We start from the raw sequence: 56,191 nt of genomic DNA, 5'->3' as shown, positions 1-56,191 counted from the left end.
TACGGCACGCTCAAGCGCCTGCCGATCGCGCTCGAGGACAATGCCCGCGCGCAAAGCGTGGCGACGCTGAACCAGGTCCTCGCGGACACGATGACGCTGCGCGACATGTACAAGAAGCATCACTGGCAGATGTCGGGTGCGACCTTCTACCAGCTCCATTTGCTGCTCGACAAGCATTACGAGGAGCAGGCCGCCCTCGTGGATCTTGTCGCAGAACGCATCATGGCCCTAGGCGGCATCTCGATCGCGATGTCGCACGACGTTGCCGAAATGACGACGATCCCGCGTCCGCCCAAGGGCCGCGAGGACGTACCGACGCAGCTCGCTCGGCTGCTCGAAGCGCATGAGATCATCCTGCGCCAGGCTCATGAAGGTGCCGAAGCCGCCGACGAGTCGGGCGATGACGGCACGAATGACCTGCTGGTGAGCAATATCATCCGCACGCACGAGCCGCAGGTCTGGTTCCTGGCCGAGCACCTCGCCGCCACCGAACTGGTCCGCGACGACAAGTAAGGCCGCCCCCCTCCCCCCGCATTCCCTCGATTGAGGGGATGCGGGGAATACCGCACTCGGCTCACGCACCGCGACGCGTTCCGCCCTCCCCACGTCATCCTGACGAAAGTCAGGACCCAGAGTACCAGGCGCAGCGCTCTGCGGCTCTGGATCCTGACTTTCGTCAGGATGACGGAAGCCGTTATTCGACGGTAACGCTCTTCGCCAGATTACGCGGCTGATCCACGTCCGTGCCCTTGAGCACCGCGACATGATACGCCAGCAACTGCACCGGCACCGCATAGACCAGAGGCGCGATCAGCGGATGCACCTTGGGCATCGTGATCGTCGCCATGCAGCCCTCGCCCGCCGCCTGGATCCCGTCATAGTCCGAGATCAGCACGACCTTGCCGCCGCGCGCCATCACTTCCTGCATGTTGCTGACCGTCTTGTCGAACAGCGGCCCCGACGGCGCGATGACGATGACCGGCACATGCTCGTCGATCAGTGCGATCGGCCCGTGCTTCATCTCGCCCGCGGCATAGCCCTCGGCGTGGATGTAGCTGATTTCCTTCAGCTTCAGCGCGCCCTCGAGCGCGAGCGGGTAATCCGTCCCACGCCCCAGATACAGCACGTCGCGCGCGCCGGCGATGTTGTGCGCCATCGCCTCGATCGCCTCGTCATACGCCAGCGCACCGTTCAGCGCGGCGGGCGCCTCGGCGAGATGCCGGACGATCTCGCGCTCCTGATCCTTCGACAACAGACCCTTCGCGCGCGCCAGATTGGCGGCGAGGGCGGCCAGCACCGCGAGCTGGCAGGTGAACGCCTTGGTCGACGCCACGCCGATTTCGGGGCCGGCATGCGTCGGCAACAGCAGGTCCGCCTCGCGCGCCATCGAGCTGGTCGGCACGTTGACGACGACCGCGATCTTCTGCCCCTCGGCCTTGGCATGGCGCAGCGCCGCGAGCGTGTCCGCGGTCTCGCCCGATTGCGAGATGAACAGCGCGAGACCGCCCTCCTCCATCACCGGCGCGCGGTAGCGGAACTCGGACGCGACATCGAGGTCGACGGGCACGCGCGCGAACTGCTCGAACCAGTATTTGGCGACCATGCCGGCGTAGAAGCTCGTCCCGCACGCGACGATCGTGACGCGCTTGATCGTCGACAGGTCGAACTCCGGGATCGGGAGCGAAACCTCGCCCTCCATCCGCTTCAGGTACGAGCGCAGCGTCTGCGCGACGACGATCGGCTGCTCGTAGATCTCCTTCAGCATGTAATGCTTGTGGTTGCCCTTCGAGATCACCTCGCCGGTGATCCCCGACAGCGTGATCGCGCGCTCGACGGGCGTGTTGTCGCGGTCATAGACCTGCGCCCCGTCACGCGTCAGCACGACCCAGTCGCCCTCGTCGAGATAGGCGATACGCTGCGTCAGCGGCGCGAGCGCGAGCGCGTCCGAGCCGAGATACATCTCGCCCTCGCCGTGTCCGACGACCAAGGGCGAGCCGAGCCGCGCGCCGATCAACAGGTCGGGATGCTGGCGGAACAGGATCGCGAGCGCGAACGCACCGTGCAGCCGCGGCAGGATCTCGCGGACGGCGGACACCGGGTCCATTCCCGCCTCGACCTTCTCGCTGACGAGATGCGCGACGACCTCGGTGTCGGTCTCGCTGGTGAAGGTCCGGCCGCGCGCGATCAGTTCGTCGCGCAGCGGCTTGAAGTTCTCGATGATGCCGTTGTGGACGACCGCGACTTCGCCGGTCGCATGCGGGTGCGCGTTGTTGGTGGTCGGCCCGCCATGCGTCGCCCAGCGCGTGTGCGCGATGCCGGTCTTGCCCGGCAGCGGGTGCGCGGCGAGTTCGTTCGCCAGGTTGACGAGCTTGCCCGATGCGCGACGACGCTCGATCGCGCCGTCGAAATCGGTGGCGATTCCCGCCGAATCATAGCCGCGATATTCGAGCCGCTTCAGCCCGTCGAGCAACCGCTCGGCGACGTCGGTCGTGCTGAGAATGCCTACGATACCACACATAACTTCTGTCCGTTCGTTCAGTCGACCGAGCGGAGCTGCTCGCCCCGCTCGATGACGACATGGGTCTGGTAATAATATTTGCCGGTCGGGCGACCGCCGACGGTGAAATCGATCCGTACGCGGCGCGCCTCGCCGTCCACCTGGATCGTGCGTCCCAGCAACACGGTTTCCGCAGGCGCGCCCAACCGGCTTTCGAGCTGCGCCTGCGCGACCGGTCGCACCTCGAGCGAAAGGTTGCGCGGGTCGCGGTAATCGCTTTCCGAATTGAGATACAGGCTGGAACCCTGCCGGCCCGACGCGCGCACCGTCATGACGAACGTGCCGGGATAGCCGCCGGGGGCGAGCCCTGCGGCCCGCTCGATCGCCAGCATCGGCGGGATCGCATCGCCCTGCGATCGCGCCGTGGCGCATCCCGCCAGCGCCAGCACGGCGAATAGCGCGGCGGGCTTCATCCGCGTTTCTTCGCCAGCATCAGATCGCGAAAGCTCTTCGCCCAGCCCGGCTTGGCGACCTGCGGCGGGCGGACGAGCGCGAGTGCGTCGGCCTCGACGTCGCGAGTCACCACCGATCCCGCCGCGACGATCGCGCCCGCGCCGATCGTCACCGGCGCGACGAGTGCGGAGTTCGATCCGATGAACGCGCCCGCGCCCACGACCGTCCGGTATTTGAAATAGCCGTCGTAGTTGCAGGTGATCGTCCCCGCGCCGATGTTCGCGCCGGCACCGATGTCGGCATCGCCGATATAGGTGAGGTGGCTGACCTTCGCGCCGTCGCCGATAATCGCCTTCTTCACCTCGACGAAGTTGCCGACCTTGGTGTCCGCGCCCAGCTCTGCGCCGGGGCGCAGCCGTGCGAACGGGCCCACGCTCGCCCCCTTGCCGACGGTCGCGCCCTCGACATGGCTGAACGCGTGGATCGTCGCGCCGTCATCGACGCGCGCGCCTGGGCCGAAAACGACGTTGGGCTCGATCACGACGTCGCGGCCGATCACCGTGTCATGCGCGAACCAGACGGTATCGGGCGCGATCAGAGTCGCGCCGTCGGCCATCGCCTGCGCGCGCCGTATCGCCTGCCACGCGCCCTCGACCCCGGCGAGTTCGCCGCGACTGTTGACGCCGGCCACCTCGTCCGCGCCGGTTTCGATGACCGCGGACGCGCGGCCATCCGCGCCTGCCAGCCCGACGATATCGGTCAGGTAATATTCGCCCGCCGCATTGTCGTTGCCGAGCCGGTCGAGCAACGCGAACAGGTCGGTCGATCGCACCGCCATCAGCCCGGAATTGCACAGCGTCACCGCCCGTTCCGCCGCCGACGCGTCCTTATACTCGACGATCCGGTCCATCCGGCCGGCAGCATCGGCGATGACGCGACCATAAGCGCCGGGATCGGCGGGGCGGAAGCCGAGCACGACGACGGCCGGCGTGTCGTCGCCGTGCAGCCGGTCGATCATCCGCTGCATCGTCGCGGCGGTGACCAGCGGCACGTCGCCGTAGAGGATCAGCACGTCGCCTTCGAACCCAGCCAGCGCCGCGCGCGCCTGCGCGACCGCATGGCCGGTGCCGAGCTGCTCGGCCTGGAGCGCGGTGACGATGCCGAGCGGCGCGACCGCAGCCTCGACCTGCTCGCGCCCCGCACCCGTCACGACGACCGTCCTGGCCGGCTGCAACGCGCCTGCGCTCGCGACCAGATGCAGCAGCATCGGCCGCCCCGCGATCGGGTGAAGCACCTTGTGCAGGTCCGACTTCATCCGCGTCCCCTTGCCCGCGGCAAGGATGACGACAGCGACGGAGGCCGCATTGGGGTGGATCGGAATCGGCTGGTCGTTGGAATGCGTCGTCATGGAAGGATCGCTGCCACGAAAGCCTTGCCAATTCCATAGTGTCGCTGGCAGGTCCGCGCGCAATGACGCAATTTTTATTTAAGATCGTAGGCTTCGACCTCGACGGCACCTTGCTGGACACCAGCGGCGACCTTGCGGCGGCGGTCAACCACGCGCTGACATCGGTCGATCGTCCTGCGCTCAGCGTCGAACAGGTCAAGCCGATGATCGGCGGTGGCGCCCGCCACATGCTCAAGCAGGGCCTGACCGCGACCGGCGGCTATGACGAGGCGATGCTCGATACGCTCCACGCCAGGCTGCTCGCGTATTACGAAGCCAATATCTGCGTGCTGACCCGGCCCTATCCCGGCGTGGTCGACGCGCTCGATGCGCTGGCGGCAAAGGGTGTCACGCTCGGCATCGTCACCAACAAGATCGAACGGTTCGCGCGGACGGTGCTCGGCGAGCTTGGCCTGATCGATCGGTTCGCCTGCATCCTCGGCGGCGACACGATGTCCGAATCCAAGCCCTCGCCGATGCCGATCCACGAAATGGTCCGGCAATGCGGCGGCGGCCGCGCCGCGTTCGTCGGCGATTCGATCTTCGACATCCAGGCGGGGCAAGCCGCGGGACTGCCGACGGTCGCCTGCAGCTACGGCTTCCTCATGCAGCCGGTCGAAGACCTCGGCGCGGACGCGGTGATCGACGGGTTCGACGCGCTGATCCCGACGCTCGAAAGGCTCGGCGCATGAACCGCACGCTGCTCCTGCGCCTTGTACTGGTTGCCGCGGTCGTGTTCGCGGTCACGATGGCATTGCTGCCAAAGCCGCCGCATGTGCCGATCGATCAGTTCGGCGACAAGTTCGAGCATATGCTCGCCTTCGCGACGATCGCGCTGCTCGCGGCCTTCTCCTATCCGACCGCGCGGCTGTTCCGGATCGGCGAGCGGCTGTCGTTCCTCGGCGCGCTGATCGAGGTGCTGCAATCGATCCCGTCGCTGCACCGCGACTGCGACATCCACGACTGGATCGCCGACACGCTGGCGATCACCGTGGTGCTGCTGATCGTCTGGGCGGTCCGACGCCAGCGTGGTGCGCGACTGCCGTAGGCCACGTATTTTAGGCCTTGCGGAACTTGGTCCAGAGATGCCGCGCGAGCATCGCCGGCGGCATCCGCAGCCAGTGCGAGCGGATATAGAAGGCCAGACGGGTAACCGGTCGCGTCGGCCTGCCCCAGCCATCGCGCGCAGTGACGCGGCGAACGTAGAGCCGGTCGATACCCGTCGCCTCGCCAGCACCGAACAGCGCATCGACGATCCGCAGCGACCGCGCCACCTGCGCGGACAGCCCGTGCCGCCCCGCATCCGCGGCAAGCCCATCGGTGCCGAACTCCTCAACCAGACAGCGTATGTCCCAGAGGTTGCGCAAGCCGCCCGCCAGATCGCCATCCGCGAAAAGATGCGCCGCAGCATGGATCAGCATCCCGTTCGGCGACAGCGTCCGCAGCGCGTTCTCCAGCGTAACGCTATCGTCGATCAGCGCCACCGGATCGGGTGTGATCCGCGCGGTCAGCGGCAGGATCGTGTGATGGACGTCGATCATCCGGTCGCGCTCGCGGTGGATCAGCGGCGGCAGTTCGTGCATCCAGCGTCGATAATAGGCGTCGTCATACGGGTCGGGCTTCACCCATTCCCACCCCGCCGCCAGCAACGCCGCCTCGACCGTGTCGATCGACTCGCGCGGCACCAGGATATCGAGATCGCCGATCGAGCGCCCCTGCCCCGCCGACAGCCCCGCCGCGACGAACGCGGTGCCCTTCAGCAGGACGACGGGGCAGTCGACCGCGGCCAGTGCGCGCCGCGCCATCTCAGCCTCCCACAGCGCCGCGCGGCGCCCATGCTCGGCGGCCTCGCGGGCGTCGTCGAGAATGGCCTTCACCGCCGCCGGCATCGCCAAGCCGTCGACCCGCATCGCCAGCGTGCCGATCAGCTGCTCCGCGCGCGCCATCGCCAGCAACGCGGTCCAGCCATCCGCATCAAGCCCGGCGATGCTCGCAGGATCGGCGAGCGCGCGCGCCAGTACCCGCGCGTCCTTCACAACGCGGACCATAAGGCTTCGACCTGCGCGATCGCGCTCGCCCCATCGGGATAATCGATCGCGACCGACGGAACCTGCGCGATCAGCCCGGTCAGCCCACGAAACCCCGCTTCGCCGAGCGCGACGTAATTGGTCGAGGCCTGCGTCATCCGGACGAACGCCTCGGCCGGCGGCACCGGTCGGGTCTCGGCGGCAAAACCATAGCGCGGAAACACCAGCAATGCGGGCGTGGCGGGCGTGTCCATCGTCGCGATCGCCCGCGCGTCGGGCACCATGTGGCGGATATCGCCCTTTGGCGTCGCGCGTAGCAGCGGCCCCATCCGCGCCGCGGGCCACGCCGCCTCGGCCGCCGCGATCCCCTCGTTCTTCAGGCTGATCAGCCGGGGAAACGCGTGAACCAACCCGGTCGCCGGATCGAGCAGCGCGAACTCGTCCCCCATGAACCGCCAGCCCCTGGCGGCGAGCAGCGTCGCCAGCGTCGACTTCCCCGCTCCCGAAATCCCCGTCATCAGCACCGCATGGCCATCGCGCTCGACCGCCGACGCATGCAGCAGCAGATAGCGCCGCACGCCCAGCGCCATCTGCAGGTTCATCGCCATTTCGGCGGCCAGCAGCCCCTGGCGCAACGGCAGCGGCGCGGCTTCAGGCAGCATGTAGTCGCCACCGATCTCGACCGAGGGCCGAACGAACCGCCGCCACGGCCGCCGCGCGAACAGCCGGACGGTGAAGTCGGCGACGCCGTCGCGCGGGCCGGGATAGTTGCGGTACAGCGTCTCGAGCGTGGCGATCGGCGCGCGCCAGTCCGAGCCGATGCGAAAGCCGATCGGGCCGATGCGGACGGAGAAGGCGTGCCTCATAGGCGCGCGACGAGCCCGGCCTCGACCAGCTCGTCGAGCCGCGCCGCCAGCGCCTCGCGCGTGCCATCGGCCAAGTCATAGTCCCGCTCGAGCCGGTCGAGCAGCGAGTCGAGCGACAGCGCCCTCTCCTGCAGGATCGCCAGGATCTGCGGCGCGGGCTCGGTCAACAGATGCGTAATGCCCGATGCCCGGTGGTAGACTGCGGTGAACGCGTCGAGCGGCGCGATCAGCAGCCCGTCCTCGGGCGGACCGCGGTAGAGCGCATCGGGCACGGCGTCAGCCGCGCGGCATCTGCAACGATGCGAAACAGGTGAAGCCGCCCTGACCGCGCTGCAACCGGCGGATATAATTGACGTACGCCCGGCTGCGCTGCGAATCGGTGCCCGGCAACGTGCTGCCATTGGCCATCGCCCGCTTCACCTCCTCGCCCTTGAACGCGCGGGGCGATGGCGGGAAGGCGCCCTTCGTCCTTGCGGGCACGGTCTTGCCGTCCGGATCGATATAGCTGCCCGCGCGGCTCGGATCGGGGACCGGGATCTCGCAGTTCAGCACCGACCCGACGGTCTGCGCGAGCGCAGGGCGGATCGACACGACCGCCCCCGCCGTCACCGCGCCAAGCGCCAGCACCCGGCGCCGCGTCGGCGTGCCAGCCGAGTCACCCGTGGCTGGGCCAGCAGCCGAGCCAGTATCTGGGCCAGCTTCGGGAATCGGGTCCTGATCGGATCGCGTATCGTCGCTCATGCTACCCCTGCTAGACCACAGCCCTTTCACAATCCTGAAGCGCTGACAATATAGCCCCGCCGATCGTGCCGAAGCAGGACGGTCGTGGCGAGCAGTGGCGGTGCGCAGCGACACGACGGGGAATACCGGATTGCATCCGATCGCTGTAAGGCGGCCGGGTGGACGCCATTTCCGTCCCAGGAGACCGAGATGCTTTCCGGATTTGGCCTGCGCACCTTCTGGGCGATCGTCGTCGTCATCGTCGCCGCGATCGCGGTGTTCGCGATCACGCACGACATCCAGGGCGCGATCGTCGCGGTCGTCGGCGGGATCGCCGCAGCGCTGGTCGCGGCCGGCACCGGCGACGAGACGGCGGCGCCCGACGAATCCACCGCGATGACTCCGTCGGTGCTCGACGATGTGCTCGATGCGATCGTCGCGCCGGTGATGCTGGTGCAGGACGGCCGCGTGGTGCTCGCCAACCGCGCCGCCCGGACGTTGCTCGGCACGCACATCCTGGGCGAGGACGCGCGCGTGGCGATCCGCCACCCCGCCGCCGCCGAGCGGCTGGGGACGCCGGGACCGATCGACGGCGAGCGACCGATCGAACTCGTCGGCCTGGGCACGCGCGACCAGCGCTGGGAGATGCTGCTCAGCGAGACGTCGGAGGGGCAGCGCATCGTCTATCTCGTCGACCAGACCGGCAACTATGCCGCCGAGCGGATGCGGATCGATTTCGTCGCCAATGCCAGCCATGAGCTGCGCACGCCGCTCGCGTCGATCCTCGGCTTCATCGAAACGCTGCGCGACGAGGCGGGCGAGGATGCCGAGGTCCGCGCGCGGTTCCTGAAAGTCATGGACGACGAGGCGCGGCGGATGCAGCGGCTTGTCGAGGACCTGATCTCGCTGAGCCGGATCGAGGCGGAGAAATTCCGCCTGCCCGACCAGGCGGTCGATCTTGCGCAGCTCGTCGAGGACACGCGCGAGGAGCTCGCCGATGCGGCGGGCGATCGAGGCCAGGATCTGGTCGCGACGATCGCCCCGAACCTGGCAACGGTGTCGGGCGACCGCGTCCAGCTGTCGCAGATGCTCCACAACCTCATCGGCAACGCGATGAAATATGGCCGTGCGGGCACGCCGGTGACGATCGCGTTGAAGCGCGACGATGCGGGCATGATCCGCCTGTCGATTCGCGACGAGGGCGACGGGATCGCCGCGGTGCACATTCCGCGGCTGACCGAACGCTTCTACCGCGCCGATGCCGGGCGCAGCCGGTCGCTGGGCGGCACCGGGTTGGGGCTCGCGATCGTCAAGCATATCGTCGAGCGCCATCGCGGACGGCTCGATATCGTCAGCCAGGTCGGCGTCGGCACCACCGTTTCGGTCATCCTGCCGCCCAGCAGCGCGACGCCCAAGGGCGGTGTCATAAAAGGGTAACCCAACTGTCACACAGGAGCGTCTTTAGTACCGCTAAGGCCGGTGCATGACGGGGATTCTGGTGCAGCGGTTTGTTCTTCTCGGCCTGATGGGGGCCCTTGCCGCGTGCGTCGATCAGGCGAATGGCGGCGGTGCGGGCTCGCGCGACCAGATCACCGCGGTCGGATCGTCGACCGTCTATCCGTTCACGACGATGATCGCCGAACAGCTCGTCGCCAACGATCCCGACGCCAAGGCGCCGGTGATCGAATCGACCGGCACCGGCGCTGGGATGAAGCTGTTCTGCGCCGGGATCGGCGCCGCGCATCCCGATATCGAGGACGCCTCGCGCCGGATGAAGGCGAGCGAGTATAAGAGCTGCGCCGCCAACGGCGTGCACGACGTCATGGAAATCCAGGTCGGGATCGACGGCATCGCGTTCGCGGAGGCGAAGAACGGCCCCAAGATGCAGCTGACGCCAACCGATCTCTACAAGGCGCTCGCCGCCAGTCCCGGCGGCAAGACCAATACCGCGCGCGTCTGGCGCGACGTCAATCCGGCGCTGCCCGCGGTGCCGATCCAGGTCTACGGGCCACCCGCTACGAGCGGCACGCGCGACGCGCTCGCCGAGCTGATCCTGACCAAGGGCTGCGAGGCGAGCGATCCGACCGCCAAGCCGCTCGCGACGTCCGATCCCGACGCGCACAAGGCGCTGTGCACGCGCGTCCGCGAGGACGGGGTGTATGTCGATGCGGGCGAGAACGACAATCTGATCGTCCAGAAACTCCAGTCCAATCCCAATGCGATCGGTGTGTTCGGCTACAGCTATCTCGAAGAGAATAAGGACGACGTGAACGGCGTGTCGATCTCGGGTGTCGCCCCGACCTATGCGACGATCGCGGACAATGCGTATCCCGGGTCCCGGCCGCTGTATATCTACGTGAAGAAGGCGCACCTGACCGCGATCCCAGGCCTGCGCAACCTGCTGAAGCTTTACGCGGCAAACTGGGGCATGACCGGACCGCTGGTAAAGCGCGGCCTGATCGCCGCCCCCACCGCCATCCAGGCGCGCTCGGCCGCGATCATCGCGAACGAGACGGTGCTCGATCCGGCGGTGCTGAAGTGATGCGTTCCCCCGCCCCTCTCGTCTTTCTAGTTCCCCCGCGAAAGCGGGGGCCCAGGAGCCACGCAAGCAACCCGGCCTTAGCTGGGCCCCCGCGTCCGCGGGGGAACGGAAGCTGGATGGCGATCTCATATCTCAAAGCCACCACCCCGGCGAAGGCCGGGGTCCAGTTGGGCACCGTTACCTTGGCTAAGGCTGCGCACCGTTACCCCGACCTTCCCACCTGGGCCCCGGCCTCCGCCGGGGTGGCGGCTGGCCGCGTGGCGGGCGGCGGAGTGGCGGCTGGCGGGGTAGCAGCGGTCGCGGCAGACGCGGTCACGCATATCCAGATCAAGCATCAGAGCGGGCGGGACCTGTAATGTCAGCCATCGCCCTCCTCTTTCTCGTCCTCGGTCTCGGCCTGATCGGCTGGCTCACCGCGCGCGTCCGCGCCACGCGCTTCCGCGCCGGCAGCACCGCGCGGTTCAGTTCGCTGCCCTCGCACCACGGCTGGTACGTCGCGCTGTGGACGGTGATCCCGCCGCTCGTCTTCCTCGTGATCTGGTCGATGACCGCGCCCGCGCTCGTCACGGACGCCGTGCTCGCCACGCCCGCCGCGATGCAGCTCCCCGCGCCGGGCTTCGATCGCGCGTCGATCCTGTCGGAGGCGCGCAGTCTCGCCGAAGGCCGCAGCTTCGGCGCGTTCCACGGGCTCGCGCAGACGCTGGCCCCCGCTTACGCCGCCGCGCAGTCGCGCTACGACTGGATTGCGAGCGCGCTCGCGTTGCTGCTCGCGTTCGCCGGCGGCGCGTTCGCGTTCACCCGCGTCAGACCCGGCTTCGGCGCCCGCACGCAGATCGAGCGCGTCGTCATGCTGCTGCTGCTTGGCGCCTCGCTGATCGCGATCCTGACCACGGTCGGCATCGTCGCCTCGCTGCTGTACGAATCGGCGCGGTTCTTCTCGGTCGTGCCGATCGCCGATTTCCTGTTCGGCACGCACTGGAGCCCGCAGGTGATTGATGCGCGCGATCCCGGCGCGTCGCTCGGCGCGGTGCCGCTGTTCTGGGGAACGTTCTTCATCGGCGCGGTGATCGCCATGATCGTCGCGATCCCGTTCGGCCTGATGAGCGCGATCTACCTCACCCAATATGCCGCCCCGACGACGCGCAAATGGATGAAGCCGATCCTCGAGATGCTCGCGGGTGTGCCGACCGTCGTCTACGGCTATTTCGCCGCGCTCACCGTCGCCCCCGCGGTGCGCGACGTCGCGGTGTCGATCGGGATCAGCTGGGCCTCGTCCGAGAGCGCGCTGGCCGCCGGGCTCGTAATGGGGATCATGATCATCCCGTTCGTTTCGTCGATGGCGGACGATTCGATCGCCGCGGTCCCCTCGTCGATGCGCGATGGCAGCCTGGCGATGGGCGCGACTCAATCCGAGACGATCCGCCGCGTGCTGCTGCCCGCCGCGCTGCCCGGCGTCGTCGGCGGCGTGCTGCTCGCCGTATCGCGCGCGATCGGCGAGACGATGATCGTCGTCATGGCCGCGAGCGGAGTCGCCACGCTCACGCTCAACCCGTTCGCCAGCACCACCACCGTCACCAAGCAGATCGTCGACCTGCTGACCGGCGAGGCCGAGTTCGACAGCCCCAAGACGCTCGCCGCGTTCGCGCTGGGCCTGACATTGTTCGTGGTCACGCTCCTTCTCAACATCGTCGCGCTGCGCGTCGTCAAACGGTACCGCGAAGCCTATGAGTGACACGCTCGTGCCCCAGATCCCCGTGTCCAATGCGGAACCCGTGCGCCGCGTGCCGACCGACTGGACGACGCAGGCGATGCAGTCGCGGATCCGCCGCCGCTATGCGTCGGAGCGCCGCTTCCGCTTCGCCGGGCTCGCCGCCGTATGGCTGTCCGCGGCGTTCCTCGCCTATCTGCTGTTCTCGATGGTGAGCCAAGGCGCGAGCGGCTTCGTCGAGACGCGCGTGTCGCTGCCCGTCGATCTCGCCGCCGCCAAGCTGCCGGTCGAGCCCGCCCGCCTCGCCGGCCGCGGTGCCGATCTCGCGCTCGCGGGCGCAGGTCTCGAAGGCACCGTCGACCTCGCCGCCACCAAGGCGTTCGGCAAGGACGGCAACGAACTTCTCTCCGACGGCGCCTGGGCGGTGGTCCGCGACGCGATCAAGGCCGATCCGTCGCTGCTCCAGCGCAAGACGGTGTTCGACGTCCCCGTCTCCAGCCCGATCGACGTCGCCGCCAAGGGCAACGGCACGCGCGATGCAGAGGCCGTCGTCGCGCGGTTGAAGGCGAAGGGCGTTCTGACGCGCGGCTTCAACGCCGGCTTCCTGACCGCGGCGGACTCGACCGACGCCACGCGCGTGGGGATCTGGGGCGCGTTCAAGGGATCGCTGCTGACGATGGTCGTCACGCTGCTGCTCGCCTTCCCGATCGGCGTGCTGTCCGCGCTGTATCTTGAGGAATATGCGCCCAAGAACCGCTGGACCGACCTGATCGAGGTGTCGATCAACAACCTCGCCGCGGTCCCCTCGATCATCTTCGGGCTGCTGGGCCTCGCGGTATTCCTGGGCACGTTCGGCATGCCGCGCTCGGCGCCGATCGTCGGCGGCCTGACGCTGGCGCTGATGACGATGCCGGTGATCGTCATCGCCGGCCGCAACGCGATCAAAAGCGTGCCGCCGTCGATCCGCGACGCCGCGCTCGGCATCGGCGCGTCGCCCGTCCAGGTCGTGTTCCACCACGTCCTGCCGCTCGCCTTGCCCGGTATCCTCACGGGGACGATCATCGGCATGGCGCGCGCGCTGGGCGAGACCGCGCCGTTGCTGATGATCGGCATGCGCGCGTTCATCGCGGCGCCCCCATCGGGCCTGAACGATCCGGCGACCGTGCTGCCCGTCCAGATCTTCCTGTGGTCCGATCAGGTCAGCCGCGGCTTCGTCGAAAAGACATCCGCCGCGATCATCGTCCTGCTCGTCTTCCTGCTCGCGATGAACGGCGTCGCGATCTACCTCCGCAACCGATTCGAGACCCGCTGGTGATGCCAAAACCCATGAAAGCCCCCGTCCTGAAGATGACGGCGCGCAACGTCTCCGTCGCCTATGGCAGCAAGATCGCGATCAACGACGTGTCGATCGACGTCGACCAGGACGAGGTCGTCGCGTTCATCGGCCCCTCGGGCTGCGGCAAGTCGACCTTCCTGCGCACGCTCAACCGCATGAACGACACCGTCGCCAGCGCGCGCGTGACCGGCGAGATCAAGCTCGACGGCCAGGACATCTATTCGCCCGACATGGATGTGGTGCAGCTGCGCGCCCGCGTCGGCATGGTGTTCCAGAAGCCGAACCCCTTCCCCAAATCGATCTACGAGAACGTCGCTTACGGCCCGCGCATCCACGGGCTGGCGGGCGCGAAGGCGGATCTCGACCGGATCGTCGAGAAGTCGCTGCGCCGCGCCGGGCTGTGGGACGAGGTCAAGGACCGGCTGAGCGACAGCGGCACCGCGCTGTCGGGCGGGCAGCAGCAGCGGCTGTGCATCGCCCGAGCGATCGCGGTCGACCCCGAGGTCATCCTGATGGACGAACCGTGCAGCGCGCTCGATCCGATCGCGACCGCCAAGATCGAGGAGCTGATCCACGAACTGCGCGGCCGCTATGCGATGGTGATCGTCACGCACAACATGCAGCAGGCCGCGCGCGTCAGCCAGAAGACCGCGTTCTTCCATCTCGGCACGCTCGTCGAATACGGCAACACCTCCGACATCTTCACCAATCCCCGCGAAGAGCGGACCAAGGATTACATCACCGGCCGGTACGGCTGAGTGGAGGACCACGCATGAACACGCATACGGTCAAGGCCTTCGACAACGATATCGGCGAGCTGCGCGGGTTGATCTCGCAGATGGGCGGGCTCGCCGAGGACGCGATCGACAAGGCGATGCAGGCGCTGCAACGCAACGACATCGCGCTCGCCGAGCAGGTGCGCGCCGCCGACAAGCAGATCGACATGATCGAGGCGGAGGTCGAGCGGCTTGCGGTCCGGATCATCGCGCTGCGCGCGCCGATGGCGGTCGACCTGCGCGAAGTCGTCGCCGCACTGAAGATCGCAGGCGTCGTCGAGCGGATCGGCGATTACGCCAAGAACATCGCCAAGCGCGTGCCGATGATCGATGGCGAGCACCGGATCGAGCCGATCTCGATCCTGCCCGCGATGGGCCGGATGGCGAGCGAGATGGTCCACGATGTACTCGACGCGTTCGCCAAGCGCGATTCGGCGGAAGCGGTGCGCGTCGTCGAAAGCGACGCCGCGCTCGACGATTTCTACGACAGCATCTTCCGGACGCTCGTCACCTACATGGTCGAGAATCCGAAGACGATCAGCCAGGTCGCGCATCTGTTGTTCGTCGCCAAGAATCTCGAGCGGATCGGCGATCACGCCACCAACGTCGCCGAGATGGTCTATTTCGCCGCCACCGGCACGCAGATGACCGACCGCGACCGCGGCGGTCTGCAGGAGTAATCGACATGGCCCGTGCAAAGATGCTGCTCGTCGAGGACGACGCCGCGCTCGCCGAACTGCTGGTCTGGCATTTCAAGCGCGAGGATTTCGAGATCGCGCACACCCCCGACGGCGAGGAAGCGTTGCTGCTCGCCAAGGAGAAGGTGCCCGACATCGTCCTGCTCGACTGGATGGTCGAGGGGCTGTCGGGGATCGAGGTGTGCCGCCGCCTGCGTCGCGCCCCCGAGACGCAGAACGTGCCGATCATCATGCTCACCGCGCGGGGCGAGGAAGAGGACCGCGTTCGCGGGCTCGAAACCGGCGCTGACGATTACGTCACCAAGCCCTTCTCGCCGCGCGAGCTGGTCGCCCGCGTCGGCGCGGTCCTTCGCCGCGTGCGCCCCGCGCTTGCCGGCGAAGCGCTCAGCTATGCCGACATCGAGATGGACACGGTCGGCCACAAGGTCCGCCGCTCGGGCGAAGTCGTCTCGCTCGGACCGACCGAATTCCGGCTGCTCAAGCATTTCCTCGAACATCCCGGCTGGGTGTTCTCGCGCGAGCGGCTGCTCGACGCGGTGTGGGGCCATGACAGCGACATCGAGAGCCGCACCGTCGACGTCCATATCCGTCGGCTGCGCAAGGCGATCAACGTCGGCGAGCGTCCCGACATCATCCGCACCGTCCGTTCGGCCGGCTATTCGCTCGATACGGGGGGCTGACGACTCTGTCCCGATACGGGGCTGGCGGCGGGGCGAATGGAATCGGATGCGAAACGAAGGACCCAAGCGCGACTTAGTGCGTTGAGATGGCGCGCTACCAAAATGGTGCACCCATTTAGGAGATTCCTATGAAGTCCATCCTTCTCGCCGCCGCCGCTCTTCTCGCGTCGCCCGTGATCGCCCAGACGACGCCGCCGGCCGACCCCGCCGCGCAGACCGCGCCGGCCGATCCCGCGATGCAGACGGCACCGGCGGACCAGGCCGCCCCCGCGGATCCCGCAGCACCCGCCGATCCGGCAATGGCCGCACCGGCCGATCCGGCAGCAGCCCCCGCCGCACCGATGGCCGGCGCACCGATGGCAGGCGCAGGTCGCGTCACCTTCGGTCAGCCGACTGTGACGCCGCCGACCCCGGCACCCGCCGAGTATCCGGTATGCTCGAAGACGGTCAAGGACGGCTGCCGTAACCGCGGCGGCAAGTAACTGACAGCCAGGCAGGCGGCGGACGATCCGCCGCTTGCACGGCCAGCTTTACGTTCTAGGAAAGGCGCTCCAACGATAAGAGAGGAGCGCCTTTTCCATGTCCGGAAACTTTGGGTCCATTCGCTTTGACGGCAAGGTGGCGATCGTCACCGGCGCTGGCGGCGGTCTCGGCCGCGAATATGCGCTCGAGCTCGCCCGTCGTGGCGCAAAGGTGGTCGTCAACGATCTCGGCGGTTCGCGCGACGGCACCGGCCATTCCGACGCAGCGCTGAAGGTCGTCGAGGAAATCGAGGCTGCGGGCGGCACCGCGATGTCGAACGGCGGCAGCGTCACCGACTATGACCAGATGGTCGAGATGGTCGCAAAGGCCTCAGAAGCCTGGGGCGGCGTCCATATCCTCATCAACAATGCCGGCGTCCTGCGCGACAAGAGCTTTGCCAAGATGGAGCCCGCCGACTTCAAGTTCGTCGTCGACGTCCATCTCAACGGCTCGGCCAACGCTACCAAGGCGGTGTGGGAAACGATGCGCGCGCAGAATTACGGCCGCATCCTGATGACCGCATCGTCGACCGGTCTCTATGGCAATTTCGGCCAGGCGAATTACGGCGCCGCCAAGCTCGGCCTTGCGGGGCTGACCAAGACGCTCGCGATCGAGGGCGCAAAAAACAACATCCGGGTCAACACGATCGCCCCGACCGCGGGCACGCGGATGACGCAGGATATCTTCCCCGAAGAGGCGTTCAAGGCCTTCTCCCCCGACAAGGTCGCGCCCGCGGCAGTGTTCCTCGTCTCGGAGGACGCGCCCACCAACATGATCGTCGGCGCAGGCGCCGGCGTGTTCCAGGCGGCCTATGTGACGCTGACGCAGGGCGCGCTGCTGACCGGCGACGACCTGTCGGCGGAAGGCGTCGCGGCACATTGGGACTCGATCATCGACCGCGCGGGTGAGATCGTCCCTCAATCGGGGTCGGAACAGTCGATGACCATCCTGACCAAGCTCCAGGGCCGGTAACCAGACGCGGCTATCTACACCGTCATCCCGGCCACGACGCGCCGGTCGGGATGGCGGACTGGCGCGCGGCGATGCCGCTATTTCGCGTAGGGATCGTTCAACTCGGCGAGCCATCCCGCTGCCGGTGGCGTGACGACATCGCCGGCGCCGCGGCGCAGCCGCGCCTGCGCGACATCGATCGGTTTGTGGAACCGCAATCCGGCAAGCCCGCCGCGCACCCAGACCACGTCAGCGGCGACCGGTGCGATCTGCCCGATCGCCACGACCACGGCGCTGCCGACTTCGAGCGCCTCGGCCTGCACGATGCAAAGCCCCGTCTCGGAGATATTCGTGACCCGGTGGCTTTCGGCGCCGGTGCGGTTCAGGCGAAATATGTCCGCCCTCAACATGACACTCGTTCGCGTCGCGCGCGATAAGGGAACGGCCCGGTCCATCAGTCACTCGATCGTTACGCTCGAGGTGCTAATCGCAAGCTCGGCCGTGCAGCGCAATACTATTCCGCGGGGCGTCAAGGTTGCGGTCGATCGGCTCCGTCTAGGGACTGGAGCGACGGCGTTCTTGCTCGTCCGTACGTCGCTCCACCCATTGCCTGACGCGGGCCTAGTGACCCCATTCGGCAGGCGCTCCGGTCATTTCGGGCCGTCGCCCCGCAGCGGCGCGACCGCGTCCTTGCCGAAACGCATGATCATCTCGCCGATCTCGCGCGCCTGGGTCATGCTGCGCTGGCTCTGCTCACGCAGGTAATCGCCCTGGATCTTCATGACCTGCGTCAGGTCCTTTGCGCTGGCCGCCTCGCGCATCGCCGCGAACGCCTCGCGCGCATTCTGCTCGGCCTGGTCGATCATCGTCTTGCCGATCGTCGCGCCGCCCTCGGCGATCTTGCCGCCGGTTTCCTTCATCGCTTCGCCCGCGCGCTTGGCCGGATCGACGACCTTCTCGGTAAAGGCATCGCGCGCCTGCTCGGCGCCCTGCCGCATCCTGTCAGTCGCATCCTTGGCGGCGCTCGCGGCGCGGTCCGTCGCCGCCTTGCTCTGCTCCGCACCCTTGTCGATCGCGCTCTTGATATCCTCTGCCATGCTATCGCTCCTCTGCGGTGAAGGATGTTGATCCCAGTTCAACCGGCGCGGTACCATTTGGTTGCGCGGGTGCGGCGCTGCCCGGGGCCCCGGTCCTTACAACTTCCCCGCGGGTCGCTTGCATGCCCCCGATTTTGACCCAATAGGGAGCGCGGGTTTCGAGGGACTTTGACTATGCGCATCACAATGATCGGTTCGGGCTATGTCGGTCTGGTGTCCGGCGCGTGCTTCTCCGACTTCGGACATGACGTCTGCTGCGTCGACATGGACCAGGCCAAGATCGACGCGCTCCACGCGGGCCGCATGCCGATCTTCGAGCCCGGGCTCGACCTGCTCGTCGCCTCGAACGTCGCGGCGGGCCGCCTCACCTTCACCACCGATCTCGCCAGCGCGGTCGCGGGCGCGGATGCGATCTTCATCGCGGTCGGCACGCCCTCGCGGCGCGGCGACGGTCATGCCGATCTGCGCTATGTCTTTGCCGCGACCGAGGAAATCGCCGCTGCCATCACCGGCCCGACCGTGGTGGTGACCAAGTCGACCGTCCCCGTTGGCACCGGCGACCGGGTCGAGGCGATCCTGCGCGAAAAGCGTCCGGACATCGACGTCGCGGTCGTCTCCAACCCCGAATTCCTGCGCGAGGGCGCCGCGATCGGCGATTTCAAGCGCCCCGACCGGATCGTCATCGGCACCGACGACGATCGCGCGCGCCAGGTGATGCGCGACGTCTATCGGCCGCTGTACCTCGGCGAATCGCCGATCCTGTTCACCAGCCGCCGCACGTCCGAGCTGATCAAATATGCCGCGAACGCGTTCCTCGCGACCAAGATCACCTTCATCAACGAGATTGCGGACCTGTGCGAGGCGGTCGGCGCCGACGTTCGCGACGTGTCGCGCGGGATCGGCCTCGACAACCGCATCGGCAAGAAGTTCCTCCATGCCGGCCCCGGCTATGGCGGCTCGTGCTTCCCCAAGGACACGCTGGCGCTGTTGAAGACCGCGGAGGACTACCAGACCCCGGTCCACATCGTCGAAGCGGTGGTGAAGGTGAACGATAGCCGCAAGCGCGCGATGGGCCGCAAGGTCCTGCACGCACTCGGCGACACCCCCCGCGGCAAGACCGTCGCGTTGCTCGGCCTGACGTTCAAGCCGAACACCGACGATATGCGCGACGCGCCGAGCCTCGCGATCGCGACCGCGCTCGCCGATGCGGGCGTCACGGTGCGAACGCACGATCCGGAGGGCATGGGCCCGGCCAAGGCGATGATGCCCGATCTGGTCTATTGCACCGACGCATACGACGCGGCCGAAGGCGCCGACGCGGTCGTGATCGTGACCGAGTGGGATGCGTACCGCGCGCTCGATCTGCCGCGGCTCAAGGGGCTGATGGCCGGCCCGATCATGGTCGATCTGCGCAACGTCTATCAGCGCGCCGACGTCGAGCAGGCCGGGTTCACCTACACCGCCGTCGGCCGCTAAGGCCGGCCCCACCGCTGCGCCGTCGCCCCCGATCAGGTCCGGGGTGACGGCGCAGGGGCGGCGACGCGCTCAATACGCCAGCGCGCACCCATCCGCTCGCATCTCGCTGGCCGCCGCATAAACGCGCGTGGGCCCATCCATCCGGTGCTCGACGCATTCGTAGCGGCCGAACCCGCCATCGGGATCACCGATCGTCCAGCCGATCTCGGCCAGCCTATGCCGAGTCGCAAGCGGTACGCCGCTCTCCAGCCGCAACAGCCCGGTCGCGCCCAGCCCGGGCGAATCCTCGCCCATCGACTGCGACGAACCCTCATGATGCCAGCGAGGCGAATCCCCCGCCGACTGGATCTCGAGCCCGTAATCGACGCGGTTGACGATGATCTGCGTCTGCCCCTGCGGCTGCATGTCGCCGCCCATCACGCCGAAGCTCATCCACGGATCGCGCCCCCGCGTCGCAAAGCCCGGGATGATCGTCTGGAACGGCCGCTTGCCCGGCGCATAGATGTTGGGATGCCCGTCCTTCAGGCTGAACAACTGCCCGCGATCCTGGAACATGAAGCCTAAGCCATCCGCGACCAGCCCCGATCCCATGCCGCGGAAATTGGACTGGATCATCGACACCATCAGCCCGTCCTTGTCGGCACAGCTGAAATAGGTGGTGTCGCCGCGGCTCGGCGCCTGCCCGGGATAGACCGGCGTCAAGATCCGGTCCGGCCGGATCAGCTTCGCGCGCTCGGCCGCATACTCCTTCGAGATGAGCCACTCGACCGGCTGCGTGGCGAAATGCGGATCGGCATAATAGCGCGCGCGATCCTCATAGGCCAACCGCTTGGCCTCCGCCTGCAGGTGGATCGACAGCGCCGACTGGAACCCCGCCCCCTTCAGGTCGAAGCGCTCGAGGATGTTGAGCATCTGCAAGGTCGCCAGTCCTTGCGTGTTCGCGCCGAGCGCATGCACCGTCGTCCCGCGATAGTCGGTGCGGTTGGGCTCGATCCATTCGGACCGATGCGCGGCAAGGTCCTCGTAGCGCAGCCAGCCGCCGATCCGCTTGAAATACCGGTCGACCGTCCGCGCCAGATCGCCCTGGTAAAACGCATCGCGGCCACCCGCGGCGATCGCACGATAGGTCCGCGCCAGATCGGGATTGCGGAACACCTGCCCCAGCGCGGGCCCCTTGCCGTCGGCCAGGCCATAGGTGCGTAGCGCGTTGGCCACTTCCTCCAGCCCGTTGCCCGGTCGCCGGAACGCGGCGAGGCTGCGGCGGATATAATAGGCGATGATGTCGGGCACCGGCGCGCCCGCCTCGGCATGCCCGATCGCGGGCTGGAACAGGTCGGCCCAGGGCAATTTGCCGTAGCGCTGGTGCATCGTCCACCAGGCATCCACCGCCCCCGGCACCGAGACGCTGAGCGCCCCCAAGGCCGGCAACGCGCCGTTCTTCGCCCGCGCGCGCACCGTCTCCAGGCTCAGCCCGCGCGGGCTCTTCCCCGACCCGGCCAGTCCGACCACCTTCTTCAGCTTGGGATCCCAGATCATCGCATAGGCATCGCCGCCGATCCCGCTCGACGTCGGCTCGAGAAAGCCGAGGCACGCGTTGATCGCGATCGCCGCGTCGACCGCCGATCCGCCGCGCTTGAGGATGTCGATCCCCGCCTGCGTCGCCAGCGGATGCGCGGTCCCCGCCGCGCCGTTCAAGCCGTAAGCCGCGGTGCGCGACGCAAAGCTCGCGCCGACCGGCCGATCGCCCGCATGCACGTCGGGCCGGATGAAGCGATCCTGGCCGGCCTCCCACACCGGCGGCAAGGGCGCTTCCGCGGCGGTCGCCGGCTGCGGCGCCCCGCCCTGCCCCGGCCCCTGCGCGCCTTGGGCGCCCGGCGTCCCCCGCGTACCCGTTTGAGCTTGCGCCATCGCCGGCAACAGGGCGGCGGCGGGCAGAGCCGCGATGAAAGTCCGACGTTGCATGCTCTACTCCCGTGACTGCCGCGCATCCTCCCCCGCGTCGACGCGAAGGGCAACCCCGAAGGTCTATCGCGCGCATCTCAACGCATTCTACTCGCTGGACCTTTGGCCCCGCATCCCTATATACCGAACGGTATGAATAGGCTTTGCACGCTCACCGCCCCCAAGGGCCGCCCCCGCGAGTTCGATCTCGACGTGGCGCTGGCGGGTGCGCTGCGCGTGTTCTGGCGTAATGGCTATGAGGGCGCGTCGATGGCCGAGCTCACCGCGGAGATGGGCATCACCAAGCCCAGTCTCTACGCGGCGTTCGGCAACAAGGAGGCGCTGTTCCACAAGGCGCTCGACCTCTACGAGCGCGAGAAGTTGGCCTATATGACCTCGGCGCTCGAGGCGCCGACCGCGCGTGCCGTAGCGGAAAGGCTGCTGCGCGGCGCGCTCCAGATGCAGATGAGCACCTGCGATCCCAAGGGGTGCCTCAGCGTGATCAGCAGCGTGGCGTGCAGCGCGGAGGCCGAGCCGATCAAGGCCGAGGTCGCCAAGCGGCGCGCCTCGTCGGAGGCCGCGCTCATGCGCCGTTTCGACGAGGCCAAGGCTGCGGGCGAGTTCCCCGACGGCCTCGAATCGCACGCGCTGATGCGGTATCTCTTCGCGATCATGCAGGGCCTTTCGATCCAGGCCGGATCGGGCGCGACGTGCACCGAGCTGAACCAGCTCGTCGAGACCAGCCTGTCGGTATGGCCGACCCGCTAAGCCCCGTCGGTTTGCTGACACGCTCGACCCGTCTGCACGGCCGACACGCCAGGTCCCTCGGCACGGCCGACCGGGCACCTCCCCCATACACCGACAAAAAAGTCACGGTTCGTTACGGACGCGATAAATAATACCGGCCGGTACAAAACTGTGTTGACGAGATGAACGCCAGGTTTATATACCGACTGGTATCGAAGCTTCCTCCTACTTCGGAAGAGGCAACCGGGGACACGCATCCATGACCACGGTTCAAACCTAAGACAGATCCAAGACCGGGCCTCATCGCCCGGACCAATTCTCCAACCATCCAAGCGGGCAAGCGCGGCACGATCCCGTGCCGGCAACGACCGCGCACGCCTTGCGACCAGCTGCCGTCGATGGACCGCCCACCGACGAACGCCAGCGCTTGCCCAAAATCAAAAGGGGGACACTCCCATGGCCTATCTCGATCTCGACAACATGTTCGCTTCGCCCGTCACCAGCCGCGCGCAGACGGCCGCCGCCCCTGCCCCGACCGGTTTCTCGGCGCTGGAATGGAGCGTCATCGCGCTCGCCAAGCGCGACACGTTGCGTAGCCTCGCCGGCCCCAGCCGTATGTCGCGCGCAATGGGCAGCCTGTTCGGCCTCAGCACCGCATCGAGGCTCGCCGATCCCCGGCTGGAGGCGTTGCGCCGTCTGGCGGTGTACGCCTGGCGCCGCGGGTTCGCGCTGCCGATGGCCGAGATCCAGGGCTTCCTCGCCGCCGGCTTCGTCGAGGCGCAGATCGAGACTCTGGTCGAAAGCGTGACCGGCATGCGCGTCGGTGCGCAGCAAAAGCGGAGCATCGCGGCATGAACATGCTGACCACGATCACGGCCGCGAACGACGCCGATGTCGTCGCGACGCCGCCCGCCGGCCGGCATCGACGGCCCGCATGGCAGCGCGGCGCGATGGTGCTCGTGCCGGTCGCGCTGCTCGGCGCGGTCGGCGTGAAGCTGTTCGACCATCCCGACGCGGCGATGGCCGCGCCTCCGCCCGCATCGGTCACGGTCGCCGCGCCGCTCGTGCGACAGGTGAGCGAGTGGGACGATTATGTCGGCCGGTTCGCGCCGAGCCGCAGCGTCGAGATCCGGCCGCGCGTGGCGGGCGAAGTCACCGGCGTCCACTTCCACGACGGCGATATCGTCCGCAAGGGGCAGCTACTCTTCACGATCGACTCGCGTCCGTTCGCCGCCGCGCTGGCCGAAGCGCACGCCAACGTCGCGAGTGCGAGGAGCGCCCTGTCGCTCGCGCGTAACGACCTCGGCCGCGCGCAGCGATTGGTTGCCGACGAAGCCGTCTCGGCGGGTGAGGTCGATGCGTTACGCGGCAAACTCGAAGCCGCCACCGCCGCGCTCGCCGCTGCGCAGGCGCGCGAACGCGCACGCGCGCTCGACGTCGGCTTCACGCAGGTTCGTGCACCCATCGGCGGGCGCATCTCCGATCGCCGCGTCGATGCGGGCAACCAGGTCGCGGGCGGCGAAGGCACCGGCGGCACCGTGCTGACGACGATCAACGCGCTCGATCCGATCTACTTTAATTTCGACGGGTCGGAGGCGCTCTACCTCAAGACGCAGCGCGCGCGGCAGCCCGGCGCGGCCCCGGCGGCGGTCGAGATCCAGTTGCAGGACGAGACCGAGCATCGCTGGAAGGGCAAGCTCGACTTTACCGACAACGGGCTCGACCAGCGCTCGGGCACGATCCGTGGCCGCGCGGTGATCGCGAACCCCGGCTATTTCCTGACGCCGGGCATGTTCGGCAACATGCGTCTCGCCAGCGCGGGGACGCGGCAGGCGCTGCTGGTGCCCGACGACGCGGTGCAGACCGATCAGGCGCGCAAAGTGCTGCTGACGATCGATGCGAAGAACGTCGTGAGCCAGAAGCCGGTCGAGCTCGGGCCGGTGGTCGATGGCCTGCGCATCGTCCGCTCGGGGATCGGGCCGAACGACCGGGTGATCATCCAGGGCACGCAGATGGCGATGCCGGGTGCCACGGTTGCGCCGAAGGCAGGCCGGATCGCGGTCGCGACCGGGGCGGCTGCGCCGGCCTCGGTCCAGCCCATCTCGGGTGAAGCTACGCTCTCCAAGTAACCACCGTTCCCCGGCGAAGGCCGGGGCCCAGGTGGGATAGCGTTTCGATTGAACACTGCGGTTCGCACAACTGGACCCCGGCCTCCGCCGGGGAACGGCTGGTGTTGCGCGTCTCGTCCGCGAGGTCGCGTGCCCCTCTACCGAGGAAATGCCCATGCGCTTCTCGCGCTTCTTCATCACCCGCCCGATCTTTGCGGGCGTGATCGCGGTGATCATCACGATCGTCGGCGCGATCGCCTATATGTCGCTACCGGTGTCGCAATATCCCGACATCGTCCCCCCCACCGTCACCGTCAGCGCGACCTATCCGGGCGCGTCCGCCGAAACGGTCGCCGAAACCGTCGCCGCGCCGATCGAGCAGGAGATCAACGGCGTCGACAACATGCTCTACCAGTCGTCGCAATCGACCGGCGACGGCAAGGTGACGATCACCGTCACCTTCAAGATCGGCACCGACCTCGATGCCGCGCAGGTGCTCGTCCAGAACCGCGTCGCGGTCGCGGTCCCGAGGCTACCCGAGGACGTCCAGCGGCTCGGCGTCGTGACGCGGAAAACGTCGCCCGACTTCCTGATGGTCGTGAACCTCGTCTCACCCGACAACTCGCTCGATCGCGGCTACATCTCCAACTACGCGCTGACCCAGGTCCGCGATCGCCTCAGCCGGATCGACGGTGTCGGCGACGTGCAGCTTTTCGGCGCGCGCGATTATTCGATGCGCGTGTGGATCGACCCCGGCCGCGCCGCCGCGCTCGACCTCACCGCAGGCGAGATCGTCGCCGCCTTGCGCGCGCAGAACGTCCAGGTCGCCGCCGGCACGCTCGGCCAGCCACCCTATGACAAGGGCAACAGCGCGTTCCAATTGAACGTCGAGACGCAAGGCCGCCTGACCGATCCCAAGCAGTTCGCCGACGTCGTCATCCGCACCGACGCGCAAGGCCGCCAGGTCCGCGTCTCGGACGTCGCGCGCGTCGAGCTCGGCGCGCAGGATTACGGCGCCAACACCTATCTCAGCGGCAAGCCCACCGTCATCGCCGCGGTCTTCCAGCGTCCCGGCTCGAACGCGCTCGGCGCGGCGCAGGCCGTCACCGCCGAGATGGAAAGCATGTCGAAGCGCTTTCCCAAGGGCCTCGAATACAAGGTCATCTACAACCCGACCGAGTTCATCGCGCAGTCGATCGACGCGGTGAAGCACACGCTGTTCGAGGCGATGATCCTCGTCGTGCTCGTCATCCTCGTCTTCCTGCAGAAATGGCGCGCGGCGATCATCCCGATCGTGGCGATCCCGGTCTCGCTGATCGGCACCTTCGCGGTGCTCGCCGCGTTCGGCTACAGCCTCAACAACCTGTCGCTGTTCGGCCTCGTCCTCGCGATCGGGATCGTCGTCGACGACGCGATCGTCGTCGTCGAGAATGTCGAGCGCAACCTCGAACACGGGCTCTCGCCACTGGAGGCTGCGCGCACGTCGATGGACGAGGTGTCGGGTGCGCTGGTCGCGATCGTGCTCGTGCTGTGCGCGGTGTTCATCCCGACGGTGTTCCTCACCGGCCTCTCGGGCGCCTTCTACCGCCAGTTCGCGGTCACGATCTCGACCGCGACGATCATCTCGCTGCTCATCTCGCTGACGCTGTCGCCGGCGCTCGCCGCAATGCTGCTCAAGCCGACCGCCCCCGCAGGCTCGGGCAACCGCCTGACCCGCGCCGGTCGCCGCGCGGGCGACGCGTTCAACCGCGCGTTCGAACGGATGAGCGAGGGCTATGCCCGCCTCACCGCGCGCCTCGTCGCCGCGCCGCGCCGGATGATGATCGCCTATGCCGCGCTGATCGCGGTCACGGTCGGCGTCTTCATGGTCACCCCGTCGGGCTTCGTCCCCGCGCAGGACCAGGGCTATTTCCTGACTGTCATCCAGCTGCCGCCCGGCTCGTCGGTCGAGCGTACCGACGCAGTGATGCAGAAGGTCGCCAAACGCATCCTGCCGCTCGCCGGCGTCAAGGGCGCGGTCATGCTCGCAGGGTTTGACGGCCCGTCGCAGACGCTCGCCCCCAACTCGGCCGCCGCCTACATCCCGCTCAAAAGCTTTGCCGAGCGCAAGAAGCTCGGCGTCACGCTCGCCAGCATCATGGCCGAATCGCAGAAGGCGACCGGTGACATCACCGAAGCGCGCCTGCTGATCGTCCCGCCACCGTTGATCCAGGGCATCGGCTCGGCCGGCGGCTATCGCCTGATGGTGCAGGATCAGGGCGGCCACGGCTATGGCGACCTCGGCAAGACCAGCTACGACCTGATCGGCAAGGCGAACCAGACCAAGGGCCTGGCGCAGGTCTACACCTTCTTCGACACCGCCACGCCGCGCATCTTCGCCGATGTCGACCGCGCCAAGGCCAATCTCTTGGGCGTCCCCCCGGAGCGCGTGTTCGAGGCGTTGCAGGTCTATCTCGGCTCGGCGTTCGTCAACGACTTCAACCTGTTAGGGCGCACCTACCGCGTCACAGCCCAAGCCGACGCACCGTTCCGCAACACCACCGCGGACATCGCCAACCTCAAGACGCGCTCCAACTCGGGCCAGATGGTCCCGGTCGGATCGGTCTCGACGTTCCGCGACAAGACCGGCCCGTACCGCGTCGTCCGCTACAACCTGTTCCCCGCGGTCGAAGTCGATGGCGACACCGCCAAGGGCTATTCCTCGGGCCAGTCGCTGGTCGCGATGGAAAAGCTCGCCGATGCGTCGCTGCCCGCCGGCTACGCGCATGACTGGACCGGCATCGCCTACCAGCAAAAGGCCGCCGGCAGCACCGCTGCGCTCGTCTTCGGGATGGCCGTGCTGTTCGTCTTCCTCGTGCTCGCCGCGCAATATGAGAGCCTGACGCTACCGCTCGCGATCATCCTGATCGTGCCGATGTGCCTGCTCGCCGCGATGACCGGGGTGAACCTGCGGGGCATGGACAACAACGTCCTGACGCAGATCGGGCTGGTCGTGCTCATCGCCTTGGCTGCGAAGAACGCGATCCTGGTCGTGGAGTTCGCCAAGCAGGCCGAGGAACAGGATGGCTTGTCCCCGGTCGAGGCGGCGGTACGCGCGGCGAAGGACCGGTTGCGGCCGATCCTGATGACGAGCTTCGCGTTCATCCTCGGCGCGGTGCCGCTGGTGATCGCCGACGGGGCGGGCGCCGAACTGCGCCAGGCGCTCGGCACCGCGGTGTTCTTCGGGATGATCGGCGTGACCGGCTTCGGCCTGCTCTTCACCCCCACCTTCTATGTCGTCGCGCGCGGCCTGGCGAAGCGGTTCGAACGCCGCAAGCCTGCCGTAGCCCAGCCGACGCTTCAGCCAGCCGAATAGGACCAGCCTCATGAAGTCCCTGCTTCTCGCGAGCCTCTCGGCGCTGACGCTCGCCGCGTGCACCGCCGGCCCCGACTATGTCGCGCCGATCACCCCGCCCAAGGCGACGGCATCGTTCGTCACGGCGAACGCCGCGACCGTCACGACGGCGCCCGATAACGACTGGTGGCGGATGTACCGCGACCCCGTCCTCGACGGCCTCGTCGCCGACGCGCTGGCCGCCAACACCGACCTGCGCGTCGCCGTCGCCCGCCTCGACAGCGCCCGCGCCTCGCTGCGCGGCGCGAAGACCGACCGCGAACCCCAGGTGAACGCCGGCGCGAGCGGCAACTACGCCCGCACCTCGCAACTCCAGAACCTGCCCGGCTTCGACCGCGAGCGCGCCACCTATGATGTCGGCCTCGACGTCAGCTACGAGGTCGATCTCGCCGGCCGCGTCCGCCGCAACGTCGAGGCCGCGCGCGGCGACGTCGGTGCGGCGCAGGCCGATGCGGATGCGGTGCGAGTCTCGATCGTCGCCGCCACCACGCGCGCCTATGTCGACGCCGCCTCGTCCGCCGAACGCCTCGCGGTCGCCCGGCGCACCGTCGACCTTCTCGACAAGTCGAACACGCTGACCGGCAAGCGGGTCGACGCAGGTCGCGCCGCGCGGCTCGATCAGGTCCGGATCGCCGCACTCCGCGATCAGCGCGCTGCGAACATCCCGCAGATCGAAGCCGAGCGTCAGGCCGCACTCTTCCGCCTCGCCACGCTCACCGGCCGCACCCCGCAGGACCTGCCCGCCAGCGCCGGCGCGCGCTCCACGACGCCGCGACTCGACCAACCGATCCCGATCGGTGACGGCGCGAGTCTGCTAGCCCGCCGCCCAGACGTCCACGCCGCCGAACGCCGCCTCGCCGCCGCCACCGCGCGGATCGGTGTCCAGACCGCCGCGCTCTATCCGCAGATCTCGCTCGGCGGGTCGATCGGCTCGACCGCGCTCAGCGTCGGCGACATCTTCACCGGCGGCCCGATCCGCTGGCTGCTCGGCCCGCTGCTCAACTGGTCGGTCAACCAGTCCGCCGCCCGCGCACGCATCGCCGGCGCCGAGGCCGAAACGCGCGGTGCGCTCGCCAGTTTCGACGGCAGCGTGCTGACCGCGCTCGAGGAGACCGAGACCGCGCTGTCCAACTACGCGCGCGAACTCGATCGCCGCACGCAGCTGCAATCCGCGCACGACAACGCCGCCACCGCCGCGCGCATCACCCGCGCCCGCCAGCGCGAAGGCCAGATCGACTTTCTCGACGTCCTCGATGCGGAACGCACGCTGGCCGACACCGATACGGACCTCGCCGCCGCCGACGCACGGATCGCCGGCGCGCAGGTCGATCTGTTCCGCGCGCTCGGCGGCGGCTGGCAAACGCGGACCTGACCCCATGACCCTCCCCCGCCCGGGGGAGGATCAGGCCATGCGAGCCCTACAGCCCGATCTGCAGGCTCGCGCGCAGCGACAGCGCGACGCGGCCCTGTTGTTGCTCCGCCCCGAACTCGCCGCCCATCCGGAACGCGGCACCGCCGCCGACTGCGCGCAGCTTGCCGACCCAGCCGCTCGTCCGCTCCTCGGGCGTCAGCGTGAACGACTGCCCGCCCTCGAACGATGCGCTGGTCGCACCCAGCCCGCCGCCGACCAGCTCGCGCCGGCCACCCTCGGCCTCGACCCGGAACCAGCCCTCGTCCGGGCTCGTGCCGCCGAAGTTCAGCCCCAGCGCGGTGCTCGCGGTCACCGCCAGCTCGTCGCTGGTCCGCGACTGGACGACCAGGTCGATCGCCTTGCCGCCGCCGGTCTCGCGATAGCCATCCTCCTTGAGCTTGTAATAGTCGATCGCGAGCACCGGCCGGAACACGAAGATGCCCTTGCCGCCGTCCCACGAAATGCCGCTCGACGCCGAATACAGCGTCCCGTTCCAGTCGCCGCGCGACGTCCGGTCGACGACTTCGCTGCCGATCGCGCCGGTGAAGTGGCGCGTGCCGTCGAACGTGATCTTCGCCCCCGAAACGCGCGCATTCGCCTGCAGGTCGCCCCAATGCCCGCGCCAGTATCCGGCCAGTTCATACTGCCCCGATCGCACTTCGTTGTCGGTGCCGTCGTCCGCGTCCTGCCCGTTGAGATAGGCGAGCGACGTGCCGAAATTGCCCACCCCGGTCTTGTACTCGGCGCCTGCCGAAACGCCCCAGCCGCTGATGTCGTAGCCCGCGGTGTCGGCGACGCTCTTCGACGTACCCCACGCGACCTGCGTCACCCAATAGCCCCAGCTGCCCTCGTCCTTGAACGGCCCGTGCGGGTCGGCGAGCACGCGGGCGGTCGCGCGCGAACCCATCGTCACCGCCTCGAACGTGCCGCCGGCATGGTCGGGCAGCATCTGGCGAACCGAGCCCCGGAATGCGTCGCCATCGGTGATGTTCAGGAACGCACCGCCGACCTTCGCGTCGTTGCCGAGCGCCTTGTACACCGCGTCATAGGCCGATGCCTGCGAGCGGTTGAACCCGAGCTCGGTCGCCGATTTGCGCGCGACGTCGACGGCCAGGTCGTTGCCGGTGCCCGTCGCGATGCTCCCCTTGTACAGGAACGGCAGCAATGTCGTGGTCGCGGTCAGGTTCGCAGCGCCGGTCAGCGTCCCCGCCTTCAGCACGACGTAGCGGCCTTCCGCGTCGACCACGCTGGTCAGCTTCAGCGCGAGCTTCGAATCCTGGTCGAACGACGCGGTCCCCGCGACCTGGATCATCGTGCCCGTGCCGCCGGTCTTGTCGAGCGTCACCGCGAGAACCCCGCCGCCGCCGACCGACAACGACGCGATCGACGCCGCCTTGGTGATGTCGAGCGTCCCGCCAGTGACCGCGACCGCCAGCCCGCCGGCGTTCGCCAGCGTCCCCGAGAAGCGCGACGTGCCGCCCAGCGTCAGCGTATCGCTGCCGCCGCCGAAGTCCGCCGCGCCGCTGAAGACCGACGTGCCGGCCAGCGCGAGCGTATCGTTGCCCGCGCCGAACACCGTCCCGCCGGTGAAGATCGCGTCGCCCGACAGCGCCAGGCGGTTGGTGCCGCTGCCGAACCGCGCGATGCCCGCGACGGTGCCGTCGGCGACCTCGAACACATCGTTGCCGCTGCCGAAGCGGACGTCGCCGACGATCGCCGGCGCGGCGATGCCGGTGGCGACCGCGGTCTGGCGGACGATCGTCCCGGTCGTGGTCGCCGACAGGTCGATCGCGACGTTGCGCTCGGAGGTGGCTAGCGCCCCCGATGCGCCGATCGCGCCGCTATTCTCCACCAGGGTCACCGTGCCCGACCGGTCGATGATGCCGATCGCGGTGCCGTCGGCGGCCTGCGCGGTCGCCTTGATCGTGCCGCTGTTGCGGATCGTGCCGACCGACGCGCCGCTGTCGACCAGCACCGCGGTGGATACCGATGCGGTCGTGCCGCCGCCCGCCGCGGAGATCGTGCCGGCGTTACGGATCTCGGGTGTCGATGCACCACGCCCGAGCTCCAGTGCAGTCGCGCTCGCGCCGTTCGCGGTCGCCGCGACGGTACCGTTGACGCCGATCCCGCCGGCGATCGTCACCGCCCCGCCAAGCCCGCCGACCGCCAGGCCATTGCCCTCGATGCCGCCATAGACGCCGCTTCCCGCGATGCCGCCGTCGACGATCAGGCCGAACCCGGTGCCCGTTCCCGCGACCGCGCCGATCGCGACCGCGCGCGTCGCCGACCCGATCTGCACCGCCGGCGCCGCGCCGTACGACGTGATCGCCGCGGAGCCTTCGGTGCTGTCGGGCAGCCCGTCCTTGTCCTCGTCCGTATCGGTCGTGCTCGCATCCTTGGGCGGCACCGCCAAGATGATCCCGCCCGACACGTTGCCGGCCACAACCAGCGCGGACCCGCCCTGCAACAGATCGTCCGCGTCGAGCTTGGACACGTCGGCCGGCGGCGTCACATAGCGATAGCCGGTCGACCCGAGCGCGCCCTGCACCACCAGCGCGCCCGCAATGTCGCCATCGACTCGCGCGGCGACCGCGTTCTGGCCGATCGCCGCGATCGTGCCCGCCAGCCGGACGTTGCCGGTGACGTCCGCGATCCGAACGCCGGTCGACCGGTCGCCGGTGACCGATGTCTGTCCGTCATGCGTGAACGCGCCGGTCAGCGGGCCACCAAGCCAGATGCCCGCGGATTCATTGCCCTTCACCGTGATCGCGCCGCTGTTGACGATCGCGCCGGTATAGGCGCCCGCGGTGCGGATCCCGGTCCGCCCGGTGCCCGCCGCGAACGGCCCGTCAAGGTCGCCGTCCTTGTCGGTGTCGGTCGCGACATAGCTTTCGTCGACGATGATCTTGCCCGCCGCGGCGTTGGTAATGCCGCCGCCGGTGCCGGCGTTGGCAAGGACGCCGGTCGATCCGTCGGCGTTGGTCACCTGGATCGTGCCTTCGTTGGCGATCGAATTGACGCTGTCGATCGTCACCGCGGTGCCGCTGGTCGGCGTCACCGACCCCGCCGCGACGATCTTCAGGTTGTCGGGCGCGCCCGCCTTGATCGTCGACGTGCGCACCGCGTCGGTCCGCTTGGTATCGATCACGGTCTGCGCGTGCAGCGACGAGGGGATCGCGAACAGGCAGGTGGTGGTCAGCAGGAGACGACGCATACGGAACCCTTTTCGATGTGTTTTCGAAAGGAGGACGGAGGCGTGCGCGGCCAGCCTTGGAGCCCGTCGCATTATCGCACGGCACCAGGATCGCGGCGGCGCGTTGTCGGCCGACATATTCAGGGATTTATACCGCCATGATCAACACCATCGCCGAACTCGACCGCATCCGCGACGACAGCAAGAAGCTCGTCACCACGCGGGCGATGGTGTCGGCGGGGGCCGCGGTCGTGCCGATCCCGGGGGCGGACATCGTCGCGGACATCGGCCTGCTCACCAAGCTGCTGCCGGAAATCAGCAAGCGCTTCGGGCTCGACCACGATCAGGTGCAAAAGCTAGAGCCGCAGCTTGCGCAGCAGGCGTTCGTTATGGCGTCGAGCCTGGGCAACACGATGATCGGCCGCATGGTCACCAAGCGCATCGTCGTCGCGCTGCTCCGCCGCATGGGCGCGCGCATCGCGGTCGGATCGATGGCGAAGTTCATCCCCTTCGCCGGCTCCGCGGTCGCCGCGACGATCAGCTTTGGCGCGATGAAGCTCGCCGGCAACTCCCACGTCGACGATTGCTACAAGACCGCCCTCGCGCTGCTCCCGGCAGACCAGCGGGCGCTGGCGAACGCCTGACCCCAATCCTCCCCCGCAAGGGGGAGGATCACGACGCTAGAACGCAGCATCCAGGCCGATGCGGATCGTCCGCGGACGCTGCGGCGTGATCTGCCCGTTCCCCAGCTGGAACGGGGTCCCCAGCGCGAACCGGTTGCCGACGCTGTCCGTCAGGTTCGTCACGCCGAGCGTCACCCCCAGCGACGGCCGCCCGACCCGTGCGGTCAGCGCGGTATCGAGATAATCCCCCTGCTCCTCGCCGAGCACCGGGCCGACGCCCAGCCGCGACCGCCCGACATAGCGCGCCCAGCCGTACACGCGCAGTTCCAGATCCTTGCCCATATCGCGCCGGTAATCCGCGCCGAGCCGCCCGGCATAGCGCGCGATGTTCGGCACCTGGCTCATCCGCGCCAGCGCCACGAACAGCGCCGCGCTCGGCTCGGTCACGCGGCTGTCATTGTAGGTGAAGCCCGCGTCAAGCGTCAGTCCGGCCATCGGCTTCCACCCGCCCGCCGCGCTGAACGTCCAGATCCGCCCGTCGCCGATGTTCGCGGTGCTCGGCAGGCCGGTCGCATCGATGAAATCCGCCTGGATATCCTTCCAGACCGTGTGCGAGACGCTCGCCGACAGATAGGCGGTATCGGCACCCGCCAGCCCATAGCGGACGCCGCTTTCGAGCGTCGCGACGCGATCATTCTCGAACCGCCGCACGAAATCGCTCTCGATCGCCAGACCGCCCGGCCGGAACCCCTGCTGATACCGCCCGTAGAGCGACACCTTGGGCAGCACCGCCGCGATCAGCGAGGCGGTCGGCAGCACGCTCGTCTCGATCCGGTCCGCGGTCACGCGCGCACGCGCCACCGCGACCGCCTCCAGCCGCGCGGGGGCGATGTCCTCGCCCGTGCCCGCCAGCGATGCGCGGGTCACGCGCGCGCCCGCCGTCGCGGTCAGCCCGCGGACGAGCTGTACGCTGCCCTCGCCGTACAGCGTCGCTTCGTCGATGCTGTTGGTGACGCCCGTCACCGGCGCGGGTGAATCGATCGGCCCCAGCGAGCGCGACAATCGGGTCCGGTTGTGCGTGAAGCTGCCGCCCACCACCCAGCCGAACCCATGCCGCATCGGCCGCCACGCCCGGGTCTCGTTGGCGATTAGCATGGTCGCGTTGCGCTGCGCGAACACCCGCGCATCGCCACCGGGCATCGTCGCGTCATAGCGTTCGGTCAGCGCCTGCCCGACGATCCCGGTCGAGGACTTGACCATCACCCCGCCGATCGCGCCCGACACGACCAGCTGCCCCATCACATAGTCCGCCGAGAACCCCTGCACGATCGCACTCGACCGGGTCAGCGCGCCACGGCCGAGGCTCGGTGCATCGCGGTCGGCATATTGGCTGTCGTCGCCCTTGGTCCACTGCCCGATCCCGCCGAGATCGACGCTCCAGCCATTCCCCGCATCGAGCCGCAGCGCAGCGCGACCGCCCCCGATCCGCGTCCGGTTCACATCGCGCCGCGCAAGCAGCGGATTGTCGATATAGCCGCCCTCGCTGACGCCGTAGCCGACCACGCGCAGCGCCACCCGCTCGCCCAGCGGCAGGTTCAGCGTCGCGCCCAGATCGGCGCCCGGATCACCATGCCACGTCGCCGACAGCCCCCCCGCGATCGACGCCGACACCGCGCCCATCTCGGGCGCGTTGGGCACGGTGCGGATGATCCCGCCGAGCGAGCCCGCGCCATACAGCGTCCCCTGCGGCCCTTCGAGGACCTCGACCGAGGCGATATCGTACAGCCGCAGGTCGGGATCGGGCGCGTTGTAGCTGAGCCTCAGGTCGCCGAAATACTGTCCGACCGTCGTCTGCGTCGGGCCGGTGAAGCTCGAATCGGCGATCCCGCGGATGAACAGCTTGTTGCGTCCGGCGCCCAGATGCGTCGACGACACGCTCGCCAGCCGCGCGAGGATCGCGTCGGTCCCCCCCGCACCGCCAAGCGCGAGATCGACGCCGTCGAGCAACGCCACCTGCCCCGCAAAGTCGCGCAGCGCCACGTCGCGCTTGCTGCCGGTGACGACGATGTCCGCGCCCGCCACCACCGGCGCCGCGACGCGGACGACCTTCGGCGGCGCCACCCGGACGGGTGCACGGCGCGCCACGCGTGGCACCAACCGCCAGCCGACCGATCCTGCCGCGACGACATCGGCGTTCGCCGAATCCGCCAGCTGGTCGAGCGCCTCGCGCGCACTCATCCGCCCGCGCACCGCCGGCACGCGCCGCCCCCATAATCCCGGATCGCCGACGACGATGCTCGTCCCCGATTGCCGCCCGAGCGCGAGCACCGCATCGCCCAGCCGCCCCGCCGGCAGGTCGACCGCCCCCTGCCCCGCAACCGCAGGCGCGGCGACAACGAGCGCCGCGACGACCAGACACCCCCGCATCCTCACGAGCGCGCGGACATCACCCAGTGGCCACCCCGCTTGCGGATCGCGACGCCCAGCAGCGGCGCGGCCAGCGCCGGGTCGCCCGCCAGCTTGGCGGTCGCGATGCTGCCGCTGAACGCGCGCTTCGCCACGGTCGGGTCGGCGCGCAGATCGACGCCGAGCGCGCGCGACAGATCGTCGGCGACCTCCGCCAGCGGCACGCCGTCATAGGCCAGCACGCTGTCGCGCCACGATCCCACGCTGGCCACGTCGACGCTCGTCACGGTCGCCTTGCCGCCGCGCACGAGCAGCCCCTGCCCCTGCACGAGCCGGATGGCGTCGCGCCCCGGGTTATAGTCGACCGCGCCCTCCGACACCGCGACGCGAGTCTCGCCGCGCGCGTGCTTCACGTCGAACGCGGTACCGACATCGACCAGCCGTGCGCCACCGACGCGCACCTCGAACGGATCGCGCGCATCGTGCCGAACCACGAACATCGCCTCGCCATGCTCCAGCGTCGCGGCGCGCGGGTCGTCGCGATCGAGCACCAGCCGCGTCGCACCGCCCATCGCGATCGAACTGCCATCCGCCAGCCGGATCGTCCGCATCGCCCCGGCCGCAGTCTCGATTGCATAGGGATGCGACTGCGTTTCGATCGCCTCATACCCGACGAGCAGCGCCAGCGACGCGGCGATCGCGCCGCCGGTCCACACCGGCCAGCGGCGCCGCACCGGCCGCACATCGACCGACGCGACCGGCGCTGGCGGCACCGTCGCCGCGACGTCCTCGATATTCAGCGCCATCGCATGATAGGCCGCGGCATGGCTCGGGTCCGCCTCCAGCCACGCATGGAAGGCCGGCCAGTCCTCGAACGCATCGCTGCCGGTCCGGACGACCCAGTCCAGCGCGCACGCCTCCAGCGCGGTCAGCGCAGGCGCATCGGTATCGTCATGCTCCGCCATCATGGCCTCCTATAGCCGAAGACGGAGACGATCGGATCAAGCCTCATCATACCGCCGCTTCGCCTCGATCATCGCGCGATACGCCTTGCGCAGGTCGCCCTCGACCGTGCTGAGGCTCACCTCGAACTCCGCCGCGACCGCGCGCTGTTCGACCCCGTCGATGCGGTGGCGCCGAAAAATCCGCGCGGCGCGGTCGCCGACCGATTGCAAGGCGGCCTCCGCCAGCGCCGCCTGCTCGCGCGCGATCACGACGCGCTCTGCCGACGGTTCCTCGGAGCGATCGAGCGACGCGCCGCCCGTCGCCTCGGTCCAGGCGCGCTCACGCTTCTCCGCCTGCCGCACCGTGCGATGCCGGTCGAGCACCACGTTGTTCGCCATCCGGTACAGATACGAGAGCGGCGCCGCGATGGGGCCGGTCGGCGCCGACTGGATCCGCACCCACAGCTCGTGCAACAGATCCTCCGCATCGCTCGCGCCAAGCGAACGGAGGAACCGCAGCAGCGTGTCACGGTTCGCGAGGAAAACGGCCTCAAGGCCCGAGGAGTCCATGTTTCGCCCGTGTCGATAGGCCGCCGATCGGCGCTCGACGGCGCCGTGTTCGCGGCGGGACCTACCGCGCTTGGGCCAACCACACAATCCGGACGCCGGTCCCCGGCTAGCTCCGGCGCGACCGCAGCTGATAGTCCGGGTGATCGCTCTGCACCGCGGCGAGGTGCGAATCCATCACCTGCCGCATCGTCTTCTCGGTGTCGGCAATCCCGGGCCCCGGCGTCCCGTCGCGATTGGTCGAGGCGGCATTGCACGGCGGATCGAGCAACGCGACGATCCCCCGCTCCATCGCGCGCAGGTGCGGATCGAGCGTCGCCTTGTCCATTCCCGCGAGCCGACCGTGCAGCGACGGCCGCAGATACACAAAGGCAAAGCGCGCCAGCATCGCCGAGTCGAGCAGCGCGAAATCATCCCAGTGCCGCGACGCGAACCGGAACGTCGCATACTGCGTCTGCAGCATCCCCGCAGTCTTCGACAGCCGCGCCCGATCCGCCTCGAGCAGCAGCGCGCCGAGAGCGGACGGCGCATCCTCGGCAATCTGGTGGAGCGCGCGCTCGCCGATCGTGACGCCGTGGCCGCGAAAGGTCATGCCAGCGACGTGCTTAGTCCAGCGCTCGCGCGCGACGTTGCCGTTGGTCGGTCGCCCGGTGCCGGCAAACGTGCCGATGTAGAACAGCTCCCGGTCCCAGAAGCACGCATAGAGCCCGGGCCCGCTATGCCCGTCGCGCGCGATCGCCCGCTCGCCGGTGTCGGTCGGTCGATAGTCGACGCGCAGGTTCGCCAGCGCATGCGTGCCGGGGGCGGTCGTGTGCCGCAGTGCCAGCAGGTCGTCGCCGCGGACCGAGATCGTCGGCAGCACCATCGGGCTGATCTGCTCGCCCTCGATATTGTGGTAATAATTCATAGTGCGTGGGCCGACATCGCATTTCCCGGACACTGGATCTGAAGCCCGTCGGTAGGCGTGACGCGATGGCGTCGTCAGTCCGGGAAAAACCCCCGGTCGGACGCGCCGGCCGGTAAAATCCGGTTCATTCCGGGTATTTCCCTAGTTCTGCCGCGCGTGGATCGCGGTATCGAGGTGGGGATGGCTTCCGTCCCCCTTCCTCCTGCCGATCGTGCGACCGCCGACATCGACGCTGTCGACGCACCCGGCGAGGCGCCATCGCTCCGCAGCCGCTCGCCATGGCTACCGCGCGATCGCGAATGGCTGGTGCTGGCCGGCTATGGCGTGACCTTCCTCGCGCTCCACCGGCTCGCGATCCTGTGGGGCGGCGTCGGCTATTATTCGCTTTGGTTTCCGGCGGCCGGCGTCCGCCTCGCCTTGTTCTGGCGGTTCGGCGCGCGTCTCGCGCCTGCCACCGCGCTGACCGAGATCATCGTCCAGTGCCTGACCGGGATCATCGTCTTCACGCAGCCCGAATGGCCGCGCGGTATCTTCGGCGTCGCCAGCCCGGTCCTGGCCTATGGGATCGCGGTCGCTGTGGTGCGCCGGGTTGCCGACGGCGCCACCGGCAGCCTGGCGACCGCGCCGATGCCGCTCGGGCTCGCCTCGGTTCTCGCGCCGCTGATCGCCGTCGCGTTCGCGCTGCCCTGGTCGATCGTCAGGCCCGACATCACCAACGTCGCCAATGTCCGCGACGTCATCGTCTCGCTGACCGGGTTCGCGGTCGGCGACATGCTCGGCGTGCTGCTCATCGCGCCGCCGCTGTTGTGGATCGCCGATCTGTCGAGCGGCAGCACCGCGATGCCCGCGATGGTCCCGTCGCGCCGGGATATCGCCGAAGCCGTCATCGTGCTCGGCCTCGCACTCGGGCTGGTCGGGATGCTCGCATCGATCGGCCTGGGTCTTCCCGCGACGCCGGTGTTGCTGGCGATCGCCTGGATCGGGCTCCGGTTCGGCCGCGCCGCCGCCTGGGCCGCGATCGTGGTCACCGCGATCCTCGTCCTGCCCGAAACGGTCGGGGCGATCCCGGTCGACCAGCGGCTCGCGCTCCACATGAGCCTCGCCGCGGTCACCGTGGTCGGCTATCTCGCGGGCAGCTTCGCCGATGCCGAAGCGCGCGCGCTGGCCGCTGTCGCCCGGCGCGACCGGATGCTGTTCCAGGCCGAGCGTCTCAAGACGCTGCGCGCGATGTCGGTCGCCGTCATCCACGAGATCAGCCAGCCCTTGTCGACGCTGGCGATCGAGGCGCGCCATCTGGTCGAGATCAGCGCCCATGCCGATCCCGATATCGCCGAGACCGCGCGGCTCATCGAGCGCAAGACCGTGACGCTGTCGACGCTCGTCCGTCGCCTCCGCCGGTTCGGCGGGCGCGCCGTCGACGAGCCGTCGCTGTTGCCGGTCGGGGCCCTGGTCGACACCGTCGCGGCGCTGGCCCGGCCGGAGGCGAGCGTTGCGGGCGTCGCGATCCGGATCGCCCCCGTCGATCCAGAATGGACCGTGCTGGCGCAGGAGATCGAGATCGCGCAGGCGCTCGTCAATCTGGTCCGCAACGCCGTGCAGGCGACCGACGACGGCGTGGTCGAAATCGCCGTCACCCGCCGCGACGAACGGGTCGCGATCGCGGTGGTCAATCACTGTGCCGATCACCCCCTCGTCCATGAGGGCATGGGAGTCGGCTCGCTCGTCGCCAAGGCGATCGTCGAGGCGCATGGCGGCACGCTGTCGCGCGCCGATCGCGGGCTTTTGCGGATCGCGCATGTCGTCACCCTTCCCCTCGTCGGAACGCTCACCGGAGACGCCGCGTGACCCTTTCAGCCTCCGCACCGGCGACGGTGTACGTCCTCGACGACGATGCCGATCTCGGCGCCAGCGTCGCGCGGCTGCTCGTGCGGCACGGCCATGCCGCGCGCGCCTTCGTCGAACCGGTCGCGCTGCTGCGCGATTATCCCCGCGATCCGGCCGCGTGCATCATCTCCGACGTGATGATGGGCGACATGGACGGCTTCACCTTTGCCGATGCGGTGCGCGAGCTCGATCCCGACGTCGCGCTGGTGTTCATGACCGCCTGGCCGACGACCGCCAACGCGGTCGACAGCGTCCGGCGGTATGGCGGGCTCGACTATCTCGAAAAGCCGATCGACGAGGATCGACTGCTGACCGCGGTGGCCGAAGGCGTCGCATGGTCGAACGGCCGCCGCCTGCTGAACAGGCGCACCGCGCTGCTGACGACTCGCGAACGCCAGGTGTTCGACATGCTCGTCCGCGGCCACAGCAACAAGGCGATTGCGGGCGCGCTGGGACTCAGCATCAAGACGATCGAGAACCACCGTGCCGCGGTCGTCACCAAGACCGGCACCAACGGTCTCGCCCAATTGATCGCGCTCGTCTCATGAGCGGGGGCCTAATTGCCGGTGCGCAGCGCAAGCTGTGCCAAATCACGGAAAAGCTTTCTTTTTTTTGGCGGCATCATGCCTCCCTGTCTCACAATTGAGCCCGGTGGGCATTTCGCGATTGTACAATTGAGATCAAACATTGGCCGTGGCGATGGCGGTGCGGCGGGGGTCGCTGAGGCTTGAAAATGGCCCAGGCTCGAAAATGGATGTGACGATGCTGATTGTTCCGATGCGATCGACGACGACCACCGACGGGGTGCTGGTGACGGCCCGCTCGGTCGAGGGCGAATTGCGCTCGCGGATCGATGCGCTCGGGATCGTCCACCCCCGGTCGACTGGCGCCTTCGAAATGTCGCGCCTGCCCGGGACTGCGCGGATCCTGATCATCCCGGAAAGCGCGCGGGTATCGGCGCGGATCCGCAACCGCTTCTATGACCGGCTGACCGACGTCGTCGTCGTCGGTCCGTCGAGCCGCCCGGTCACGTTGCAGATCGAAGGCGCACCGCTGGTCGAGATCCCGCTAAGCCCGCTCGACTGGGCGCGGCTGACCACCGTCGCCGCCACCGCGGTATCCGACCGGATCGTCGGCGCATCGGATCTGGGCATAAAGTGCCTCGACGGCGTGGCCGACCGGGAGGCGAACGACATCGCCCGATTCGCGATCACCCGGCTGGCGGACGCCGTGGTCGCGCGCGGCACCGCGTCCCTCGACACGACGACGACGACGCTGATCGCGCAGCTGACGGCGCTGATCGACGAGGGGCTGGTCTATGATGCGGCGACGGCCGCCGAGCAGGTCTTGACGACGCCGCATAATCTTCGCCGTATTGCGCTGCGCTGGTTCGGTTTTCCGCCGAAGACATTGCTGATGCGCCGCCGCTTCATTGCCGCACTCGGACGGTTTCAGGAAACCGGGATGAATTTCACCGCGATCACCCAGTTTGGCTATTTCGACGCCTCGCATTTCCTGCGCGACGCCAACCGGTTTCTGGGCACCACGCCGCGTCGCTATCTTCGCCGCATGGACGGCTCGTCTGGTGGCAAGGCGGCATCCATCAGGACCGTTTGACGGTAGCGGATCTGGCAACGAACTAACCCAGATCAAGTTTACCTGTAAGGACATGCGGATGACCAGCGACCGGCGCGATCCCCCTACCCCGGCGCAGGCTTGGGCGGACCGGGTCGCCTACCACCGCGAGCGCGCGGTTCAGGAGACGCTGCTTGCCGAACGTTCGCAGACCGAGGCGGGCCGTGCCGCACACCATCTCCTCGCCGACCGGCACCGGCAGATGATGCGGTCCGCCGAACTCGCGATGACGATGGCAGATCCGGAAATGCCGGAGAGCACCTCGCTCCACATGACCGGCTGGCTCATGCGGCAAAGCTATGGCGATCAGGGCTGACTGCCGTCCGGCGACGCATCCGCATCGATCTTGCCCAGGTTGATGCCGTCATACAGCGCCAGCAACGCGGTCACTTCCTCGACGACCGTTTCCTGCTCGGCGCGCCACCGCGCGGTGGCGTCGTGCTGCGGCGTGCCGCCATGACCGTCGTGCAGGGTAAAACCCTGGTCGATCAACCAGATCGAATCCGCCGCCCGCGCGCGTTGCCGGCGCAGGTGAAAGACCCATTGTTCAATGATCCCCGATGGAACCAGCCTGTCTAGATCGCCCATCCGCATCCGGTAGGGCAAGCGCCACGCCAATGCCAGCGTGCAGCGGGCGCAATCCGCTCGGCACCGAAAATCGCCTGCAATCAACATCCTGTCAGCGGGCGTACGGCGATCGACAGCGGGCGGACACGCCCGTTCGCGCTGCGCCGGGCCGCACAAACGCGCCGACGACGCTTTGCGCGCGGCACGCAGGTCGCTAGAGCGCGCGGCGATGACCGACCCTTCCATTATCCGCCGCCTCTATGGGCGACGCCAAGGCCACAAGCTTCGCCTCGGCCAGGCCGCCCTTGTCGAGGAAACGCTCGCCGACCTCTCGGTGCCCGAAGAGGGTCCGATCAGCGCCGCGATGCTGTTCGGCGAAGACCGTCCGCTGCATGTCGAGATCGGCTTCGGCGCAGGCGAGCATCTCGCCGCGCAGGCCGCCGCAAACCCCGATATCGGCTTCATCGGCTGCGAACCGTTCCTCAACGGCGTCGTCGGCGCGCTGTCGCACATCCGCGATGGCGCGCTGACCAATGTGCGGTTGTACATGGGCGACGCACTCGAAGTGATCGAGCGGCTACCCGATGCGAGCCTCGACCGGCTCTATCTGCTGCATCCCGATCCGTGGCGGAAGGCGCGGCACGCGAAACGCCGGATGGTCAATCACGGGCCGCTCGACACGATCGCCGCCAAGCTGAAGCCGGGTGCCGAATTTCGGCTCGGTACCGACGATCCGACCTATTGCCGCTGGTCGATGATGATCATGGCCGCACGCCGCGATTTCGTCTGGCAGGCCGAGACGCCGCATGACTTCCTCACGCGCCCCGACGACTGGCCGGAGACGCGATACGAACGCAAGGCGCGGCGGCAGGGCCATGAGGTCTGGTATTACCGCTACGTCCGGGTCTGACCGCCGGCAGGCCTGCGCATATCTCTGACACGCCGGGACAATCATCGACGGCGTCGGTGATTGTCCGGCATGCGGCTTCTCGCCTACAAGGGCGGCAACGAGGCGCGTCGGCTCGCGGTGCGCCCAGGGAGAGATCATGCCGCGCCAGCTCGAACGGTTCCCGAACCTCGTCACGATGTTCTTCGTGCGCGCTGCGGAAAAGGGCGACGCGCCCTTCCTGTGGACGAAGACCGGCGGCGCCTGGGTCTCCACCAGCTGGGCCGACGCCGCCCGCCAGGTCGCCAGCCTCGCCACCGCGCTAACCGCGATCGGTCTCAAGCCCGGCGACCGGGTCATGCTGGTCAGCGAGAATCGTCCCGAATGGTGCCTCAGCGATCTGGCGATCATGGCGGCGGGCTGCGTCACGGTGCCGACCTACGTCACCAACACCGAACGCGATCATCTCCACATCATCGAGAATGCGGGCGCCTGCGCGATCATCGTCTCGACCGCCAAGCTGGCCAAGACGGTGCTGCCCGCAGTGCTGCGTTCGAACCAGGCGCAGATCGTGATCGGGCTCGAGGACATGCGAGTCCCCGCCGCTATCGATTTCCACAACTGGCACGCGCTGATCGCCGCGCACCCGACCCCGCCCGAGGCCGCCGCCGCCCGCGCGAATTTCGGCCGCGAGGATCTCGCCTGCATCATCTACACCTCGGGCACCGGCGGCGCACCGCGCGGCGTGATGCAGCATCACGGCGCGATCCTGCACAATTGCGCGGGCTGTGCGGCGGTGATCTCGGAGGATTTCGGCTGGGACGACGAGGTCTTCCTGTCGTTCCTCCCCTTGAGCCACGCTTATGAACATACCGGCGGCCAGCATTTCCCGATCTCGCTCGGCGGCCAGATCTATTATGCCGAGGGCCTAGAAAAGCTCGCCGCCAATATCGAGGAGACGCGCCCGACGATCATGTTCGTCGTGCCCCGGCTGTTCGAAGTGCTGCGCACGCGCATTTCGAAGACGATCGAGAAGCAGGGTGGCGCCTCCGCTTATCTGCTCGCGCGCGCGCTCGACATCGGCGGCAAGCGTTATGCCGGCCGGCTACGCCTGATCGACCGGCCGATGCAGGCCGCCGTCGCGACGCTGTTCAAGCCGAAGATCGCCAAGAAGTTCGGCGGCCGGATGAAAGCGATGATTTCGGGCGGTGCACCGCTCAATCCGGAGGTCGGGCTGTTCTTCGAATCGATCGGCCTCACCTTCCTGCAAGGCTATGGCCAGACCGAGGCCGCCCCCGTCATCTCGTGCAACCGGCCGCAGGCGGGTGTGCGGATGGACTCGGTCGGCCCGCCGCTCAAGGACACCGAGGTCCGGATCGCCGAGGATGGCGAGATCCTGGTGCGCGGCGAGCTTGTCATGCACGGCTATTGGCGCAACGATGCCGAGACCGCGAAGGTGCTAAAGGACGGCTGGCTGCACACCGGCGACATCGGCGAGATCGATGCGAACGGCCGGATCCGGATCACCGATCGCAAGAAGGACCTGATCATCAACGACAAGGGCGACAACGTCGCGCCGCAAAAGGTCGAGGGGATGCTCACGCTCCAGCGCGAGGTCGCGCAGGCGATGATCGTCGGCGACAAGCGGCCCTATATGGTCGCGCTGATCGTGCCCGATCCCGAATGGACGCAGGAATGGTGCGCGGCGAACGGCGATGCGTGCAGCTTTGCCCGGCTCGCCGAGAACAGCGAGTTCCGCACCGCGATCGGCCTCGCGATCGAGCGGGTAAACAAGGACCTGACGGTGACCGAGCGCGTGCGCCGGTTCGTGCTGGCGGACGGTCCGTTCACGATCGAGAACGAACAGCTCACCCCCAGCCTGAAGATCCGCCGCCACGTGCTCAAGCAGGCCTATGGCGAGCGTCTGGACGCGTTGTACAAACCCTAAAACCCCTCTCCCCTCGGGGGAGAGGGAGGGGCCCGCACGCGCTTGCGTGTGGGAGGGTGAGGGCAAGTGAGGCTCGGACCGTTCGTCCCAACGCCCCTCACCCTTCCGTCGCCAACTGGCTCCTCCCTCCCTCTCCCCGACGGGGAGAGGGACCAAGTCACTTCTTCGCCGGCACCGCAGTCGGCACCACCGCCATCGTCCAGTCCTTCTCCGGCCGCAGATATTTCGCGGCCGTCGCCTGCAACTCCACCGGCGTCGTCGCGACCAGATCGGACGCGATCCGCTGCGTCGCGGCGATCCGGCGTGGGTCGAACGTCGCGCCGCCCAGCTGCTGCAGCCAGAACTGGTTCCCGGTCGATGCGCGCAGGATATACTGCCCCATCGGCTTCTTGATCCGGTCGAGTTCGTCTGCCGCGATCGGCGTCGACACCAGCTCGGCGGCAATCTGCCGCGCGATCTGGAAGAAGAACGACACCTTGTCGGGCGCCACCTGCCCGATCGCGACCATCCGGCCACCGGTGCTCATCCCGACCGGCCACTGGCTCGACACGTTGGGGCTATAGCTCGCGCCCGCTGCCTGCCGCAGCCGCTCGAACAGCCGGTCGCTGAACACCTGCGCCAGCACGTCGAGGCGGCGTGCCTCGACGATGTTGTCGATCCCGCCGCCGGTCGGCCAGGCGATCACCGCCGCCGCCTGGTTTTCAGGACCCGTATGCGCGCGCATCACCGGCGTCGCGTTATGCGCCGGGAAGCCGACCGGCGCGCCGATCATGCTCACCGCGGTCCGCGGCTTCATCGCGCCGAACGTCTTGCCGACCGCGGCGATCGCATCCTCGGTCTTCACGTCGCCGAAGATCGAGACCTCGATCGGTCCGGTCTTCAGGATCGGCTCCCAGAACGCGCGGAAGTCCTTCGCGTTCAGCGCCTCGACGGTCGCCTTGGACGGCGTCCCCCAGCGCGGATCGCCCGCGCGCAACAGGCCTTCGAGATCGCGCGACAGCACGCCGTCGGGCGACGAATCATAGCCCGCAAACCCCGCCAGCGCCGCAACGCGCGCGCGCGCGACGGGCGCCGGATCCCAGGCCGGGAACGCCAGCTTGGCCGCCATCAGCCGCAGCTGGTCCGCATAATCCGCCGGCGAGGTGATCGCGCCGAGCGTGAACGCGTCGTCGTCGATCCCGAAATCGAGCCCAATCCGCCGCCCTGCGGTCAACTGGTCGAGATCGCCCTGGTCCAGCTTGCCGATACCGCCCGCGACCAGCGCGAGATCGCCCGCCCATGCCGGGGTCGGCCGGTTCGACGGGATCGCGGTATAGCCGCCGCCGAACCGCACGCGCACATAGACGCGCCCGGTCTCGCCGGCGTTCGGGAACAGCAGCACGCGCGTGCCGTTGGCGAAGTTCACCTGCTCCATGTCGAACGCGGCGATCTTCTCGCGACTGGCGACGATGCCCGGCTTGCCGAGCGACGGCAGCTTCGAGAAATCGACCGCAGCCTGCGCGCGCCGCTTCCCCGCTAACCCCGAGACATCGGCCTTGAACGCCGTCGCCAGCTTGCTCGCCGCGCCCGGATCGAGCGTCTGCGTATTGACCAGCGCGCGCGTCGCGGTCCCCTCGAAGATCGCCTTGCTCGACGCGAGCAGCGTGGCGGGCGTGAACATGCCCTTCGCCTTCGCGTCCTGCAGGATCTTGTACGACGTCTCCGGCCCCGCGACCGTCTCGCGGATGTCGAGCGCGCCGACCATGTCGTCCGCCTGCTTCGATCCTGCCTCGACCTTCGCGGTCTCGACGCTGGTCCGCATGATCGTATCGAAATCGGCATATTCGCGGTCGACCTCGGCCTGGCTCGGCGCATTGGTCTGTGCATCGGCGATCACCGCGCGGACGTCCTTCAACGCCGCCGCCCAATCGGTCCCGATCGGCACGATGTTGACGCTCGTCAGGTTCGCCGAACGCGAGACGTCGTCGATCGAAACGCCCGCCTGCAGGAAGCTCCCGCCCGCCCGCGCGCGAGTCTCGAGGCGGCGGCTGATGAGCCGCGTGGCCAGCACGTCGACCAGCCGCTTCTGGTTCATGATCGCGGTGTCGTCCTTATACTCCCACGGACGCACGACGCCGAGCGTCACCACCGCGGGGATCGCCGGTTCGGCGATCGTCGCCGACACCGGCGCCTTGGGATCAGGCTTGCCGAAATCGGGCGCGGGCGTGAACGGACCGATCGCCTTCCAGTCGGCGAAGTTCTTGACGATCAGCCGCCCGAACAGCGCGGGGTCCATGTCGCCCGAGATGATCACGACGGTATTCTCGGGGCGGTACCAGCGATCGTGGAACGCCTTTACGCTGCCGCCGGTCGCTGCCTCCAGCGTCTTGATGTTGCCGATCGGCGACCGATCCGCGAGCGGCTGCCCGGCGAAGAACGTGGCGCGGATCGCATCGCCGAACCGCACCTGCGGCCCCGGCTGCTCGCGCTGCTCGGCGAGCACGACGGGGCGCTCGGCGGTCACCGACGCATCGGTGATGACGGGCTTTTCCATCATCCCCGACATGATCTTCAGGCTCTCGTCGAGGCCAGCCTGTGTCGCCGACGGCAAATCGAGCTTGAACGTGGTCGAGGTCGGCGTGGTCTGCGCGTTGGTATCGGACCCGAAGGTCGCGCCGAACCGCTGCCAGACGCGCTTGGCCTCGCCATCGGGGACGTATTCGGACCCCCGGAACGACAGATGCTCGATGAAATGCGCAAAGCCGCGTTCGCTGTCGGTCTCATTGAGCGATCCCGCATCGATGCGTACGCGCACCGAGACCTGGCCCGGCGGCACGCCGTTCTTGCGGACCGCGAAGCGCAGGCCGTTGGGCAACGTGCCGAACTTCCACTCGGGGTCGCGCGTGAGGTCGCTGCCCTTGTAGAGCCAAGCGGTCGTATCGACGCCCTGCAGCTCAGGAAGCGTCGGCGCTTCCTTGCCCCCCCCCTCGGCAGATGTGGACGCGGCCTGCTGCGTCGCCATCTGCCCGCTCGCCGGGATAGCGAGACCGAGCACGAGGGGGAGCAGGACGGGAGCGCGATACAAGCGCGGGAAGAATACCATCGCGCATCTGTAGCGCCCCCGCGCACGCATCGCCAGCGTCGCGCCCCGCTGGCCGTCGCAACTGCCATCATTTCGTCCAACACCGGCGGTATGTCGTTCCGGAACAAGGGGATCGGCGCCGCAGTGCGCCTGGATGCAGGGTAGAGATGACGGTCGAAGCCGAACTGAAGCAGTCGTCATTGTGGCGGGATTTGGGCGAGCCCACCGCTCGGCGCAGCGCCCGCAAGCCTGATCTCACCATCATCTCCGGTGCGCCCAAACCCGGCGCACCGATGGTCGCTGAGTCCAACCGGCCGCTGATCATCCGCGTCGGCAAGCATCTTCGCGGCGTGTTCGACAGGATGATCGCCACGTCCTCGCTGGTGTCGAACGACCCGGTGCTCGACGTCCGCGACTTCGCCTGGACCGCAGGCCTGCGCGAAAGCTGGACCGCGATCCGCGACGAGGCAGTGCAGGTCGCGCTGCAAGGCGAGGCATCGCCCAGCCTCGCGACGATCTCGCCCGATCACCGCTCGATCGCCGAGATCGACAAATGGCGGTCGTTCTTCCTCTACGGCTATGGCTACCCGATCGAGGAAAGCCTCGCGCGCTGCCCCCATACCGCCGCCGCGGTCGCGCGCATTCCCGGGCTCAACAGCGCCTTCTTCTCGATCCTCGCGCCCGGCACGCATATCCCCGAGCATCGCGGCGTGACCAAGGGGCTGATCACCTGCCATCTCGGCCTGATCGTACCGCGCGACGGTGACGTCCGGATGCGCGTCCACGATCGCACGGTCCGCTGGGCGGAGGGCGAGACCTTGGTGTTCGACGACACCTACCAGCACGAGGTGTGGAACGACACGAGCGGGACGCGCGTGGTGTTGTTGATCCAGTTCGAACGCCCGTTGCGCAACCCGGGCAAGTGGATCGCCGACCTGTTCCTCGGGATCGTCCGCCGTTCGGCGTTCGTCCAGGACGCGGTGCGCAACATCGGCAGCTGGAACGCCGCGGTGAAACAACTCGACGTCTGACGTTAAAGACCAGGCTGGGCGCCCCTCCCCGCACCGCCCGAAAGAAACCGTTTCCCGTTCGGCGCTTGATCCCCCGCGTCCGCCGGGCCACATGCACCCCATGCTGATCGAAACGGAATCCACCCCGAACCCCTCGACGTTGAAGTTCCTGCCGGGCCGTACCGTCATGGACGCCGGCACGCGCGACTTCGCCACGCCCGAGGAGGCCGAGACCAGTCCGCTGGCCGAGGCGATCTTCAATCTCGGCGACGTCACCGGCGTGTTCTTCGGCCGCGATTTCGTCTCGGTGACCGCCGGGCCGGGCGTCGCCTGGTCGGACCTGAAGCCCGACGTGCTCGCGATCCTGCTCGATCACTTCTCCGCCGCGATGCCGCTCTTCAAGCCGGCGCGCGCCGGCTTCTCGGTCCCCTCGGACGAGCCCGCGCTGTCGGACGATCCCGCCGATGCCGACATCGTCGCGCAGATCCGCGAACTGATCGACACGCGCGTCCGCCCTGCGGTTGCCAACGACGGCGGCGACATCGTCTATCGCGGCTTCGACAAGGGCAAGGTGTTCCTCCAGTTGCAGGGCGCCTGCGCCGGCTGCCCCTCGTCGAGCGCCACGCTCAAGAACGGCATCGAGCAGCTCCTCAAATATTACGTCCCCGAAGTCACCGAAGTGCGAGCCGTCTGATGATCCTCGACGATAGCGTCCTCGACCACGTCTTCCGCGAAGCGCGCAGTTATAACGGCTATACCGACGAGCCCGTCGCCGAGTCCGAGCTGCACGCGATCTGGGACCTGATGAAATGGGGTCCGACATCGGCCAACCAGCTTCCGGCGCGGCTGATCTGGGTGGTCAGCGACGCGGCCAAGCAGAAGCTGGCCGACGCGTGCAGCGCACAGAACCAGCCAAAGATCCTCAAGGCGCCCGTGTCGGTGATCATCGGCATGGACACCAATTTCCACGAGCATCTGCCAGAGCTGTTCCCGCACGCCGATGCGAAATCCTGGTTCGACGGCAATGCCGAACTGCGCGAGGCGTCCGCATTCCGCAACTCGACGTTGCAGGGCGCCTATTTCATCATCGCGGCGCGGATGCTGGGGCTCGATACCGGGCCGATGTCGGGCTTCGACGCGGGCAAGGTCGACGCCGCGTTCTTCCACGAGACGCCGGCGGTACGGACGAATTTCATCTCGACGCTCGGCCACGGCGATCCCGCGACGATCTACGGCCGCTCGCCCCGCCCCGACTTCGCGAAGTTCAATACGATAGCCTGAAGCGGGACCTACTGCCTCTCCCCCGCGGGGAGAGGGTCGGGGTGAGGGGCAGTTGGGAAGGACAGCGCTCGCGGCGCCCTTCATCCTAGCCCTCTCCCCGGGGGGGAGAGGGAATAAGACGTGCGCACCTTAGTCATCGAAACATCCACCACCGCCTGCTCGGTCGCGCTCATCGAAGCGGGTGCGGTCATCGCCCGCACGCATGACGTCGTCGGCCGCGGCCATGCCGAACGCCTGATCCCGATGATCGCCGACCTCCCCGATGGCGGCCGCGCCGACCGTATCCTCGTCGACTGCGGCCCCGGCAGCTTCACCGGCGTCCGCGTCGGGATCGCCGCCGCGCGCGGGCTCGCGCTCGGATGGGGCGCGGAGATTGCGGGCTTCTCCTCGCTCCCGCTGATCGCCGCCGCGGCTTTTTCGGAGCGACCAACCCACGATATTGCGGTCGTCATGGAAGGCGGGCATGGCGAGGTCTTCATGCAGGCCTTCTCCGCCGATCTGTCGCCGCGCACCGACATGGTGTCGTTGAGGCCGGACGCCGCGCTTGCCGCGCTGGCCGGACGTCGCGCGGTCGGCAACGGCATCCGCTGGCTCGCCGCACTCGATCCCGCACTCGATCTCACCGAGGCGCTGCCCGATGCGGCCGCCGCGATCCTGCTCCCGGATTCGCTGACCGCGCTGCCCCCCAGCCCGATCTATGGCCGCGCGCCCGACGCCAAGCCGTCGGTGCCGAAATAATGGCCACGCGTCAGGTCGCGACCCGCGCAGTCGCGCTGCGCACCGGCGACGCGCGCGATCTCGCGATCGTCGACGCGCTGATGACCGAGGCGTTCGACCCGCGCTATGGCGAGGCATGGACGCGCAGCCAGTGTCTCGGCGTGCTCGCGCTGACCGGCGTGCAGCTGACGCTCGCCATTGTCGACGATGTCCCCGCGGGTTTCACGATGACCCGTGCGGTCGCCGACGAGGCCGAATTGCTGCTGATCGCGGTCGCGCCCGCGCAGCGTCGGCGCGGCGTCGGCACCGCGCTGATCCGTGCCGCGATCGCCGAATGCTCGGCGTGCGCCATCGCCAAGCTTCACCTCGAGGTGCGCGCCGGCAACGACGCGGTCGGGCTGTACCGGGCACACGGCTTCACCAAGGTCGGCGAACGCCGCGCTTATTACCGCGGCAAGACCGGCGTCGCGCATGACGCACATACATATTCGAGAGATATCAACAGCTAAACCTTATTGCGAGTCACTATCCCTTTTCGCAACAGCGCGAACGCCCTACATGGCCCCTAACAAGGGAAAGACACATGCCGCGCAAGATCGATCTGGAAGCCCTCTGCAACGAGAAGGGCCTGCGCATTACCGAGCAGCGCCGAGTCATCGCCCGCGTGTTGTCCGAGGCGGACGACCACCCCGATGTCGAGAAGGTCTATGAGCGCGCGTCGCAGATCGATCCCGGCATCTCGATCGCGACCGTGTACCGCACCGTTCGCCTGTTCGAGGAAGCCGGCATCCTCGACCGTCACGATTTTGGTGATGGCCGCGCGCGCTACGAGCCTGCGCCCGAGGCGCATCACGACCATCTGATCGACGTCGAGAGTGGCAAGGTGATCGAATTCGTCGATCCCGAACTCGAACAGCTGCAAAAGGCGATCGCGGAGAAGCTCGGCTTCCGGCTCGTCGACCATCGCATGGAGCTCTACGGCGTCGCGCTGACCCGCAAGGACTGACGCGATCGGCCGGCTCCGCCTTGGCACGCGGTTGGCGGCGCTCCTGCTGGCGTTGCTCGTCGCGCTGCCGTTGCATGGCGCCTGGCGGGTGCTCGGTCGCAAGTCGCCTTGGCCGCCGCGGTTTCTGGGGCTGGTCGCGCGAATCGTCGGCGCCAGGGCCCGCGTCGCCGGAACCCCGCTCCGCCACGACGTCGTCTTCGTCTCGAACCACCTGAGCTGGATCGACATCCTGCTCCTGTCCGGCGCGACCGGCAGTGCGTTCGTGGCGAAATCCGAACTGCGCGGCGTACCGCTGGTCGGCTGGCTCTGCACGCTCAACCACACCATTTTCGTCAGCCGGGCCGACCGCATGGCCGTGACCGCACAGATCGCCGAAATCCGAGGCGCACTGGCGGCGGATTGGCCCGTCACGCTGTTTCCCGAGGGCACGACCGGCGACGGCACCACGCTCCTCCCTTTCAAGGCCGCGTTGCTGGCAGCGCTCGATCCGCCGCCGCCCGGAGTCAGGATCCAGCCGGTCCGGATCGACTATGGCGCGGCGACGCACGAACTCGCCTGGGTCGGCGACGAGCCCGGCCAACACCACGCCGCCCGCGTGCTGAAACGCCGGGGCAGCTTCGTGGCGACGCTGCACTTCGCAGAAGATTTTAATCCCGCGGACTATGGCGACCGGAAAGCCATCGCCGCCGAAGCCCGCCGCCGCATCGAAGCGCTCTGACGCCATGTTTCCCCGCGAAGGCGGGGATCCAGTCTGGGCTCCCGCCTTCGCGGGAGAACAAGGGGGAGCGAGTTGCGCTCAAAACCGCCACCACCACCCCGGCGAGGGCCGGGGCCCAGTTGGAGAGGTCGCAGTAACGAAGCGCCGCCCGCGGTTAGCGACGTCCCTCAACTGGACCCCGGCCTCCGCCGGGGAGGCGCTTCTGATGCCTTGGAGGTACGCTTGAATACCGGGGCCCGAAGACGCCCCCTCCCCCCGCCGCCGCAAATTTGATAGGGCGCGCGCATGACCTCGAAACCCAAGACCTACCACGTCAAGTCGTTCGGCTGCCAGATGAACGTCTATGACGGCGAGCGCATGGCCGAACTGATGGCCGCGCAGGGCCTCACCCAGGCCGATGCGGTCGACGCCGACGTCGTCGTGCTCAACACCTGCCACATCCGCGAACGCGCCACCGAAAAAGTCTATTCGGACATCGGCCGGCTGCGCAAGGAGCAGCTGCGCAAGAACGGCAAGACGCCAATGATCGCGGTCGCCGGCTGCGTCGCGCAGGCCGAGGGGCAGGAGATCTTCACCCGCGCCAAGGTCGACGTCGTCGTCGGCCCGCAGGCCTATCACAACCTCCCCGACCTCGTCGCCAAGGCGGCCGCAGGCACGCCGTCGCTCGACACCGACATGCCGCTGCTGTCGAAGTTCGGCGCGCTCCCGACCCGCCGCAAGGTCGCGCCGTCGGCGTTCCTGACCGTGCAGGAAGGCTGCGACAAGTTCTGCACCTATTGCGTCGTCCCCTACACCCGCGGCGCCGAGATCAGCCGGCCGTTCGCGGGGATCGTCGACGAGGCCAAGGCGCTGGTCGACGCCGGCGCGCGCGAGATCACGCTGCTCGGCCAGAACGTCAACGCCTGGTCCGAGGACACGCGCGGCCTGCATGACCTGATCCGCGACCTCGATCGCATCCCCGGTCTTGCGCGGATCCGCTACACGACCAGCCATCCCAACGACATGACGCAGGGGCTGATCGACGCACACCGCGACGTCGAGAGCCTGATGCCGTTCCTCCACCTCCCCGTCCAGGCGGGCAGCGACCGCGTGCTGAAGGCGATGAACCGGTCGCACACCCGCGACTCCTATCTCCGCCTGCTCGACCGCGTCCGCGCGGTCCGCCCCGACATCGCGCTGTCGGGCGACTTCATCGTCGGCTTCCCCGGCGAGACCGATGCCGAATTCGAGGACACGCTGAGCCTCGTCGACGCGGTCGGCTATGCGCAGGCCTACAGCTTCAAATACAGCCCGCGTCCCGGCACCCCCGCCGCCGCGATCGTCGAGCAGGTCCCCGAGTCCGTCATGGACGAGCGTCTCCAGCGCCTCCAGGCCGCGCTCAACCGCGACCAGCACGCGTTCAACGCCGCCACCGTCGGCCGCACCTGCACCGTCCTGCTCGAACGCCCCGGCAAGCTCCCCGGCCAGCTGATCGGCAAGTCCCCCTGGCTGCAATCGGTCCACCTGATCGGCGACCACGCGATCGGCGACCTGGTGGAGGTGACGCTCGCGGCGGCCGGCCCCAATTCGCTGACCGGCATCGAACGCATCGCGCAGGCCGCCTGAAACCGCCCCACCTTTTACCACCACCCCGGCGAAGGCCGGGGCCCAGTTGGGGAACGGACATAACGACGGACGATCCCGCGTTACATCGACCTTCCCCACCGGGCCCCGGCCTCCGCCGGGGTGGTATGGCGATCATGGGAATCGCGCGCCGGCCCACCTGCTGAGGCTTTCAGGCAACGCCCCCCAGCCTTCGCACACCGCACGAAAACTACCGCTGTCCCCCACCCGAATCCCCTGCCACACTCCCCCCCGATGCAGCTTCGCCCACGCGACTCGAATCATCGCCAGCCAGGCGCCCCGGCGCCGCTTGAACGCGCGGGCTCCCATGCTCATCTCTGGTCGAACGCCATCCCAGGCGTGATGCGTGCCGGCCCGACCATACCCAATCACCGATCCGACACGTCTGCCCCCGAAAGGACCGCATGAGCCGTAAACCCGTTCCCGCCCAGTCCGGTGACCGCGCCCGAGTCGAACTGCTGTTCGACAAGCCTCAACTCCTCGTCCGGCTCTTCGGCCAGTACGACCAGAATCTGGTAGCGCTCGAAAACCGCCTCGGTGTGTACATCACCGCGCGCGGCAATAAGATTGGTCTGGAGGGCACCGCGGAACAGGTCGCCAAGGCGCGCGACGTGCTCCACGATCTCTATGCCCGGATCCAGCGCGGCGAGGATGTCGACACCGGCCTCGTCGACGCGTCGATCGCGATGGCCGACGAACCCGTCCTCGAAGGCATCATCCGCGCCGATGCCGGCGGCGGCGCTGCTCCGCCGATCATGATCCGCACGCGCAAGAAGACGATCGTCCCGCGCACCCCGGCCCAGGCGCACTACATGCGCGAACTGACCAACAACGACATGATCTTCGCGCTCGGGCCGGCAGGCACCGGCAAGACCTATGTCGCGGTCGCGCAGGCGGTCCAGCAGCTCATCACCGGCAGCGTCCAGCGGCTGATCCTGTCGCGCCCCGCGGTCGAGGCGGGCGAGCGGCTGGGCTTCCTCCCCGGCGACATGAAGGAGAAGGTCGATCCCTATCTCCGCCCCTTGTACGATGCGCTCTACGACTGCCTCCCGGCCGAGCAGGTCGAACGCCGCATCGCGAGCGGCGAGATCGAGGTCGCGCCGATCGCCTTCATGCGCGGCCGGACGCTGGCCGACGCGTTCGTGATCCTCGACGAGGCGCAGAACACCACGCCGGCGCAGATGAAGATGTTCCTCACCCGCTTCGGCCAGAACAGCCGCATGGTGATCTGCGGCGATCCAAAGCAGGTCGACATCCCCGGCGGCGTCGCCGCCTCGGGTCTTGCCGACGCGGTCCGCCGGCTGGAGGGGGTCGAGAGCATCTCGATGTGCCGCTTCACCGTCGGCGACGTCGTCCGCCACCCGATCGTCGGCCGCGTCGTCGAAGCCTATGAGGGCAGCGACGCCTGACCCCTGCGCGGCTGTCCCGGACATGCCGGGATAGCCGCCGGACCGTCCGCATACCGTAAGGGGTGCGGAACTTTGCCACCTGTGTAATGATTTCGTCCTGACGTTTCCGCCGGAAGGACCCGCATGCTCGAAATCGCGCTCTCTTCGGAGGCTCCCTGGCCCGACCAGGACTGGGACGGCCTTGCCCAGCGCGCCGCGACCGCGGCGATCGAACGCACGCCGCACGGCCAGCTGCTGACCGGCGCCGCCACGGTCGAGATCTCGTTCCGGCTCGCGTCGGACGACGAGGTCCACACGCTCAACAAGCAATATCGCCAGAAGGACAAGCCGACCAACGTCCTGTCCTTCCCGATGGTGCAGGCCGATCTGCTCGAGACGATCGCGCAGAATTCGGACGATGGCGAGGTGC

The 56,191-nt window shown here is 68.3% G+C and carries 52 protein-coding genes (2 of these 52 only partly in view); 35 read left to right on the top strand and 17 right to left on the bottom strand.

Translation table 11 applies throughout. From position 1 onward, the window contains the following. Positions 1-513, top strand: the 3' portion of a protein-coding gene (locus C8J26_RS11065) for a Dps family protein (RefSeq protein ID WP_056416898.1). The gene continues 96 nt to the left of window position 1, outside the view; only the last 513 of its 609 coding nucleotides appear in the window; its start codon lies off the left edge, out of view; it ends in the stop codon at positions 511-513. 181 nt (positions 514-694) lie between these two features. On the opposite strand, the gene glmS is transcribed toward C8J26_RS11065, so the two are convergent. Genes glmS through glmU form a run of 3 tightly spaced genes read right to left on the bottom strand, consistent with a single transcriptional unit; the run spans position 695 to position 4,358 of the window. After that, the gene (glmS, locus tag C8J26_RS11060; RefSeq protein ID WP_056416895.1) at positions 695-2,518 is read right to left on the bottom strand and encodes a glutamine--fructose-6-phosphate transaminase (isomerizing); all 1,824 of its coding nucleotides are present in this window, start codon (positions 2,516-2,518) and stop codon (positions 695-697) included. A 17-nt stretch (positions 2,519-2,535) separates the two neighbouring features. Continuing rightward, positions 2,536-2,970: a hypothetical protein gene (locus C8J26_RS11055; protein ID WP_107957996.1), complete on the bottom strand. Its 435-nt coding sequence runs from the start codon at positions 2,968-2,970 to the stop codon at positions 2,536-2,538. Continuing rightward, positions 2,967-4,358, bottom strand: a complete 1,392-nt coding sequence (gene glmU / locus C8J26_RS11050; protein WP_107957995.1) for a bifunctional UDP-N-acetylglucosamine diphosphorylase/glucosamine-1-phosphate N-acetyltransferase GlmU — start codon at positions 4,356-4,358, stop codon at positions 2,967-2,969. Before glmU ends, C8J26_RS11055 begins: the two co-directional genes overlap by 4 nt. Positions 4,359-4,420: 62 nt before the next feature. Between glmU and C8J26_RS11045 the strand changes: the two genes are divergently transcribed. Beyond that, on the top strand, positions 4,421-5,089 hold the full coding sequence (locus tag C8J26_RS11045) for an HAD family hydrolase (protein ID WP_056417324.1): 669 nt from the start codon (positions 4,421-4,423) through the stop codon (positions 5,087-5,089). Continuing rightward, entirely contained in the window at positions 5,086-5,445 is a 360-nt protein-coding gene (locus C8J26_RS11040; protein WP_107957994.1) for a VanZ family protein, read from the top strand. Before C8J26_RS11045 ends, C8J26_RS11040 begins: the two co-directional genes overlap by 4 nt. 10 nt (positions 5,446-5,455) lie before the next feature. Here the strand turns inward: C8J26_RS11040 and C8J26_RS11035 are convergent, their stop codons facing one another. The 4 genes from C8J26_RS11035 to C8J26_RS11020 are packed head-to-tail and all read right to left on the bottom strand — an operon-like array spanning position 5,456 to position 8,031. Beyond that, positions 5,456-6,445: a nucleotidyltransferase domain-containing protein gene (locus C8J26_RS11035; protein WP_107957992.1), complete on the bottom strand. Its 990-nt coding sequence runs from the start codon at positions 6,443-6,445 to the stop codon at positions 5,456-5,458. Then, on the bottom strand, positions 6,430-7,290 hold the full coding sequence (locus C8J26_RS11030; protein WP_107957990.1) for an HprK-related kinase A: 861 nt from the start codon (positions 7,288-7,290) through the stop codon (positions 6,430-6,432). Before C8J26_RS11030 ends, C8J26_RS11035 begins: the two co-directional genes overlap by 16 nt. Next, entirely contained in the window at positions 7,287-7,562 is a 276-nt protein-coding gene (locus C8J26_RS11025) for an HPr-rel-A system PqqD family peptide chaperone (RefSeq protein ID WP_056416880.1), read from the bottom strand. The genes C8J26_RS11030 and C8J26_RS11025 overlap by 4 nt, the downstream gene beginning before the upstream one ends. Positions 7,563-7,566: 4 nt before the next feature. Continuing rightward, on the bottom strand, positions 7,567-8,031 hold the full coding sequence (locus C8J26_RS11020) for a hypothetical protein (protein WP_234422595.1): 465 nt from the start codon (positions 8,029-8,031) through the stop codon (positions 7,567-7,569). Positions 8,032-8,220: 189 nt separating this feature from the next. Here C8J26_RS11020 and C8J26_RS11015 point away from each other — a divergent pair, with 189 nt between their 5' ends. The 9 genes from C8J26_RS11015 to C8J26_RS10970 all read left to right on the top strand — a co-directional run bounded on the left by C8J26_RS11015 (position 8,221) and on the right by C8J26_RS10970 (position 17,244). Then, positions 8,221-9,447: an ATP-binding protein gene (locus tag C8J26_RS11015; protein WP_107957988.1), complete on the top strand. Its 1,227-nt coding sequence runs from the start codon at positions 8,221-8,223 to the stop codon at positions 9,445-9,447. Between the two features lie 46 nt (positions 9,448-9,493). Then, on the top strand, positions 9,494-10,552 hold the full coding sequence (locus C8J26_RS11010) for a substrate-binding domain-containing protein (protein ID WP_056416872.1): 1,059 nt from the start codon (positions 9,494-9,496) through the stop codon (positions 10,550-10,552). A gap of 355 nt (positions 10,553-10,907) precedes the next feature. Beyond that, positions 10,908-12,284 carry a phosphate ABC transporter permease subunit PstC gene (gene pstC, locus C8J26_RS11000; RefSeq protein ID WP_107957986.1) on the top strand — a complete coding sequence of 459 codons (1,377 nt, stop codon included), beginning with the start codon at positions 10,908-10,910 and terminating at the stop codon, positions 12,282-12,284. After that, positions 12,277-13,575 carry a phosphate ABC transporter permease PstA gene (gene pstA / locus C8J26_RS10995; RefSeq protein WP_107957984.1) on the top strand — a complete coding sequence of 433 codons (1,299 nt, stop codon included), beginning with the start codon at positions 12,277-12,279 and terminating at the stop codon, positions 13,573-13,575. Before pstC ends, pstA begins: the two co-directional genes overlap by 8 nt. A gap of 11 nt (positions 13,576-13,586) precedes the next feature. Beyond that, a complete protein-coding gene (gene pstB / locus C8J26_RS10990) occupies positions 13,587-14,354 on the top strand; it encodes a phosphate ABC transporter ATP-binding protein PstB (RefSeq protein ID WP_234422594.1) in 768 nt (255 codons plus the stop codon). Between the two features lie 14 nt (positions 14,355-14,368). Then, positions 14,369-15,052: a phosphate signaling complex protein PhoU gene (phoU, locus tag C8J26_RS10985; RefSeq protein WP_107957982.1), complete on the top strand. Its 684-nt coding sequence runs from the start codon at positions 14,369-14,371 to the stop codon at positions 15,050-15,052. Positions 15,053-15,057: 5 nt separating this feature from the next. Further along, entirely contained in the window at positions 15,058-15,750 is a 693-nt protein-coding gene (gene phoB, locus C8J26_RS10980; RefSeq protein ID WP_055873047.1) for a phosphate regulon transcriptional regulator PhoB, read from the top strand. Between the two features lie 128 nt (positions 15,751-15,878). Then, the gene (locus tag C8J26_RS10975; protein WP_056416858.1) at positions 15,879-16,232 is read left to right on the top strand and encodes a hypothetical protein; all 354 of its coding nucleotides are present in this window, start codon (positions 15,879-15,881) and stop codon (positions 16,230-16,232) included. Between the two features lie 97 nt (positions 16,233-16,329). After that, complete coding sequence (locus tag C8J26_RS10970; protein WP_107957980.1) at positions 16,330-17,244, top strand: SDR family NAD(P)-dependent oxidoreductase; 915 nt, start codon at positions 16,330-16,332, stop codon at positions 17,242-17,244. 77 nt (positions 17,245-17,321) lie between these two features. Here C8J26_RS10970 and C8J26_RS10965 read toward each other — a convergent pair whose 3' ends face one another. Next, positions 17,322-17,633, bottom strand: coding sequence for a PilZ domain-containing protein (locus C8J26_RS10965; RefSeq protein WP_167398820.1), 312 nt, complete (start codon positions 17,631-17,633; stop codon positions 17,322-17,324). Between the two features lie 240 nt (positions 17,634-17,873). After that, positions 17,874-18,320 (bottom strand): phasin family protein, encoded by a 447-nt coding sequence (locus tag C8J26_RS10960; RefSeq protein WP_235516908.1) that lies wholly within the window; start codon positions 18,318-18,320, stop codon positions 17,874-17,876. 174 nt (positions 18,321-18,494) lie between these two features. Between C8J26_RS10960 and C8J26_RS10955 the strand changes: the two genes are divergently transcribed. Beyond that, the gene (locus tag C8J26_RS10955) at positions 18,495-19,796 is read left to right on the top strand and encodes a UDP-glucose dehydrogenase family protein (protein WP_107957975.1); all 1,302 of its coding nucleotides are present in this window, start codon (positions 18,495-18,497) and stop codon (positions 19,794-19,796) included. A gap of 69 nt (positions 19,797-19,865) precedes the next feature. On the opposite strand, the gene C8J26_RS10950 is transcribed toward C8J26_RS10955, so the two are convergent. After that, a complete protein-coding gene (locus tag C8J26_RS10950; protein ID WP_107957973.1) occupies positions 19,866-21,758 on the bottom strand; it encodes a gamma-glutamyltransferase family protein in 1,893 nt (630 codons plus the stop codon). Positions 21,759-21,890: 132 nt separating this feature from the next. Here C8J26_RS10950 and C8J26_RS10945 point away from each other — a divergent pair, with 132 nt between their 5' ends. From C8J26_RS10945 to C8J26_RS10925, 5 genes are all read left to right on the top strand, one after another. Then, positions 21,891-22,505 (top strand): TetR/AcrR family transcriptional regulator, encoded by a 615-nt coding sequence (locus C8J26_RS10945; RefSeq protein WP_107957971.1) that lies wholly within the window; start codon positions 21,891-21,893, stop codon positions 22,503-22,505. 435 nt (positions 22,506-22,940) lie between these two features. Further along, positions 22,941-23,339 carry a hypothetical protein gene (locus C8J26_RS10940; protein ID WP_056416841.1) on the top strand — a complete coding sequence of 133 codons (399 nt, stop codon included), beginning with the start codon at positions 22,941-22,943 and terminating at the stop codon, positions 23,337-23,339. Then, a complete protein-coding gene (locus C8J26_RS10935; protein ID WP_208631375.1) occupies positions 23,336-24,613 on the top strand; it encodes an efflux RND transporter periplasmic adaptor subunit in 1,278 nt (425 codons plus the stop codon). The genes C8J26_RS10940 and C8J26_RS10935 overlap by 4 nt, the downstream gene beginning before the upstream one ends. 154 nt (positions 24,614-24,767) lie before the next feature. Then, complete coding sequence (locus tag C8J26_RS10930) at positions 24,768-27,947, top strand: efflux RND transporter permease subunit (protein ID WP_107957969.1); 3,180 nt, start codon at positions 24,768-24,770, stop codon at positions 27,945-27,947. A 10-nt stretch (positions 27,948-27,957) separates the two neighbouring features. Further along, complete coding sequence (locus C8J26_RS10925; protein WP_107957967.1) at positions 27,958-29,358, top strand: efflux transporter outer membrane subunit; 1,401 nt, start codon at positions 27,958-27,960, stop codon at positions 29,356-29,358. A gap of 46 nt (positions 29,359-29,404) precedes the next feature. Here C8J26_RS10925 and C8J26_RS10920 read toward each other — a convergent pair whose 3' ends face one another. Continuing rightward, a complete protein-coding gene (locus C8J26_RS10920) occupies positions 29,405-32,611 on the bottom strand; it encodes an autotransporter outer membrane beta-barrel domain-containing protein (RefSeq protein WP_107957965.1) in 3,207 nt (1,068 codons plus the stop codon). 137 nt (positions 32,612-32,748) lie between these two features. Here C8J26_RS10920 and C8J26_RS10915 point away from each other — a divergent pair, with 137 nt between their 5' ends. Continuing rightward, a complete protein-coding gene (locus C8J26_RS10915; RefSeq protein WP_056416823.1) occupies positions 32,749-33,234 on the top strand; it encodes a hypothetical protein in 486 nt (161 codons plus the stop codon). A gap of 36 nt (positions 33,235-33,270) precedes the next feature. Here C8J26_RS10915 and C8J26_RS10910 read toward each other — a convergent pair whose 3' ends face one another. The 4 genes from C8J26_RS10910 to C8J26_RS10895 all read right to left on the bottom strand — a co-directional run bounded on the left by C8J26_RS10910 (position 33,271) and on the right by C8J26_RS10895 (position 38,037). Further along, a complete protein-coding gene (locus tag C8J26_RS10910) occupies positions 33,271-35,640 on the bottom strand; it encodes a TonB-dependent receptor (RefSeq protein WP_107957963.1) in 2,370 nt (789 codons plus the stop codon). A 2-nt stretch (positions 35,641-35,642) separates the two neighbouring features. Next, the gene (locus tag C8J26_RS10905; protein ID WP_107957961.1) at positions 35,643-36,587 is read right to left on the bottom strand and encodes a FecR family protein; all 945 of its coding nucleotides are present in this window, start codon (positions 36,585-36,587) and stop codon (positions 35,643-35,645) included. A 33-nt stretch (positions 36,588-36,620) separates the two neighbouring features. Then, a complete protein-coding gene (locus tag C8J26_RS10900; protein WP_107957959.1) occupies positions 36,621-37,133 on the bottom strand; it encodes a sigma-70 family RNA polymerase sigma factor in 513 nt (170 codons plus the stop codon). 106 nt (positions 37,134-37,239) lie between these two features. After that, the gene (locus C8J26_RS10895; RefSeq protein WP_107957956.1) at positions 37,240-38,037 is read right to left on the bottom strand and encodes a hypothetical protein; all 798 of its coding nucleotides are present in this window, start codon (positions 38,035-38,037) and stop codon (positions 37,240-37,242) included. 180 nt (positions 38,038-38,217) lie between these two features. Between C8J26_RS10895 and C8J26_RS10890 the strand changes: the two genes are divergently transcribed. The 4 genes from C8J26_RS10890 to C8J26_RS10875 all read left to right on the top strand — a co-directional run bounded on the left by C8J26_RS10890 (position 38,218) and on the right by C8J26_RS10875 (position 41,872). Further along, a complete protein-coding gene (locus C8J26_RS10890; RefSeq protein WP_244185256.1) occupies positions 38,218-39,882 on the top strand; it encodes a sensor histidine kinase in 1,665 nt (554 codons plus the stop codon). Continuing rightward, a complete protein-coding gene (locus C8J26_RS10885) occupies positions 39,879-40,469 on the top strand; it encodes a response regulator transcription factor (RefSeq protein ID WP_107957954.1) in 591 nt (196 codons plus the stop codon). The genes C8J26_RS10890 and C8J26_RS10885 overlap by 4 nt, the downstream gene beginning before the upstream one ends. A 214-nt stretch (positions 40,470-40,683) precedes the next feature. Further along, positions 40,684-41,538 (top strand): helix-turn-helix domain-containing protein, encoded by an 855-nt coding sequence (locus C8J26_RS10880; protein ID WP_167398819.1) that lies wholly within the window; start codon positions 40,684-40,686, stop codon positions 41,536-41,538. 58 nt (positions 41,539-41,596) lie between these two features. Next, complete coding sequence (locus C8J26_RS10875; protein ID WP_146168813.1) at positions 41,597-41,872, top strand: hypothetical protein; 276 nt, start codon at positions 41,597-41,599, stop codon at positions 41,870-41,872. Here the strand turns inward: C8J26_RS10875 and C8J26_RS20880 are convergent. Then, positions 41,863-42,369, bottom strand: coding sequence for a hypothetical protein (locus C8J26_RS20880; protein ID WP_244185255.1), 507 nt, complete (start codon positions 42,367-42,369; stop codon positions 41,863-41,865). The genes C8J26_RS10875 and C8J26_RS20880 overlap by 10 nt on opposite strands. On the opposite strand from C8J26_RS20880, the gene trmB reads away from it, so the two are divergent. Both trmB and C8J26_RS10860 read left to right on the top strand, forming a co-directional pair. After that, the gene (gene trmB, locus C8J26_RS10865; protein ID WP_056416796.1) at positions 42,353-43,033 is read left to right on the top strand and encodes a tRNA (guanosine(46)-N7)-methyltransferase TrmB; all 681 of its coding nucleotides are present in this window, start codon (positions 42,353-42,355) and stop codon (positions 43,031-43,033) included. The two genes, C8J26_RS20880 and trmB, sit on opposite strands and share 17 nt — an antisense overlap. Before the next feature lie 136 nt (positions 43,034-43,169). Further along, entirely contained in the window at positions 43,170-44,957 is a 1,788-nt protein-coding gene (locus tag C8J26_RS10860) for an AMP-dependent synthetase/ligase (RefSeq protein WP_107957948.1), read from the top strand. 157 nt (positions 44,958-45,114) lie between these two features. Here C8J26_RS10860 and C8J26_RS10855 read toward each other — a convergent pair whose 3' ends face one another. Then, positions 45,115-48,039 carry a M16 family metallopeptidase gene (locus tag C8J26_RS10855; RefSeq protein WP_107957946.1) on the bottom strand — a complete coding sequence of 975 codons (2,925 nt, stop codon included), beginning with the start codon at positions 48,037-48,039 and terminating at the stop codon, positions 45,115-45,117. A gap of 146 nt (positions 48,040-48,185) precedes the next feature. Here C8J26_RS10855 and C8J26_RS10850 point away from each other — a divergent pair, with 146 nt between their 5' ends. The 10 genes from C8J26_RS10850 to ybeY all read left to right on the top strand — a co-directional run. Next, entirely contained in the window at positions 48,186-49,049 is an 864-nt protein-coding gene (locus C8J26_RS10850; protein ID WP_234422589.1) for an aspartyl/asparaginyl beta-hydroxylase domain-containing protein, read from the top strand. Positions 49,050-49,149: 100 nt separating this feature from the next. After that, positions 49,150-49,722, top strand: coding sequence for a NifU family protein (locus tag C8J26_RS10845; RefSeq protein ID WP_056050182.1), 573 nt, complete (start codon positions 49,150-49,152; stop codon positions 49,720-49,722). Next, positions 49,722-50,309, top strand: a complete 588-nt coding sequence (locus tag C8J26_RS10840; RefSeq protein ID WP_107957944.1) for a malonic semialdehyde reductase — start codon at positions 49,722-49,724, stop codon at positions 50,307-50,309. The genes C8J26_RS10845 and C8J26_RS10840 overlap by 1 nt, the downstream gene beginning before the upstream one ends. A 120-nt stretch (positions 50,310-50,429) precedes the next feature. After that, positions 50,430-51,047 (top strand): tRNA (adenosine(37)-N6)-threonylcarbamoyltransferase complex dimerization subunit type 1 TsaB, encoded by a 618-nt coding sequence (gene tsaB, locus C8J26_RS10835; protein ID WP_107957943.1) that lies wholly within the window; start codon positions 50,430-50,432, stop codon positions 51,045-51,047. Further along, on the top strand, positions 51,047-51,535 hold the full coding sequence (locus C8J26_RS10830) for a GNAT family N-acetyltransferase (protein WP_107957941.1): 489 nt from the start codon (positions 51,047-51,049) through the stop codon (positions 51,533-51,535). The genes tsaB and C8J26_RS10830 overlap by 1 nt, the downstream gene beginning before the upstream one ends. Before the next feature lie 74 nt (positions 51,536-51,609). After that, positions 51,610-52,032 (top strand): Fur family transcriptional regulator, encoded by a 423-nt coding sequence (locus C8J26_RS10825; protein WP_056047123.1) that lies wholly within the window; start codon positions 51,610-51,612, stop codon positions 52,030-52,032. 31 nt (positions 52,033-52,063) lie between these two features. After that, entirely contained in the window at positions 52,064-52,750 is a 687-nt protein-coding gene (locus tag C8J26_RS10820) for a lysophospholipid acyltransferase family protein (protein ID WP_244185254.1), read from the top strand. A 285-nt stretch (positions 52,751-53,035) separates the two neighbouring features. Then, entirely contained in the window at positions 53,036-54,355 is a 1,320-nt protein-coding gene (gene miaB / locus C8J26_RS10810) for a tRNA (N6-isopentenyl adenosine(37)-C2)-methylthiotransferase MiaB (RefSeq protein ID WP_107957936.1), read from the top strand. 422 nt (positions 54,356-54,777) lie between these two features. Beyond that, positions 54,778-55,782: a PhoH family protein gene (locus C8J26_RS10805; RefSeq protein WP_056409148.1), complete on the top strand. Its 1,005-nt coding sequence runs from the start codon at positions 54,778-54,780 to the stop codon at positions 55,780-55,782. Between the two features lie 123 nt (positions 55,783-55,905). Further along, on the top strand, positions 55,906-56,191 hold the 5' portion of the coding sequence (gene ybeY, locus C8J26_RS10800; RefSeq protein WP_031393855.1) for an rRNA maturation RNase YbeY. Its footprint extends 224 nt past the window's final position; 286 of the gene's 510 nt are visible here — the first part of the coding sequence; the start codon lies at positions 55,906-55,908; the stop codon falls past the right edge of the window.

It is taken from the genome of Sphingomonas aurantiaca, from assembly GCF_003050705.1.
Taxonomy (GTDB): domain Bacteria; phylum Pseudomonadota; class Alphaproteobacteria; order Sphingomonadales; family Sphingomonadaceae; genus Sphingomonas; species Sphingomonas aurantiaca.
This window is presented reverse-complemented; position numbering and strand designations above follow the sequence as displayed.

What these genes read in the sequence shown, in the direction of transcription:
- glmS (WP_056416895.1), bottom strand. Translation starts at nt 2,518, where the DNA reads ATGTGTGGTATCGTAGGCATTCTCAGCACGACCGACGTCGCCGAGCGG.
- C8J26_RS11055 (WP_107957996.1), bottom strand. Translation starts at nt 2,970, where the DNA reads ATGAAGCCCGCCGCGCTATTCGCCGTGCTGGCGCTGGCGGGATGCGCC.
- glmU (WP_107957995.1), bottom strand. Translation starts at nt 4,358, where the DNA reads ATGACGACGCATTCCAACGACCAGCCGATTCCGATCCACCCCAATGCG.
- C8J26_RS11045 (WP_056417324.1), top strand. Translation starts at nt 4,421, where the DNA reads ATGACGCAATTTTTATTTAAGATCGTAGGCTTCGACCTCGACGGCACC.
- C8J26_RS11040 (WP_107957994.1), top strand. Translation starts at nt 5,086, where the DNA reads ATGAACCGCACGCTGCTCCTGCGCCTTGTACTGGTTGCCGCGGTCGTG.
- C8J26_RS11035 (WP_107957992.1), bottom strand. Translation starts at nt 6,445, where the DNA reads ATGGTCCGCGTTGTGAAGGACGCGCGGGTACTGGCGCGCGCGCTCGCC.
- C8J26_RS11030 (WP_107957990.1), bottom strand. Translation starts at nt 7,290, where the DNA reads ATGAGGCACGCCTTCTCCGTCCGCATCGGCCCGATCGGCTTTCGCATC.
- C8J26_RS11020 (WP_234422595.1), bottom strand. Translation starts at nt 8,031, where the DNA reads ATGAGCGACGATACGCGATCCGATCAGGACCCGATTCCCGAAGCTGGC.
- C8J26_RS11015 (WP_107957988.1), top strand. Translation starts at nt 8,221, where the DNA reads ATGCTTTCCGGATTTGGCCTGCGCACCTTCTGGGCGATCGTCGTCGTC.
- C8J26_RS11010 (WP_056416872.1), top strand. Translation starts at nt 9,494, where the DNA reads ATGACGGGGATTCTGGTGCAGCGGTTTGTTCTTCTCGGCCTGATGGGG.
- pstC (WP_107957986.1), top strand. Translation starts at nt 10,908, where the DNA reads ATGTCAGCCATCGCCCTCCTCTTTCTCGTCCTCGGTCTCGGCCTGATC.
- pstA (WP_107957984.1), top strand. Translation starts at nt 12,277, where the DNA reads ATGAGTGACACGCTCGTGCCCCAGATCCCCGTGTCCAATGCGGAACCC.
- pstB (WP_234422594.1), top strand. Translation starts at nt 13,587, where the DNA reads ATGAAAGCCCCCGTCCTGAAGATGACGGCGCGCAACGTCTCCGTCGCC.
- phoU (WP_107957982.1), top strand. Translation starts at nt 14,369, where the DNA reads ATGAACACGCATACGGTCAAGGCCTTCGACAACGATATCGGCGAGCTG.
- phoB (WP_055873047.1), top strand. Translation starts at nt 15,058, where the DNA reads ATGGCCCGTGCAAAGATGCTGCTCGTCGAGGACGACGCCGCGCTCGCC.
- C8J26_RS10975 (WP_056416858.1), top strand. Translation starts at nt 15,879, where the DNA reads ATGAAGTCCATCCTTCTCGCCGCCGCCGCTCTTCTCGCGTCGCCCGTG.
- C8J26_RS10970 (WP_107957980.1), top strand. Translation starts at nt 16,330, where the DNA reads ATGTCCGGAAACTTTGGGTCCATTCGCTTTGACGGCAAGGTGGCGATC.
- C8J26_RS10965 (WP_167398820.1), bottom strand. Translation starts at nt 17,633, where the DNA reads ATGTTGAGGGCGGACATATTTCGCCTGAACCGCACCGGCGCCGAAAGC.
- C8J26_RS10960 (WP_235516908.1), bottom strand. Translation starts at nt 18,320, where the DNA reads ATGGCAGAGGATATCAAGAGCGCGATCGACAAGGGTGCGGAGCAGAGC.
- C8J26_RS10955 (WP_107957975.1), top strand. Translation starts at nt 18,495, where the DNA reads ATGCGCATCACAATGATCGGTTCGGGCTATGTCGGTCTGGTGTCCGGC.
- C8J26_RS10950 (WP_107957973.1), bottom strand. Translation starts at nt 21,758, where the DNA reads ATGCAACGTCGGACTTTCATCGCGGCTCTGCCCGCCGCCGCCCTGTTG.
- C8J26_RS10945 (WP_107957971.1), top strand. Translation starts at nt 21,891, where the DNA reads ATGAATAGGCTTTGCACGCTCACCGCCCCCAAGGGCCGCCCCCGCGAG.
- C8J26_RS10940 (WP_056416841.1), top strand. Translation starts at nt 22,941, where the DNA reads ATGGCCTATCTCGATCTCGACAACATGTTCGCTTCGCCCGTCACCAGC.
- C8J26_RS10935 (WP_208631375.1), top strand. Translation starts at nt 23,336, where the DNA reads ATGAACATGCTGACCACGATCACGGCCGCGAACGACGCCGATGTCGTC.
- C8J26_RS10930 (WP_107957969.1), top strand. Translation starts at nt 24,768, where the DNA reads ATGCGCTTCTCGCGCTTCTTCATCACCCGCCCGATCTTTGCGGGCGTG.
- C8J26_RS10925 (WP_107957967.1), top strand. Translation starts at nt 27,958, where the DNA reads ATGAAGTCCCTGCTTCTCGCGAGCCTCTCGGCGCTGACGCTCGCCGCG.
- C8J26_RS10920 (WP_107957965.1), bottom strand. Translation starts at nt 32,611, where the DNA reads ATGCGTCGTCTCCTGCTGACCACCACCTGCCTGTTCGCGATCCCCTCG.
- C8J26_RS10915 (WP_056416823.1), top strand. Translation starts at nt 32,749, where the DNA reads ATGATCAACACCATCGCCGAACTCGACCGCATCCGCGACGACAGCAAG.
- C8J26_RS10910 (WP_107957963.1), bottom strand. Translation starts at nt 35,640, where the DNA reads ATGCGGGGGTGTCTGGTCGTCGCGGCGCTCGTTGTCGCCGCGCCTGCG.
- C8J26_RS10905 (WP_107957961.1), bottom strand. Translation starts at nt 36,587, where the DNA reads ATGATGGCGGAGCATGACGATACCGATGCGCCTGCGCTGACCGCGCTG.
- C8J26_RS10900 (WP_107957959.1), bottom strand. Translation starts at nt 37,133, where the DNA reads ATGGACTCCTCGGGCCTTGAGGCCGTTTTCCTCGCGAACCGTGACACG.
- C8J26_RS10895 (WP_107957956.1), bottom strand. Translation starts at nt 38,037, where the DNA reads ATGAATTATTACCACAATATCGAGGGCGAGCAGATCAGCCCGATGGTG.
- C8J26_RS10890 (WP_244185256.1), top strand. Translation starts at nt 38,218, where the DNA reads ATGGCTTCCGTCCCCCTTCCTCCTGCCGATCGTGCGACCGCCGACATC.
- C8J26_RS10880 (WP_167398819.1), top strand. Translation starts at nt 40,684, where the DNA reads ATGCTGATTGTTCCGATGCGATCGACGACGACCACCGACGGGGTGCTG.
- C8J26_RS10875 (WP_146168813.1), top strand. Translation starts at nt 41,597, where the DNA reads ATGACCAGCGACCGGCGCGATCCCCCTACCCCGGCGCAGGCTTGGGCG.
- trmB (WP_056416796.1), top strand. Translation starts at nt 42,353, where the DNA reads ATGACCGACCCTTCCATTATCCGCCGCCTCTATGGGCGACGCCAAGGC.
- C8J26_RS20880 (WP_244185255.1), bottom strand. Translation starts at nt 42,369, where the DNA reads ATGGAAGGGTCGGTCATCGCCGCGCGCTCTAGCGACCTGCGTGCCGCG.
- C8J26_RS10860 (WP_107957948.1), top strand. Translation starts at nt 43,170, where the DNA reads ATGCCGCGCCAGCTCGAACGGTTCCCGAACCTCGTCACGATGTTCTTC.
- C8J26_RS10855 (WP_107957946.1), bottom strand. Translation starts at nt 48,039, where the DNA reads ATGGTATTCTTCCCGCGCTTGTATCGCGCTCCCGTCCTGCTCCCCCTC.
- C8J26_RS10850 (WP_234422589.1), top strand. Translation starts at nt 48,186, where the DNA reads ATGACGGTCGAAGCCGAACTGAAGCAGTCGTCATTGTGGCGGGATTTG.
- C8J26_RS10845 (WP_056050182.1), top strand. Translation starts at nt 49,150, where the DNA reads ATGCTGATCGAAACGGAATCCACCCCGAACCCCTCGACGTTGAAGTTC.
- C8J26_RS10840 (WP_107957944.1), top strand. Translation starts at nt 49,722, where the DNA reads ATGATCCTCGACGATAGCGTCCTCGACCACGTCTTCCGCGAAGCGCGC.
- C8J26_RS10830 (WP_107957941.1), top strand. Translation starts at nt 51,047, where the DNA reads ATGGCCACGCGTCAGGTCGCGACCCGCGCAGTCGCGCTGCGCACCGGC.
- C8J26_RS10825 (WP_056047123.1), top strand. Translation starts at nt 51,610, where the DNA reads ATGCCGCGCAAGATCGATCTGGAAGCCCTCTGCAACGAGAAGGGCCTG.
- miaB (WP_107957936.1), top strand. Translation starts at nt 53,036, where the DNA reads ATGACCTCGAAACCCAAGACCTACCACGTCAAGTCGTTCGGCTGCCAG.
- C8J26_RS10805 (WP_056409148.1), top strand. Translation starts at nt 54,778, where the DNA reads ATGAGCCGTAAACCCGTTCCCGCCCAGTCCGGTGACCGCGCCCGAGTC.